The sequence below is a fragment of the Chryseobacterium sp. MIQD13 genome (assembly GCF_050496705.1).
Lineage (GTDB): Bacteria > Bacteroidota > Bacteroidia > Flavobacteriales > Weeksellaceae > Chryseobacterium.
This window is the reverse complement of record NZ_JBNWAF010000001.1, coordinates 115,344-172,622: the sequence shown is the minus strand read 5'-3', so window position 1 is coordinate 172,622 and position 57,279 is coordinate 115,344. Positions and strand designations below refer to the sequence as shown.

General features: G+C 36.2%; 58 protein-coding genes (2 of these 58 running past the window's edge). 32 read left to right on the top strand and 26 right to left on the bottom strand.

Going from position 1 to position 57,279, the window contains the following annotated elements:
- From ACQWU4_RS00825 to ACQWU4_RS00810, 4 genes are all read right to left on the bottom strand, one after another.
- Positions 1–206, bottom strand: the 5' end (the start) of a protein-coding gene (locus ACQWU4_RS00825) for a murein L,D-transpeptidase catalytic domain-containing protein (RefSeq protein WP_429933874.1). Its footprint begins 373 nt before the window's first position; the window shows 206 of its 579 coding nt (coding positions 1–206); the start codon lies at positions 204–206; the stop codon falls past the left edge of the window.
- A 14-nt stretch (positions 207–220) separates the two neighbouring features.
- Positions 221–889: an ABC transporter ATP-binding protein gene (locus tag ACQWU4_RS00820; RefSeq protein ID WP_429933873.1), complete on the bottom strand. Its 669-nt coding sequence runs from the start codon at positions 887–889 to the stop codon at positions 221–223.
- Between the two features lie 171 nt (positions 890–1,060).
- On the bottom strand, positions 1,061–1,621 hold the full coding sequence (locus ACQWU4_RS00815) for a DUF6705 family protein (protein ID WP_429933872.1): 561 nt from the start codon (positions 1,619–1,621) through the stop codon (positions 1,061–1,063).
- A gap of 22 nt (positions 1,622–1,643) precedes the next feature.
- Positions 1,644–3,092 carry a hypothetical protein gene (locus ACQWU4_RS00810; RefSeq protein WP_429933871.1) on the bottom strand — a complete coding sequence of 483 codons (1,449 nt, stop codon included), beginning with the start codon at positions 3,090–3,092 and terminating at the stop codon, positions 1,644–1,646.
- A gap of 145 nt (positions 3,093–3,237) precedes the next feature.
- On the opposite strand from ACQWU4_RS00810, the gene ACQWU4_RS00805 reads away from it, so the two are divergent.
- On the top strand, positions 3,238–3,621 hold the full coding sequence (locus tag ACQWU4_RS00805) for a helix-turn-helix transcriptional regulator (RefSeq protein WP_429933870.1): 384 nt from the start codon (positions 3,238–3,240) through the stop codon (positions 3,619–3,621).
- Positions 3,622–3,757: 136 nt separating this feature from the next.
- Here the strand turns inward: ACQWU4_RS00805 and ACQWU4_RS00800 are convergent, their stop codons facing one another.
- Both ACQWU4_RS00800 and pdhA read right to left on the bottom strand, forming a co-directional pair.
- Positions 3,758–5,374 carry a 2-oxo acid dehydrogenase subunit E2 gene (locus ACQWU4_RS00800; protein WP_429933869.1) on the bottom strand — a complete coding sequence of 539 codons (1,617 nt, stop codon included), beginning with the start codon at positions 5,372–5,374 and terminating at the stop codon, positions 3,758–3,760.
- A gap of 88 nt (positions 5,375–5,462) precedes the next feature.
- Positions 5,463–6,464, bottom strand: a complete 1,002-nt coding sequence (gene pdhA, locus ACQWU4_RS00795) for a pyruvate dehydrogenase (acetyl-transferring) E1 component subunit alpha (RefSeq protein WP_429933868.1) — start codon at positions 6,462–6,464, stop codon at positions 5,463–5,465.
- 124 nt (positions 6,465–6,588) lie between these two features.
- Here pdhA and ACQWU4_RS00790 point away from each other — a divergent pair, with 124 nt between their 5' ends.
- The 3 genes from ACQWU4_RS00790 to ACQWU4_RS00780 are packed head-to-tail and all read left to right on the top strand — an operon-like array spanning position 6,589 to position 9,489.
- Entirely contained in the window at positions 6,589–7,191 is a 603-nt protein-coding gene (locus tag ACQWU4_RS00790) for a phosphatase PAP2 family protein (protein ID WP_429933867.1), read from the top strand.
- Between the two features lie 9 nt (positions 7,192–7,200).
- Positions 7,201–7,680 (top strand): BlaI/MecI/CopY family transcriptional regulator, encoded by a 480-nt coding sequence (locus ACQWU4_RS00785; protein ID WP_429933866.1) that lies wholly within the window; start codon positions 7,201–7,203, stop codon positions 7,678–7,680.
- A gap of 18 nt (positions 7,681–7,698) precedes the next feature.
- A complete protein-coding gene (locus ACQWU4_RS00780) occupies positions 7,699–9,489 on the top strand; it encodes a DUF4153 domain-containing protein (protein WP_429933865.1) in 1,791 nt (596 codons plus the stop codon).
- Positions 9,490–9,642: 153 nt separating this feature from the next.
- Here ACQWU4_RS00780 and ACQWU4_RS00775 read toward each other — a convergent pair whose 3' ends face one another.
- Positions 9,643–10,005, bottom strand: coding sequence for an RNA recognition motif domain-containing protein (locus ACQWU4_RS00775; protein WP_040999136.1), 363 nt, complete (start codon positions 10,003–10,005; stop codon positions 9,643–9,645).
- A gap of 299 nt (positions 10,006–10,304) precedes the next feature.
- Here ACQWU4_RS00775 and ACQWU4_RS00770 point away from each other — a divergent pair, with 299 nt between their 5' ends.
- The 10 genes from ACQWU4_RS00770 (at position 10,305) to ACQWU4_RS00725 (ending at position 20,494) form a co-directional block, all read left to right on the top strand.
- A complete protein-coding gene (locus ACQWU4_RS00770) occupies positions 10,305–10,508 on the top strand; it encodes a helix-turn-helix domain-containing protein (RefSeq protein WP_429933864.1) in 204 nt (67 codons plus the stop codon).
- Between the two features lie 62 nt (positions 10,509–10,570).
- On the top strand, positions 10,571–10,981 hold the full coding sequence (locus ACQWU4_RS00765; RefSeq protein ID WP_429933863.1) for a DUF6157 family protein: 411 nt from the start codon (positions 10,571–10,573) through the stop codon (positions 10,979–10,981).
- A gap of 95 nt (positions 10,982–11,076) precedes the next feature.
- Entirely contained in the window at positions 11,077–11,469 is a 393-nt protein-coding gene (locus ACQWU4_RS00760) for an acyl-CoA thioesterase (RefSeq protein ID WP_429933862.1), read from the top strand.
- A complete protein-coding gene (locus ACQWU4_RS00755) occupies positions 11,466–12,026 on the top strand; it encodes a helix-turn-helix domain-containing protein (RefSeq protein ID WP_429933861.1) in 561 nt (186 codons plus the stop codon). The genes ACQWU4_RS00760 and ACQWU4_RS00755 overlap by 4 nt, the downstream gene beginning before the upstream one ends.
- A 255-nt stretch (positions 12,027–12,281) precedes the next feature.
- Complete coding sequence (locus ACQWU4_RS00750; RefSeq protein WP_429933860.1) at positions 12,282–15,134, top strand: heavy metal translocating P-type ATPase; 2,853 nt, start codon at positions 12,282–12,284, stop codon at positions 15,132–15,134.
- Positions 15,135–15,139: 5 nt separating this feature from the next.
- Complete coding sequence (locus ACQWU4_RS00745) at positions 15,140–15,868, top strand: DUF72 domain-containing protein (protein WP_429933859.1); 729 nt, start codon at positions 15,140–15,142, stop codon at positions 15,866–15,868.
- A 286-nt stretch (positions 15,869–16,154) separates the two neighbouring features.
- Entirely contained in the window at positions 16,155–17,021 is an 867-nt protein-coding gene (locus tag ACQWU4_RS00740; RefSeq protein WP_429933858.1) for a polysaccharide deacetylase family protein, read from the top strand.
- A gap of 104 nt (positions 17,022–17,125) precedes the next feature.
- Positions 17,126–17,785 carry a YggS family pyridoxal phosphate-dependent enzyme gene (locus ACQWU4_RS00735; RefSeq protein WP_429933857.1) on the top strand — a complete coding sequence of 220 codons (660 nt, stop codon included), beginning with the start codon at positions 17,126–17,128 and terminating at the stop codon, positions 17,783–17,785.
- A gap of 56 nt (positions 17,786–17,841) precedes the next feature.
- Positions 17,842–19,026, top strand: coding sequence for a sigma-54-dependent transcriptional regulator (locus ACQWU4_RS00730; protein WP_429933856.1), 1,185 nt, complete (start codon positions 17,842–17,844; stop codon positions 19,024–19,026).
- Between the two features lie 103 nt (positions 19,027–19,129).
- Entirely contained in the window at positions 19,130–20,494 is a 1,365-nt protein-coding gene (locus tag ACQWU4_RS00725; RefSeq protein ID WP_429933855.1) for an MATE family efflux transporter, read from the top strand.
- Positions 20,495–20,578: 84 nt separating this feature from the next.
- Here ACQWU4_RS00725 and ACQWU4_RS00720 read toward each other — a convergent pair whose 3' ends face one another.
- Both ACQWU4_RS00720 and ACQWU4_RS00715 read right to left on the bottom strand, forming a co-directional pair.
- Entirely contained in the window at positions 20,579–21,082 is a 504-nt protein-coding gene (locus ACQWU4_RS00720) for an N-acetyltransferase family protein (protein WP_429933854.1), read from the bottom strand.
- 97 nt (positions 21,083–21,179) lie between these two features.
- Entirely contained in the window at positions 21,180–21,746 is a 567-nt protein-coding gene (locus ACQWU4_RS00715; RefSeq protein WP_429933853.1) for a Crp/Fnr family transcriptional regulator, read from the bottom strand.
- Between the two features lie 77 nt (positions 21,747–21,823).
- On the opposite strand from ACQWU4_RS00715, the gene ACQWU4_RS00710 reads away from it, so the two are divergent.
- A complete protein-coding gene (locus tag ACQWU4_RS00710; protein WP_429933852.1) occupies positions 21,824–22,513 on the top strand; it encodes an HAD family hydrolase in 690 nt (229 codons plus the stop codon).
- A gap of 36 nt (positions 22,514–22,549) precedes the next feature.
- Here the strand turns inward: ACQWU4_RS00710 and ACQWU4_RS00705 are convergent, their stop codons facing one another.
- On the bottom strand, positions 22,550–24,952 hold the full coding sequence (locus ACQWU4_RS00705; RefSeq protein ID WP_429933851.1) for a prolyl oligopeptidase family serine peptidase: 2,403 nt from the start codon (positions 24,950–24,952) through the stop codon (positions 22,550–22,552).
- Between the two features lie 128 nt (positions 24,953–25,080).
- On the opposite strand from ACQWU4_RS00705, the gene ACQWU4_RS00700 reads away from it, so the two are divergent.
- The gene (locus ACQWU4_RS00700; protein ID WP_429933850.1) at positions 25,081–25,242 is read left to right on the top strand and encodes a bacteriocin-like protein; all 162 of its coding nucleotides are present in this window, start codon (positions 25,081–25,083) and stop codon (positions 25,240–25,242) included.
- A 55-nt stretch (positions 25,243–25,297) separates the two neighbouring features.
- Here the strand turns inward: ACQWU4_RS00700 and ACQWU4_RS00695 are convergent, their stop codons facing one another.
- Positions 25,298–25,726, bottom strand: coding sequence for a DoxX family protein (locus ACQWU4_RS00695; protein WP_429933849.1), 429 nt, complete (start codon positions 25,724–25,726; stop codon positions 25,298–25,300).
- A gap of 66 nt (positions 25,727–25,792) precedes the next feature.
- A complete protein-coding gene (gene era / locus ACQWU4_RS00690; protein ID WP_429933848.1) occupies positions 25,793–26,668 on the bottom strand; it encodes a GTPase Era in 876 nt (291 codons plus the stop codon).
- 130 nt (positions 26,669–26,798) lie between these two features.
- Here era and ACQWU4_RS00685 point away from each other — a divergent pair, with 130 nt between their 5' ends.
- From ACQWU4_RS00685 to ACQWU4_RS00675, 3 genes are all read left to right on the top strand, one after another.
- Positions 26,799–27,131 carry a hypothetical protein gene (locus ACQWU4_RS00685; protein WP_429933847.1) on the top strand — a complete coding sequence of 111 codons (333 nt, stop codon included), beginning with the start codon at positions 26,799–26,801 and terminating at the stop codon, positions 27,129–27,131.
- A 65-nt stretch (positions 27,132–27,196) separates the two neighbouring features.
- Complete coding sequence (locus tag ACQWU4_RS00680) at positions 27,197–27,760, top strand: Crp/Fnr family transcriptional regulator (RefSeq protein WP_429933846.1); 564 nt, start codon at positions 27,197–27,199, stop codon at positions 27,758–27,760.
- Positions 27,761–27,834: 74 nt separating this feature from the next.
- The gene (locus tag ACQWU4_RS00675; RefSeq protein ID WP_429933845.1) at positions 27,835–28,161 is read left to right on the top strand and encodes a DMT family transporter; all 327 of its coding nucleotides are present in this window, start codon (positions 27,835–27,837) and stop codon (positions 28,159–28,161) included.
- Between the two features lie 67 nt (positions 28,162–28,228).
- Here ACQWU4_RS00675 and ACQWU4_RS00670 read toward each other — a convergent pair whose 3' ends face one another.
- The 7 genes from ACQWU4_RS00670 to ACQWU4_RS00640 form a co-directional block, all read right to left on the bottom strand.
- Entirely contained in the window at positions 28,229–28,996 is a 768-nt protein-coding gene (locus ACQWU4_RS00670; protein ID WP_429933844.1) for a class I SAM-dependent methyltransferase, read from the bottom strand.
- The gene (gene map / locus ACQWU4_RS00665) at positions 28,996–29,805 is read right to left on the bottom strand and encodes a type I methionyl aminopeptidase (protein ID WP_429933843.1); all 810 of its coding nucleotides are present in this window, start codon (positions 29,803–29,805) and stop codon (positions 28,996–28,998) included. Before map ends, ACQWU4_RS00670 begins: the two co-directional genes overlap by 1 nt.
- 97 nt (positions 29,806–29,902) lie before the next feature.
- Positions 29,903–30,334 carry a BT0820 family HAD-type phosphatase gene (locus ACQWU4_RS00660; protein ID WP_429933842.1) on the bottom strand — a complete coding sequence of 144 codons (432 nt, stop codon included), beginning with the start codon at positions 30,332–30,334 and terminating at the stop codon, positions 29,903–29,905.
- Positions 30,335–30,425: 91 nt separating this feature from the next.
- Entirely contained in the window at positions 30,426–31,403 is a 978-nt protein-coding gene (locus tag ACQWU4_RS00655) for an acyl-ACP desaturase (protein ID WP_429933841.1), read from the bottom strand.
- Between the two features lie 151 nt (positions 31,404–31,554).
- Positions 31,555–33,096, bottom strand: coding sequence for a 2,3-bisphosphoglycerate-independent phosphoglycerate mutase (gene gpmI / locus ACQWU4_RS00650; protein WP_429933840.1), 1,542 nt, complete (start codon positions 33,094–33,096; stop codon positions 31,555–31,557).
- A gap of 840 nt (positions 33,097–33,936) precedes the next feature.
- The gene (locus ACQWU4_RS00645) at positions 33,937–35,808 is read right to left on the bottom strand and encodes a tail fiber domain-containing protein (RefSeq protein ID WP_429933839.1); all 1,872 of its coding nucleotides are present in this window, start codon (positions 35,806–35,808) and stop codon (positions 33,937–33,939) included.
- Between the two features lie 813 nt (positions 35,809–36,621).
- The gene (locus ACQWU4_RS00640; RefSeq protein ID WP_429933838.1) at positions 36,622–38,058 is read right to left on the bottom strand and encodes a tetratricopeptide repeat protein; all 1,437 of its coding nucleotides are present in this window, start codon (positions 38,056–38,058) and stop codon (positions 36,622–36,624) included.
- A 504-nt stretch (positions 38,059–38,562) separates the two neighbouring features.
- On the opposite strand from ACQWU4_RS00640, the gene ACQWU4_RS00635 reads away from it, so the two are divergent.
- Positions 38,563–38,985 (top strand): transposase, encoded by a 423-nt coding sequence (locus ACQWU4_RS00635; RefSeq protein ID WP_429933837.1) that lies wholly within the window; start codon positions 38,563–38,565, stop codon positions 38,983–38,985.
- Positions 38,982–39,323, top strand: coding sequence for a helix-turn-helix domain-containing protein (locus ACQWU4_RS00630; protein ID WP_429933836.1), 342 nt, complete (start codon positions 38,982–38,984; stop codon positions 39,321–39,323). Before ACQWU4_RS00635 ends, ACQWU4_RS00630 begins: the two co-directional genes overlap by 4 nt.
- A gap of 98 nt (positions 39,324–39,421) precedes the next feature.
- On the opposite strand, the gene ACQWU4_RS00625 is transcribed toward ACQWU4_RS00630, so the two are convergent.
- A complete protein-coding gene (locus ACQWU4_RS00625) occupies positions 39,422–40,342 on the bottom strand; it encodes a DUF2268 domain-containing putative Zn-dependent protease (RefSeq protein ID WP_429933835.1) in 921 nt (306 codons plus the stop codon).
- A 127-nt stretch (positions 40,343–40,469) separates the two neighbouring features.
- Here ACQWU4_RS00625 and ACQWU4_RS00620 point away from each other — a divergent pair, with 127 nt between their 5' ends.
- Positions 40,470–40,793: a translation initiation factor gene (locus ACQWU4_RS00620; RefSeq protein ID WP_429933834.1), complete on the top strand. Its 324-nt coding sequence runs from the start codon at positions 40,470–40,472 to the stop codon at positions 40,791–40,793.
- 2 nt (positions 40,794–40,795) lie between these two features.
- Here ACQWU4_RS00620 and ACQWU4_RS00615 read toward each other — a convergent pair whose 3' ends face one another.
- From ACQWU4_RS00615 to ACQWU4_RS00605, 3 genes are all read right to left on the bottom strand, one after another.
- A complete protein-coding gene (locus ACQWU4_RS00615) occupies positions 40,796–41,695 on the bottom strand; it encodes a leucine-rich repeat domain-containing protein (RefSeq protein WP_429933833.1) in 900 nt (299 codons plus the stop codon).
- Positions 41,696–41,748: 53 nt separating this feature from the next.
- A complete protein-coding gene (locus ACQWU4_RS00610; protein ID WP_429933832.1) occupies positions 41,749–43,902 on the bottom strand; it encodes an alkaline phosphatase PhoX in 2,154 nt (717 codons plus the stop codon).
- Between the two features lie 222 nt (positions 43,903–44,124).
- Positions 44,125–45,954: a cytochrome-c peroxidase gene (locus ACQWU4_RS00605; protein ID WP_429933831.1), complete on the bottom strand. Its 1,830-nt coding sequence runs from the start codon at positions 45,952–45,954 to the stop codon at positions 44,125–44,127.
- Positions 45,955–46,182: 228 nt separating this feature from the next.
- Between ACQWU4_RS00605 and ACQWU4_RS00600 the strand changes: the two genes are divergently transcribed.
- Together ACQWU4_RS00600 and ACQWU4_RS00595 are read left to right on the top strand one after the other, a co-directional pair.
- Positions 46,183–46,638, top strand: coding sequence for a hypothetical protein (locus tag ACQWU4_RS00600; RefSeq protein ID WP_429933830.1), 456 nt, complete (start codon positions 46,183–46,185; stop codon positions 46,636–46,638).
- Positions 46,639–46,657: 19 nt separating this feature from the next.
- Complete coding sequence (locus ACQWU4_RS00595) at positions 46,658–47,512, top strand: nucleoside phosphorylase (protein ID WP_429933829.1); 855 nt, start codon at positions 46,658–46,660, stop codon at positions 47,510–47,512.
- A gap of 91 nt (positions 47,513–47,603) precedes the next feature.
- Here ACQWU4_RS00595 and ACQWU4_RS00590 read toward each other — a convergent pair whose 3' ends face one another.
- Positions 47,604–48,362 (bottom strand): hypothetical protein, encoded by a 759-nt coding sequence (locus ACQWU4_RS00590; RefSeq protein ID WP_429933828.1) that lies wholly within the window; start codon positions 48,360–48,362, stop codon positions 47,604–47,606.
- A gap of 689 nt (positions 48,363–49,051) precedes the next feature.
- Here ACQWU4_RS00590 and ACQWU4_RS00585 point away from each other — a divergent pair.
- Genes ACQWU4_RS00585 through ACQWU4_RS00560 form a run of 6 tightly spaced genes read left to right on the top strand, consistent with a single transcriptional unit; the run spans position 49,052 to position 54,966 of the window.
- On the top strand, positions 49,052–51,070 hold the full coding sequence (locus tag ACQWU4_RS00585) for a type VI secretion system Vgr family protein (protein ID WP_429935063.1): 2,019 nt from the start codon (positions 49,052–49,054) through the stop codon (positions 51,068–51,070).
- A gap of 2 nt (positions 51,071–51,072) precedes the next feature.
- Positions 51,073–51,915: a hypothetical protein gene (locus tag ACQWU4_RS00580; RefSeq protein WP_429933827.1), complete on the top strand. Its 843-nt coding sequence runs from the start codon at positions 51,073–51,075 to the stop codon at positions 51,913–51,915.
- The gene (locus ACQWU4_RS00575) at positions 51,896–52,168 is read left to right on the top strand and encodes a hypothetical protein (RefSeq protein ID WP_429933826.1); all 273 of its coding nucleotides are present in this window, start codon (positions 51,896–51,898) and stop codon (positions 52,166–52,168) included. Before ACQWU4_RS00580 ends, ACQWU4_RS00575 begins: the two co-directional genes overlap by 20 nt.
- A 16-nt stretch (positions 52,169–52,184) precedes the next feature.
- Entirely contained in the window at positions 52,185–53,750 is a 1,566-nt protein-coding gene (locus ACQWU4_RS00570; protein ID WP_429933825.1) for a PAAR-like protein, read from the top strand.
- A gap of 21 nt (positions 53,751–53,771) precedes the next feature.
- On the top strand, positions 53,772–54,485 hold the full coding sequence (locus tag ACQWU4_RS00565) for a PoNe immunity protein domain-containing protein (RefSeq protein WP_429933824.1): 714 nt from the start codon (positions 53,772–53,774) through the stop codon (positions 54,483–54,485).
- A gap of 10 nt (positions 54,486–54,495) precedes the next feature.
- Positions 54,496–54,966, top strand: a complete 471-nt coding sequence (locus ACQWU4_RS00560; protein WP_429933823.1) for a DUF6630 family protein — start codon at positions 54,496–54,498, stop codon at positions 54,964–54,966.
- A 97-nt stretch (positions 54,967–55,063) separates the two neighbouring features.
- Here ACQWU4_RS00560 and ACQWU4_RS00555 read toward each other — a convergent pair whose 3' ends face one another.
- A complete protein-coding gene (locus ACQWU4_RS00555; RefSeq protein ID WP_429933822.1) occupies positions 55,064–55,621 on the bottom strand; it encodes a DNA-3-methyladenine glycosylase I in 558 nt (185 codons plus the stop codon).
- Between the two features lie 140 nt (positions 55,622–55,761).
- On the opposite strand from ACQWU4_RS00555, the gene ACQWU4_RS00550 reads away from it, so the two are divergent.
- Both ACQWU4_RS00550 and ACQWU4_RS00545 read left to right on the top strand, forming a co-directional pair.
- Positions 55,762–56,061 carry a hypothetical protein gene (locus tag ACQWU4_RS00550; RefSeq protein WP_429933821.1) on the top strand — a complete coding sequence of 100 codons (300 nt, stop codon included), beginning with the start codon at positions 55,762–55,764 and terminating at the stop codon, positions 56,059–56,061.
- 120 nt (positions 56,062–56,181) lie between these two features.
- A complete protein-coding gene (locus tag ACQWU4_RS00545; RefSeq protein ID WP_429933820.1) occupies positions 56,182–56,991 on the top strand; it encodes an enoyl-ACP reductase FabI in 810 nt (269 codons plus the stop codon).
- 82 nt (positions 56,992–57,073) lie between these two features.
- Here the strand turns inward: ACQWU4_RS00545 and ACQWU4_RS00540 are convergent, their stop codons facing one another.
- Positions 57,074–57,279 carry the end of a glycoside hydrolase family 30 protein gene (locus ACQWU4_RS00540; protein ID WP_429933819.1) on the bottom strand. 1,234 nt of this gene lie beyond the right edge of the window, so only the last 206 of its 1,440 coding nucleotides appear in the window; its start codon lies beyond the right edge, outside the window; it ends in the stop codon at positions 57,074–57,076.

Here is a 57,279-nt window from a genome sequence, read left to right as displayed (position 1 = left end):
AAGTCATAAACAAAATAACGGTATTTCCCGGAATAGGTCTTAAAGTTAATAAAAACAGCAATATCCTGATTATAATTTTTCCCTTTTACAAAACTTTTAATTTCTGAAACCTTTGCTGCCGGAAGAATATCATAAGCGATATTTTCCTGCGACTCAGCTTTTGAGCAGGAAATGATAAAAAGGAACAGGAATATAATCTTTTTCATCAGGGTAAGTGTTTTTATTCAATGATCATTCCGTCTTTCATGACCAGTTTTCTATCTGTAATTTCTGCAAGGTTTGGGTTATGGGTTACAATAACAAAAGTCTGGTTATATTTATCTCTCAGATCAAAAAATAACCTGTGAAGATCATCTGCATTTTTTGAGTCTAAGTTTCCTGTAGGTTCATCCGCAAAAATAATTTTGGGGGAATTGATCAGTGCTCTAGCTACTGCTACCCTTTGCGCCTCTCCTCCTGATAACTGGTTGGGTTTATGGTTCAGCCTCTGCTCTATTTTAAGGTCTTCAAATAAAGCATATGCCTTTTCTAAAGCTTCTTTTTCATTGGCTCCTCCAATTTTTGTCGGAAGCAGAACATTTTCTAAAGCAGTAAATTCAGGAAGAAGCTGATGAAACTGAAATACAAAACCGATATTCTGATTTCTGAATTTCGAAAGCTGCTTATCATTCATATTAATGAAAGATTCTCCTGCAATGCTGATTTCCGTATTATATTTATTGGAATTAGTGGGATGATCCAAAGTTCCCAAGATCTGAAGCAAAGTAGATTTTCCGGCACCGGATTCGCCTACAATAGAAACAACTTCACCCGTTTTAATATGGATGTCAACCCCTTTCAGTACTTCTAAGTTTCCATAAGACTTATGGATATTACTTGCTTTAATCATGATTCAAAAATAGTGATTTACTTGCAAATAAAAAACCGCTTTTTGAAGCGGTTTATACTTTATTATGCTTTTAATAATATTGGATTTCTCTGATCCATTTATATAAGTCTTTAAAAATAAATTTTTCATTATTTTTATGATTCAAAACAAAATCATTCGAAAAGGCCTTTGTTATTGTTTTATTAGTATAATATTTTTTGGCAAAGGCTGTGGAAATGGATTTGCATTATAATATTGACATGAAGAGTCTATAATGTCTGTTGTATCTATAAACTTCCAATTTAATTCTGTATTACTAGTATTAATAAAATTTATAAGAATATTTCCCGAGATATTACAAATATCTGAATCTATGTAAAATAAGGAATATCTTTTATATGGAATTGATAAGAAACGAGCACCTTCAATTTTAGTATCTTGATCTGGTAAACTAGTATTATCATATAAAATATTTCCGGAAGAATCTAAAACTTTGAATCTTCCAGCTAGTATATCTTTATAATAAGGATTATTTTCTTTATGATTCATATACTTTTTCACTCTATTTAAGCTAAGAAAAAAAGTTTTATTATCCCAAGTTCCTTTCCAAATTCCTTCATAAGGAATAAGTTCATTATTCACATCTTTTATGTATGCGTCATTTGGAACATCTGTATTTGTATTTAGTGGGTATACTTGTGCACAACCCAAGAAAACAAAGTGCGATATTAGTAGTATAAATAATTTTCTCATTTTTTATTTCTTTAATTTAAATTTATGGACAAGAGGATAGAATAACATTATTACTTGCATCCAAACTTAATTTCGTAGCTTTTCCAGTTATTTTTTCAACCTGATATAACTCTACTCCATCTATAGCGACTTTCTCCTTTAAAAACCTTAAAAACATTTTTTCAACTTTACCTTGATCAATCGTCCCATCTTCATTTTGGATTGCAATTACTTCTCTTTCATACCAAGATAGCCAAAATTTTTTAGTATTTGGACCAACTCCAAAACCAGATGATAATCCTGTAAATTGAAGCATATAATTTCCTTCTGAAGTTATTACCATTGCATAAGCATCTGTAACACCGCCATGTACATCAGCATTAGCAACACAACTTGTTAAGAAAGTAGCCAAATCTGCAGGCGAAAATATTTTCACAGGATGCCCACCATCACTCTCATTATTATGGGAATGAATAAATCCAAAATATTGATTGCCAGCAGGAAGTGTTACATTATGTGAGCCAAGCACGTTTTCCATAGGCTGATACTGTGTTTCCGTAACTCCAGTATTCGGAGGAGGATATCCTACTGCATATCCCATTTCATGATCATAATCAAAAACTTCCGGCTTATCAATAGCAGCAACTTTTTCTTTAAATTTAGCATCATTAAATTTATTTTTTATTTTCACACACGGATCATCAAGCTCTGGCAAATTAATATTTCCACCACTACCAGACACAGGAGTAGTTCCCATACCTCCACTTGAACCTGTTCCACCACAACTTCCCGGGGTTTCCTGTACCGTAATGTTATATACTACCTCATAACCACCTTGTGTGGCAGCATTGGAAGTTCCCAAATAGGCACATGGTTCTCCATAATCGTGCAAACCTTCTATACACTGATGCCCCGGAACATATACATACGTTCCTACAGGATAAAAAGTTACAGGACAGGAATTCAGCTTCCCGAAAATTTCAGCAGAAGTTTTTTTTCCAACCGTATACAAAGAAATATGGTGGGAAAGTTCTTCAGGAGAAAGAGGCTTTTCCCTGCTGTTACTAAGGGCAGCCGCATCATATGTAATGAAGTAGGCAAAAAAATTGCCTTCTCCTATATCTTTCAGGATCAGGTTTTCCAGAACACTTTCATCTTTTTCGGAATCTCTTTCTATTTTAAAAGTATAGGTTACTATACCATTGGCATCCTTTACAAAGTATGCCTCCTCAGTATCTATAGAAAATCCATTTTCTGCATCAGTATAGATTCCCTTACTTTCAGAAGCATTGTTCGGAGATATCTGGTTAATTTTATCTAATACCTTAGGATGATTTTTCTCTAATTGCAAACGAGACAGCCATTCCACGGTATTTTTTTGAAGTTGTGCATCATATTCCTGTCCAGCCTGCATGAGCTCCTGTTGGCAGGACCAGACTACGGCAAGAAAGGCTGTCAGTATGAACAGCCTGAGAGTAATTTTTTTTCTCATAGATTGTGTGTGTTTTTAACTTGTTAAATATAATATTTTTTTCTACATCTCAAAGATGTGAAAAAAAATAAAATAACAATGCCCTGTTTCTGATGCATCATTATATTTGGAAAAAAATTATATTTGTTCATCAAATTATTTAGCTATGAACGCAACCATCGGGAAAAGAATAAGAAAGTACAGGGAAGAAAAAGGAATCTCTCAGGAAGAGCTAGCAGAAAAGCTTCATATTTCACGCTCAACTTATCAGAGAATAGAAAACGGAGAAACCAATTCATGGGTGAATCATATTGAAAATATCTGCACCTCACTGGATGTTACTATGGAAGACATTCTGAAACCGGAAGAAGGATATACACAAATAAATAGAGAAAATACTGCGAATGAAAATTCAAGTAACAATATGATTCAAAATCAAACTAATAATTATAATACTCCAGAAAAGCTTATTGAGCAGTACGAAGAACGCATCAAAGAACTGAAAGACCAAGTAGAATTTTGGAAAAATAAGGCAGAAGCCAACAAATAATATTCTACTTCACTATCTAACTTTCTCTAAAAAATAGTGAATAATCAATTGGGAAGTTAAGAAATCAACAAGTAACGCGAATTCACAAAAAAACGCTTCTCAATGAGAAGCGTTTTATATATTTCACACTAGAAAATTACAGTAACAAAGTTAAAGGACTTTCCAGATATGTTTTTAATGTCTGTAAAAACTGAGCTCCAGTAGCACCGTCTACCACTCTGTGGTCACATGCCAATGAAAGCTTCATAATGTTTCCTACTACAATCTGACCGTCTTTTACAATCGGTTTTTCAATGATCGCTCCTACTGAAAGGATTGCAGAGTTCGGCTGGTTGATGATACTAGTAAAGGTTTCAATTCCGAACATACCCAGGTTAGAGATTGAAAATGTAGAACCTTCCATTTCATTTGCCTTAAGCCCTTTGCTCTTAGCTCTCGAAGCCATATCTTTTACCGCTGCAGAGATCTGCGTGTAGTTCATCTGGTCTGTATTTTTAAGTACAGGAACCACTAATCCGTCAGGAATAGCTACCGCTACACCAATATTGATGTTTCCTCTGTGGATGATCTTGTCTCCTGCCCAGCTTGAATTCACCTGAGGGTGTTTTCTTAAAGCTATAGCAGTTGCCTTAATGATCATATCATTGAAAGAGATTTTCGTATCAGGTAAAGAATTGATTTCTTTTCTGGCCTCGATTGCTTTATCCATATTGATCTCCACCATAAGATAATAGTGAGGAGCAGAGAATTTACTTTCAGCAAGACGTTTTGCAATAATATTTCTTACCTGAGAGTTTGGAGTTTCTGTATCTTCACCCTGTACAAAGCTCAATGCAACTTGTGCTGCTGCAGGAGCAGAAGCAGCTGGCTGAGCCTGTGCAACTTGAGAAGGCTGATAATTTTCAATATCTTTTTTAACGATTCTTCCGTTTTCTCCTGAACCGTGCACACTGTTGATGTCAACACCTTTATCCTGAGCCATTTTTTTAGCCAATGGAGAAATTGCCACCCTGTCAGATGATGAAGAACTTGCTGCGGGAGCTGCTTTTTCTTCTGTTTTGGTTTCAGTTTTCTGTTCAGCCGGTTTTTCAGAAGCCTGTGGAGCTGCTTTTGGAGCACCTACAGCAGAAACATCTGTTCCTTCCGGACCTATAATTGCCAATACTGAATCTACCGGAGCAGCACCGCCTTCTTCTACACCCTGCTTCAATAATACTCCGTTGAATTCAGATTCAAAATCCTGAACTGCTTTATCTGTTTCGATTTCAGCAAGAAGATCTCCTTCTTTTACTGTATCGCCTACGTTTTTATGCCATTTTGCCACTTTCCCTTCCGTCATGGTATCGGAAAGTCTTGGCATTGTAATAATTTCTACACCTGCAGGGACTTCTGCAGTAGTCTGCTCAACACTTGTAGCGTTGTTTTCTGTTTTGGATTCTTCTTCAGCCTTTTTCTCTTCAGAACCTCCTGCAGCGGGAGCAGCAGCTCCGCCCGTTAATCCTGAAATATCTTCTCCCTCGTTTCCAATAATCGCTAAAACAGAATCTACGGCAGCAGCAGCGCCTTCTTCCACACCAATATATAAAAGAGTTCCGTTTATTTCAGATTCGAAATCCTGAACAGCTTTATCTGTTTCAATTTCGGCTAAAATATCTCCTTCTTTTACTGTATCTCCTACTTTTTTATGCCATTTTGCCACTTTACCTTCCGTCATTGTATCCGAAAGGCGGGGCATCGTAATTACTTCTGCCATAATTTATTGTGTTATTTTTTTAATATGATGATATAAGGATAGAAACAGTGAATTTTCACATCATCTATCATAAGATCAGCAAATTATTTTAGTTTTCTAATTGATCTAAGAACGGATAATTATCCTGAGCATAAACATATTCGTAGATTTTCTCCGGATCCGGATATGGAGAATTTTCCATAAACTCAATACATTCTTCTACGAACTCTCTTGATTTATTGTCGATAGCGTCCAGTTCTGCTTCAGTAGCCCATCCGTTTTCCAGGATTCTATGCTTTACCAGCTCCATAGGGTCATCATTTTTATGCATAGCTACTTCCTCCTTGCTTCTGTAAGGCTCGGCATCAGACATAGAATGTCCTCTGTAACGGTAAGTTCTTGCTTCAATGAAGGTAGGTCCGTCTCCTCTTCTTGCTCTTTCAATTGCCTCGTAAGCTGCTTCGGCCACTTTTTCAGGATCCATTGCATCTACTGCAAGGCAAGGCATTTCGTATCCTAAACCTAATTTATAGATGTCTTCATGGTTGGCAGTTCTTTTTACGGAAGTTCCCATTGCATACTGGTTGTTTTCCACCACAAATACTACAGGAAGTTTCCAGTTCATCGCCATATTGAATGTTTCGTGAAGCGATCCCTGTCTTGCTGCCCCGTCTCCGAAGAAACAGATGTTTACAGCTTTTCTGTCAAAATATTTATCTGCAAAAGCAATTCCGGCTCCCAAAGGAATCTGTCCTCCTACGATACCGTGACCGCCATAGAAACGGTGCTCTTTACTGAAAATGTGCATAGAACCACCCATACCTCCGGACGTTCCGGTAGCTTTACCGCAAAGCTCAGCCATGATTCTCTTAGGATCTACTCCCATCGCCATTGGATGGATGTGGCATCTGTAAGCAGTAATCATACTGTCTTTCGTTAAGTCCATTGCATGCGTGAAGCCGGCAGGAATAGCCTCCTGACCGTTATACAAATGTAAAAAACCTCTGATCTTTTGTTTTAGATAAAGAGAACGGCATTTGTCTTCAAACCTTCTCCACATAGTCATATCTTCATACCACTTAAGGTATATCTCTTTAGAAAATTCTTTCATGTGCTAGCTCTTGCTTTTTTATGATGAATATTTGAGCAAAATTATAAAAAAAACTTTGTTTTTATCGTATACATACTAATTGTTTTTTTGCTTATAGTGTTATATTTGAATTTTAAACTTAAACATGGAAGGAAAACAGGCTTCACTGCTACATAAAATTTCAAAAGTTATTTCGGATTTTTTTAATCCGCTTGTTTCTTTGCTGATCTTCTTTATTTATATGAGTGTAAAAGAATACTCACTGAAAGAATCTCTTCTGTATTTTGCTCCTATATTACTAATGATCATTGTTCCGGTAGTCATCTGGCTGATATGGAATGTAAAGACCGGAAGGTATACGAATATGGATGTTTCGGACCGGGTTCAGAGGAAAACGCTTTATATCTTTATTGCGGCCTGTGTAGTGGCTTATCTTATTTTCAACTATTTCAGGAACGGGTATATTGATCTTGTGATGCTTTTTATCCTGGTCCTGATTTTCACCATGCAAATCAGTAATTTTTATATTAAAAGCTCGATGCATACAGCCTTTAATGTATTTGTTGCAGCATTATTTTTCACACTGGACTGGAAGGCCGGACTGATGTGGTTGGGAATTGCCGCTTTAGTGGGAATTACAAGGATCATTTTAAAAAGACATACGGTAAAGGAAGTATTTATGGGTGCCGGAATAGCATTTGTGGTATCTTTTATCTATCTTTATTGCAATATACAATTTCAACATTAAGAACATTCTATGAAAATAAATCATCTTACCGGTGCTGAGGAGAATTTTATGAAGCTGTTTTGGAAGCTTGAATCCTTTTATCTTAAAGATATTATGGAGCAGCATCCTGAACCGAAGCCGCACCAGAATACTGTTTCCACCTATCTGAAAATACTGGTGGAAAAAGGATATATCACGACTCAGAAAGAAGGAAGGATCTTCAAGTATACCGTAGTGGTTCCTATGGAGGAATACAGGAAATTCATACTGAAAGAGCTGGCTCATAATTTTTTCAATGACTCAGGAAAGGATATGCTGGAATTTTTATTTAATGAAAAATTGATATCCCAGGACGATCTGAAAAATTATTTCGACCTTAAAATCGAAATTGTTCCTGCCAAAATTGAAGAACCGAAGTTTGAATATGCGGAAGAGATTTTAAATCCTAAAAAAGTGAAGAAGGCTAAAGCAAAAGACAAAGACAAGAAGAAAAAAAAGAAAAAAGATTAAGCACAAAATACACAGGTCATGAAAGCAAAATTCCAGGAAATAACGGGAAAAGCGCAGGATGTCATCATGCGTTATCCAATGGTTCTGTTAATGGGCCTGCTCTCTTCTATCGGTGCCATTTGTATCGTGAATACCAGATATAACCGGGAATTATTATTAACATATTCAAAATTTACGGCTTGCTGCTGTCTAGGAATTTCTTTAATGTTCGCTTTAAAGATTCTGTCCCAGAGAATTGGGAAAAGATTATTACTGGAAGTTTTGGGAACAGCTTTCCTTATAGGATTTTTTTTCGTTCTGCCACAAAAACAGAGGGATTTTACTGAAGTGTATGGCTTCATCATTGCCATTACGTTTTTACTTTCCCATTTACTGGTTTCTTTTGCCGCATTTTTAGAAAAAAATAAAGAACTCAATTTCTGGCAATACAATAAAAATCTTTTTGTCAATATCTTTCTGACAGCCGTTTTCACTGGTGTACTGACCGGAGGTGTGGAACTGGCGATTCTGGCAGTTGATAAACTATTCGATTTTAATTTCCATGATAATCTGTACATAGATACATTCTATGTCCTCGCTATTTTCGGAAGCTGCTTTATTTTCCTGCTGTTTAACGAAACAGGTCTGAGCTATCTCGAAAAAGACGGAACCTATCCTGTAATTTTAAAATTCTTCACTCAGTTTGTCCTGATTCCACTGCTCTTTATTTATTTGATCATTCTTTACCTTTATTCATTTAAAATAATAATTAACTGGGAGCTTCCGAGAGGATGGGTTTCTTATTTGGTTCTGGCTTACAGTGTTATTGGCATTCTTGCTTTACTGCTTGTTTATCCTCTTAAAGAAGAAAAAGCAAAATCATGGGTTAAAGTATTTTCACAGCTGTTTTATTACACTATAATTCCTTTGCTTGTTTTATTATTTACAGCCATATTTACAAGAATCCTGGAATACGGTTATACAGAACCAAGATACTTCGTATTGTTATTGGCTTTATGGCTGCTGAGTGTGGTTGTTTATTTTGTATTTAATAGGAAAGCAAGTATAAAATTCATTCCTGTAAGTTTATTTGTATTTGGTCTGTTTTCACTGATCTTTCCTTATTTAAATGCATTCAGCGTTGCCAAAAGAAGTCAGAAAAATCAGCTGGTAACACTTCTGGAAGAGAATAAGCTTCTGGTGAATAATAAAATAGATTTTCAGAAGAAGGTTTCTGATACGCTTGTAGACGAAATTGCCAATAAATTTCAGTTTCTGGCGGAAAGAAAACAAAAGGATTTCTTACTGGACCTTGTTTCCGGCAAAACACACGATCTTCTGGCAGGAGATTTTGAACAGCCTTATTCCTGGGCGATCGGCAGCACTTTAAGGAATGCGTTTCCCCATGTAAATAAGACGCTGGAAGCCTCAAAATTTGAAAGACTTGTCCTGGAATCTGAAACAAAGGTAACTCACATTCAAGGATATCAGTATTTGATTGGTTTTAATAATTACGATCAGGAATCAAGGGAAATTAATGGAGATACCTTCCAGATTGATAACCAAACAAGAACCAATAATGCAAGGACGATAAGGGTAATCCTTAATTCAAAAGAAACGGTGGATTTCGGTCCGGCAATGAATAAACTGTTCGAAAACAATATCTCCAAAACAGGAACCGTAAAAATGAAAGAAATCGCTATGGAAAGTGACCTTGGAAAGTATCATATTAAAATAGTTTTCCAAAGTATTTCAAGAGACGGAGCTTCTGACAGTAAAGAAAAGAATATATTCTACGATAATGCAGTACTGCTGATTAAAGAAAAATAAGATCCATTAAGAACAGCTATATTTTATTTGTCTCTACCTTATTATATATAGAAATAATTATCCCTTCCTGAATAAATTAACAAAAGCTAATTTTATAATCAGGAAGGGATAAATAATGTACAAAAAAAGCGGCTAAAAAGCCGCTTTATATTTTTACCAACGGTTTCCGCCGCCGTTACCTCCACGGTTGTTTCCACCACCGTATCCACCACCGTTACCACGGTTGTTTCCGTAACCGCCTCCTCTGTTGTTGTCAAAGCTTCTTCTTGGCTTTTCTTCTCTTGGCTTAGCCTCAGATACGTTCAGAGTTTTACCGTTAAATTCTTTCTGGTTAAGAGCTTCAATAGCTTGTTTTCCTTCTTCATCACCCATTTCTACAAAACCGAAACCTCTTGAACGGCCAGTTTCTCTGTCTGTAACAATTTTAGCTGATGATACATCACCAAATTCTGCGAATAGATCGTGCAACTCATACTCTTTAGTTGCGTAATTGATGTTTGAAACAAAAATGTTCATTTTAAATAAAAATTAAAAATTAATAAAAATTTGGTATATAAAAGAAAAACAACATAAATTAATGAACAAATATTGATTCCAAATATAAACGTATGCAAGATACAATTAAAAAATTTAAATCAAAGCTTTTTTTTAAACACCCCTTGTATCACAATGAATTTTAGATTGTTTTTTATTGATTAACAATAAATAAACATTGTTTTTTAATCAAATTTTATCGATATTTACCAAAAGTTAAAATTATTTAACATAATAAAAATATTTTATAAAAAATACAGGAATCAATCATATATAATACTATGCCTATTGTAATAAATCTTGATGTGATGATGGCCAAAAGAAAAATGTCATTGAACGAGCTTTCAGAGAAAATAGATCTGACTTTATCTAATGCATCCAATTTAAAAACGGGAAAAGCTAAAGCCATCCGTTTCAGCACGCTTGAAGCCATTTGCAAAGCACTGGACTGCCAGCCGGGTGATATTTTGGAATTCAGGGAATAATCTGAATTTAAAGAGAAAGTTTATTTTGCTATATTTATTTAAACTTATTGAATAGTATAACCATGGAACATACCACAAATTATATCAACACCTTTATTGAAGTCGCCGGGGACTGCCCTGTCTCCCAGGCTGAAACACCACCTGAAAAGAAAATAAAAACTCTGGCTGAATTTCAATATGAGCAGATTATAAAAAGTCCTTACCAGTATACTTCTGACGATATTATATTCGAATGTTACGCTTTAAAAAATGATATTCCGGAAAGTGAAAAACAGCAGGCAAGAATACAGTTTTTCTCCAAAGGACAAGCTTGCCTCAGATCATCCCCTTTAGCCAAACGCTATGGATTTGGAATTCATCACAATGAAGATGGAAAAGTCGCTATATTTCCTGTTGAAGGTAAAGAATACCAAAATTTCTTAAACGATAATTCTGTAAAAAAAGTAAAAGCTATGCGATCCAAGAAAATATGATTGAGAAAATGAATCATTTTCTTAGGATCAGTAAATGCTGTTTCCTTGATAAACCCAGTTTTAAACACTAAATTTGTCAGGCAAATCATTAAAACATGAACTATCATACCAGAAAATGGGTAAAGCCCGAAGATCTTAATCCCAACCACTCTCTTTTCGGAGGAAGACTTTTACAGTGGATTGATGAAGAAGCAGCACTTTACGCAATCATTCAGTTGGAAAATACTAAAGTAGTTACAAAATTTATTTCGGAGATTAACTTTGTAAGTTCTGCAAAACAGGGAGATATTATAGAAATCGGGATTGAAGCCACCCACTTCGGATCTTCATCCGTTACCTTAAAATGTGATGTAAGGAATAAAATGACCCACCAGACCATCATTACGGTAGACAAAATTGTAATGGTAAACCTGGACAGTGAAGGAAATCCTGCACCACACGGAAAAACCCATATCGAATTTGTAAAAGACAGACTGAACCAACCATGAAAATTTTCATCAAAAACATGGTATGCAACCGCTGTATTTCCGCAGTGGAAAAAATCTTCAGTGAGGCTGAAGTAACGGTAAAATCTGTTACATTGGGAGAAGTTGAAACCGGAACTGATATTTCAGCAGATACAATGCAGGGTATAGAAAAAAAACTGCTGGATACAGGTTTTGAAAGAATTAAGGATTCAGCTCATCAGCTTGTCGATAAGATCAAAAATATCATTATCATCAAGATCAGCGAGCTGGATATTGATGAAGACTTTCTTCTTTCTGAATTTTTAAGCTCAAAAATACACAAAGACTACAGCTCTCTTTCCAAAACCTTTTCCCAGAACGAAAATATTACCCTCGAGCAATTTTACATTCTTCACAAAATTGAAAAAGTAAAAGAACTGCTTCTCTATAACGAATTCACTCTTACAGAAATTGCAGGAAAGTTAGGCTATAAAAGTGTTCAGCATCTTTCTTCCCAATTCCGTAATATTACAGGATTTACTCCTACAGAATTCAAGAAACTGAAAGATCATCAAAGAAAAACCCTGGATAGTCTTTAATTGGGTTTGAGAGTACTAGAGTATTAGAGTGTTTTGAGTATAAAAGTGCTCGGTCACTTTATTTGAAAAAAATATTAAAAACACCTATATAATTATCAAAACACTTCTCCGCCCACACAACTCTCCTACACTTATACTCTAACACCCTCCAACCCTCCCACACATATACCTTTCCAAATTCTATAACTATTATCCTTAAATTTATAACAGCCTTCCCAATTCATTTTGGACATTTGTACTATAAATTCAAGGATCATGAACAGACAATATAATATACTCGGAATGACGTGCTCCGGCTGTCAGAAAAAAATTTCTGAAAAGCTCAACAGTATTGAGGGAGTTACAGCCGATGTAAATCTGGAAAACAATACAGCAACCATCACTTCCGATAAGGAAATTGAGCTTTCCGTTTTAAATAATGCTTTAGGAGAAAGATACAGACTGGAAGATCCTAAAAAACCTGAAACAACATTTGTAAAACCTCAGGACAGGGTTTCACCTTCTTCTGTATATTATTGCCCGATGGAATGTGAAGAGGATAAAGTGTATTTTAAACAAGGCGAAAGATGCCCGGTCTGCAACATGTACCTGGTTCCCATCGAGGAAAAACATGCCAAAGACCCCAATCATAAACCGGCCTACTCTTCTTCAAATCTGCCTGCAAATTTTAAAGACAGCGTTGGGAAATATTATTGTCCGATGTTCTGTGAAGGAGACAAAGTGTATGATGAAAAAGGTGACTGCCCGGTCTGTCACATGCATCTGGAAGAAATCACAGAAGAACTTGCCGGAAATATAACTTCTCACAGTCATCATTCTCATTCCCACCATAACCACAGCCATTATCATGAAACCCCGAAAGTTACAGATGATATGGCAGGAAAATATTACTGCCCTATGTACTGCGAAGGTGATAAAACCTACGATTCCAATGTAGGATGCCCTGTCTGCGGAATGGATCTGGTAAAATACCCCGAAAAGAAAACAGCAAAATATACCTGCCCGATGCACCCGGAAATCATACGTGACGAACCCGGAGACTGCCCCATCTGTGGAATGGACCTGGTAAGAATGCCTGACAGCAGCGATGATGAAGAAGATGAAACATACAATATTCTGAAAAGAAAATTCATGATTTCCCTTGCTTTTACCATTCCTGTTTTCATTCTTTCGATGGGCGGAATGTTTATCAATTTCCCTTTTTCCCATAAGGTTCAAGGATTTATTGAGCTTGCCTTAACACTTCCGGTCATGTTTTATTCCGGATGGTTCCTTCTGAAAAGAGGCTGGGTTTCATTCAAAACATGGAATTTAAATATGTTCAGTCTGATTGCTTTAGGAGTTGCCGCAGCATTTATATTCAGTATTACTGCATTGGCTTTTCCTGATATCATTCCTCATGAAATAAGAGGTCATAATCATGAAATTCCATTGTATTTTGAAGCAGTCTGTGTGATTTTAACGCTTGTGATTTTAGGACAGCTTATGGAAGCTGCCGCTCATAAAAAAACAGGAAATGCCATTAAAGAATTAATGAATCTTTCGCCTGACGAAGCCAATCTGATTGTAAACGGAGAAGAAAAAAGAGTATTGCTTTCCCAGGTAAAAATCGGAGATCTTTTAAAGGTAAAACCGGGTGAAAAAATCCCCGTTGACGGAAAAATAACAGAAGGAAGCTCCCTGGTAGATGAAAGTATGATTACCGGAGAACCAGTACCTGTGGAAAAAGCTGTTGATGACAAGGTTTCTTCCGGAACCATCAACGGAAATAAAGTATTCATCATGAAAGCTGAAAAAGTAGGTGATGAAACTCTTCTTTCACAAATCATTAAAATGGTAAATGAAGCCAGTCGAAGCAGAGCCCCGATACAGAAACTGACCGATAAAGTGTCCAAAGTTTTTGTTCCGGTTGTGATCCTGATCGCTGTTCTTACTTTTGTTTTATGGCAGTTCTTCGGACCGGAAGGAAAAAGAAGCTTATTTGCTTTTGTCAATGCGGTAGCCGTTCTGATTGTTGCCTGTCCGTGTGCTCTTGGCTTAGCCACACCAATGTCTTTGATGGTAGGAATCGGAAAAGGGGCAAAGAGTGGAATACTTATCAAAAATGCAGAGGCACTTGAACAGATGCATAAAGTCAATGTCCTGATTACTGACAAAACAGGAACTCTGACGGAAGGAAAACCCTCTGTGGAACATATTGAAATTTCAGGAAACGGAGATAAAAATGAAATTCTAAAACTGGCACTTTCCCTTAACCAAAACTCAGAACATCCTCTGTCCAATGCAGTTATTAAAAAAGCAAAAGAAAAAAACTTAACCGCTGAAAAGGTAGATCATTTTGAAAATATCTCAGGAAAAGGAGTTCAGGGAAATATCAATGGAAAAACGGTTTATTTAGGAAATGAAAGTCTTCTGACCTCCAGCAATCTCTCCATTCCTCAGGATTTAAAACAAAAAGCTGTGGAAGTACAGTCAAAAGCGCATACCATATCTTATATTGCACAAGATCAGACTGTATTAGGCTTCATCAGCTTTACAGATAAAATTAAAGATACTTCTAAAAAAGCAGTTCAGCGATTGATAAATGAAGGAATTGATGTAATCATGATGACGGGAGACAATGAGCATACCGCCAAAGCAGTGGCTGATGAACTGGGAATCACCCATTACAAAGCAGGCTGTCTTCCGGAAGATAAACTGAATGAAGTCAAAAAACTTCAGCAGCAAGGTAAAATTGTAGCTATGACCGGAGACGGGATCAACGACTCCCCTGCTTTGGCACAGTCAGACGTAGGAATTGCTATGGGAACCGGAACCGATGTTGCCATGGAAAGTGCAGAAATCACGCTATTGAAAGGCGATATTCTAGGAGTCGCAAAAGCTAAACTATTAAGCGAAAAGCTTCTTAAAAATATTAAAGAAAACCTGTTTTTTGCATTTATTTATAATGTACTGGGGATTCCGGTAGCGGCAGGATTATTGTATCCTTTCTTTGGAATACTTTTGTCACCCATGATTGCTGCCGCCGCAATGAGTGTCAGTTCACTTTCTGTTATTCTGAATTCATTAAGGCTGAATTCTGTCGATCTGGATGCTGATATAAAATAAAGATCATGAAAAAAGGAAGTCTTTACATTGGATGTTCGGGATTTTATAATAACGACTGGAAAGGATCGTTATATCCTGAAAATGTTCAAAGTAAAGACTTTCTTACCCTATATTCCCGGACTTTCAATGCTGTGGAAATCAATTCCACTTTTTACAGAAAACCCACCACCAAAACACTCACAAAATGGTACGATGAAACCTCTTCTGATTTTAAATTCTTCATCAAAATACCGAAAACTATTACCCACGAAAAACGCTTGAAAGATTGTAAAGAAGAAACTTCAGAATTCTGCGAACATATTCATACCCATTTAAAAGATAAACTGTCCGGATTCCTGTATCAGTTTCCGCCCTCATTTAAAAAATCGCAGGAAAATATAGATCTTATTCTCTCCAACCTGAATTTTAAATATTTAAATGTCATAGAGTTCCGCCATGATTCCTGGTGGTCTGAAGATATTTTTACCCTATTAAAAGAAAACAGTATCATTTTTTCAGGAGTCAGCTTTCCAGGTAATCTTCCGGAAGATATGATCATCAATAATAAAGAAATTCTGTATTATAGGCTCCATGGAAAACCTGTTCTTTATAAATCCGAGTACAGTCCGGAGTTCATGGATCAGATTGCTGAAAAAATCAGCAGCTCAGAAAGAACCGCATTTATATTTTTCAATAATACATGGGGAACTGCTGCTATCAAAAATGCTCTTTACCTGAAAGAAATTCTAGACTGAATATCTGTTTTCAGGTTTCATGCCTAAATAATTCCCAAACAAAGGAAAAATAACATAATCTTAATAAAAATAGAGAAAGACTATTATTTTACTGTTTATAAATGTTAAAAAATTAAGAATAAAAAAACATAAATCTACGGCTCTTTCATTCTAAGGAAATGCGGTTTCAAATAAAGTTCTTAAAATAAAATTAAAAAGTAATTTTTAACAAATGATGGCATATAATTTGTTAACATTTTAGCGATAATTTTAACAATTTTTAACGATTTAAACCTCCATTATCTTTATGAAAAAAATTTTTGGGGAAAAGTCAAAAAACATGGCTTTTCTTGGGATGACTGCATTGGTGAGTGCGGCTTCAATTGTATTAAACGGCTGTAATGGCAAAACTGATGTGAAAGAGTTTAAAAGAACAGTTTCACTGGAACATCCCACCGTAGAAACGGTCCCAAAAATAGATGATGAGGATGTAGAATCCGATAAAAGAGTGATCTATCTTACTTTTGATGACGGCCCGAACCAAGGAACAGAAAATCTCCTTAAAATCCTGAATAAAAGAAATGTATGTGCTACTGCTTTTCTGGTAGGAAAACATGCTTATGGAAGCAAAAGACAGAAAGATGATATGGAACTTTTAAAAAGCAATTCACTCATTGAACTGGCCAATCACAGCTTCAGCCATGCACATAACAAGTATACCGACTTCTACAAGAACCCGGACGCAGTTGTCCACGATTTTGATATTGCAAGAGACAGCCTTAAACTTTATGATATGATTGCAAGAACTCCGGGAAGAAATATCTGGAGACTGAATAATATTAATGTTACCGATATCAAAAGCTCCACTGATGCAGCCAACAGTCTAAAAAAAGCAGGTTATAAAGTAATCGGCTGGGATCTCGAATGGAAACCTTCTCAAAAAATGACCTTAAAAGGCAGCCATGAAGCCATGATCAAAAAAGTAGACAGTATTTTCATTAATGATCTGGAAAAAACATCAAGACATTTGGTTTTTCTTACTCATGATCAGTATTTAAGAGATGCAGATTCTATCAATGAGCTGGATATGTTTATTGAAAAACTTCAGAAAAGCAATAAGTTTGTGTTCAGAAAAATCTCACAGTATCCGAAGATCAACGAAATCCTGAATTAATGCAACAGTTAAGATAAATTACATATAGTATCCAATTACAATAAGAAAAAACTATTTTACAGATTCATTAGCTTTTTGCTTTTAAAATTCAGAAATTTGCATGTATGGATATTAAAGAAAATTATACAGCAATAAAAAATCAGCTTCCGTCGGGAGTTCAACTGGTAGCAGTTTCCAAAACACATCCGGCTGAGGCTATTCAGGAAGTCTATGATCTGGGACAGAAGGTCTTTGGTGAAAACAAAGTTCAGGAGCTTATGGAGAAATATCCTCTCCTTCCAAGGGACATTCAATGGCACCTGATCGGGCATCTGCAGACGAATAAGGTAAAATATATTGCTCCTTTCATTGATACCATCCAAAGTGTGGATTCTGAAAAACTTCTTGCTGAGATCAGTAAAGAAGCCGGCAGGAACAGCAGAACCGTCAAATTACTGCTTCAGGTAAAGATTGCTGCAGAAGAAACTAAGTTCGGGCTTGAGATCGCAGAAGCAAAAGAGTTGTTCCAACAGTATATTGACGGAAATTTTTCTGATGTTGAAATTACCGGTCTTATGGGAATGGCCACGTTTACGGATGATGAAGAGCAGGTAAAAAAAGAATTTTTAATATTAAAAGGGCTTTTTGATGAATTAAATCAATTAAAACCACTCCAGACTTTATCTATGGGAATGAGTGATGATTTCCCGGCTGCCATTGAATGCGGTGCCAATTCCGTAAGGGTTGGATCGGCTATTTTCGGCAGAAGAGATTACTCAAAATAGTATATTTAGGTATGGTTTTTGCTAATAATTGAATCAAAAAATCTAAATTTGCAACTATGCAAAAAATCCTTATTGTAGAAGACGAAAAAGCAATCTCGGGAGTATTACACAGTATTCTTTCTGATGAACTTACCGATTACGAATTTGTTATCGCTGAAGATGGCCTTGAAGGCTACAAACAGATAGAAAAAGAAGATTTCGCATTGGTGATCTCCGATATTAAAATGCCTAAACTTTCAGGAACTGAACTTTTAAAACAGACTATGGTTTTAAAGCCTGAAACTACGTTCATTATGATCTCAGGGCATGCGGATATTGATTCTGCCGTATCTTGTTTAAAGGAAGGTGCATACGACTTCATCTCTAAACCTATTGATATCAACAGGTTAATAACCAGCGTAAAGAACGCTCTAGCTAAAGAAAGTCTGAAACTGGAAAATAAAAGTCTCCAAACTGAAAATAAGACCTTAAAGAAAAAAGTAAACAAAAAATACCAGATGATCGGTGATTCTCCTGCCTTGAAAAAGATTCAGGATATGATCGAAAAGGTAGCTGCTTCTGATGCCCGTGTTCTGATTACAGGACCTAACGGAGCAGGAAAAGAATTGGTAGCCCACGCCATCCACAACCAAAGTGAACGTGCAAGAGGTCCAATGGTGGAGGTAAACTGTGCAGCTATCCCTTCCGAGCTTATTGAGTCTGAACTTTTCGGACACGTAAAAGGATCTTTTACAGGAGCCATTAAAGACAAGCAGGGAAAATTTGAGCAGGCAAACGGAGGCACTATCTTTTTGGATGAGATCGGTGATATGAGTCTTATTGCTCAGGCTAAGGTTTTAAGAGCATTACAGGAAAGCAAGGTTTCTCCTGTAGGAAGTGACAAGGAAATTAAGGTTGATGTAAGAGTAATTGCAGCAACCAATAAAAATATGCAGAAAGAGATTGAGGAAGGAAAATTCAGGGAAGATCTTTATCACAGGCTTTCTGTGATTGAAATCTATGTTCCGCCATTGGATGACAGAAAAGAAGATATCAAATTATTAGTAGAGCACTTTTCCGGTATGATTGCCGATGAACATGGTACTGCCGTGAAAAAATTTGATGATAAAGCAGTTACTGCACTTAAAGATCTTTCATGGACAGGAAACATCAGAGAACTGAGAAATGTTGTGGAAAGATTAATTATTCTTGGCGGAAACACTGTTTCTGAAGAGGATGTTGCAAGTTTTGTAAGGAAATAATTTAATTGAACATTAAATATTTATAAAAATTTGCAGTAAGCCTACTGCAAATTTTTTTTTGACCTTTTTTAAATATTAAACTATATATGAATCATAAAATACTATGAACTTTTTAAACAAAAATTACACGAAAGAGTGTCTGACCCTGGCTCTTCCTGTCATGCTTACGCAGGTTGGGCAGGTCTCGGTGAATCTCTTCGACAATATTATTGTCGGAAAACTTTTAGGAGCGGATGCGCTGGCTTCCGTTTCATTGGGAAATGCTGTATTTTTCTCTGTGTTTGTACTGGCACTGGGATTTTCATTTGCAATACCACCTTTGGTTTCAGAGGCACATTCCAAGGAAGATCACGCAACGATTAATTCGGTCTTCAGCCACGGATTTGTGATCAATATGTTGGTAGGAATTATTTTAATGGCCGTATTGCTTTTAGGAATGCCACTACTCTATCATTCCGGACAGCCGGAAAAGATTATTCCCAATACTGTAGACTTCCTGAGCATTATGGCGATCAGTATGATCCCTTTCATGGCTTTTCAGACGCTTCGTGAGGTTTCTGAAGGTTTATCCTATACCATTGGTGTTACCAAAGCTACAATCATTGCGAACATCATCAATATTGCCCTGAATTATGTTTTCATCAAAGGACTCTGGATCTTCCCTGAAATGGGGGTGAAAGGTTCTGCCTTAGCAACACTGATCTCCAGAATATTCATGGTGGTTTTTCTTTATATTGTATTGGTTAAAGAGAAAAAAACAAGACGATATATCAAAGATTTTTCTTTAAAAATTCAGATTTTCTCCAGAAATATGTTTGATAAAATGGTGAAACTGGGTCTGCCTACGGCTCTACAGATGTTCTTTGAAGTAACTGCTTTTGCGGGAGCTGCATTTATCTGCGGACTGATCTCTGCACATGATATTGCTTCACACCAGATTGCTTTGAGTATGGCTTCATTTACCTTCAATTTATGTGTAGGATTTAGTGTGGCTTCAACCGTAATGATCGGAAGAAAACTTGGTGAACAGAATTTTGTTGAACTGAGAAAAGTCGGGATCAATAACTTGAAAATAGCCTTTATTTTTATGTGCATCTGCGGATTGTTCTTTATTCTCGGAAGAAATATACTGCCTACTTTCTTTACTAAAAAAGAGGAAGTGGAAGTAATTGCTTTAGCTTCAAAATTAATGATCATAGCAGCTTTATTCCAGCTTTCGGACGGGATTCAGGTAACGGCTTTAGGTACACTCAGAGGATTGCAGGATGTGAAAATTCCTTCAATCTATACTTTTATTGCTTATTGGGTGATTACTGTTCCGCTAGGTTATTTCCTGTGTGTTACTTTAAACATGGGAGCTTTCGGAATGTGGATCGCTTTAGGATTAGGGCTTACTGTTTCAGCTGTATTCCTCGTAAAACGGTTTCTGAATATGTCTGCGAAGAGAATTAATCAGGCCGAAAAATAAAACATATCAATAGAATCAACCCGGGAATTACTTCTCCGGGTTTTTTATTACTTCCGAGCCCGTCTATCAAACAATATCATGAAATTACCCGACTCTTTTTCCTAAAATTGTCAGACTTCTCTCTATCCCGTCCAAAACAGCCACATCAGGAAACAATCCCCATTCTTCAAATCCAAAATTTCTGAAAAGTTTGAGACTGGCTTCATTATGGGAGAAGATAAATCCCAGCAGGGTTTTTATTCCCAAATCCGGAGCCTTATCAATGCAGTATTCCATTACCTTTTTCCCATATCCTTTTCCTCTGGAGGATTCACCCATATAAATACTCATTTCAACAGTTCCGTTATAAGCGGGTCTTCCATAAAATGAGGAAAAACTGACCCATCCCACTGTTTCATGGTTTGTATTTTCAATGATCCAAAGTGGCCTTGTTTCGGGATTATGTTCATTAAACCATTCTTTTCTGCTTTCCACAGAAACATTTTCTGTATCGGCGGTCACCATTCTTGAGGGGATGGTAGAATTATATATTTCGACTATTTTTTCTAAATCTTTCAGGTCAGCATTCCTGAATTGCAGCTCTTCCATTTTTATTTATTTCTCTGCAAAAATAAGAAGCATAAGGCTTTTACCGGCAGAATTTGGAGAATAATTATAATTTATCTTTTAAACCCGTTTGTAAATATTACTTTTCCAGGTTTTTCAAGGTCCTGTTCAGGCTCCTTACGGTAATCCCCAGATAAGCAGCCATATCTTCTTTTGAAATCTCAATTTCCTGCCGGGTTTGAAGCTTGAGAAGCTGGGATAAAGTATGTTCTGCGGCATACAGCTGCTGATAAGATGCTCTTTTTGAAGTATTGACAATACGTTCGGCGAATACATCCAACAAATGATTATTCAATAAGAGATCAGTTTTAATCAAAGATTTGAAATAAGGTATGGATACTGCATAAACAGTGGTATCCGTTATCGCTTCAATACTACAAAGACAGGGAATATTCCTGATCAGTTCTATTTCCCCGATGATCTCTCCTTTTCCCAGAAACTCAACAATATATTCTTTGTCATTTTCTTCAACTAAAAAACATTTGGTAATACCTTCTTTAATCAGCATTATTTTAGAAGGTTTTTCATTTTGTGTAAATATCCTTTCACCTTTGAAGAAGGATCTTATGACAATATCTTCTTTACGCTCTTCATTTTTGTAAAGGTTTTCTATATAGTTTAAAAACAGCTGATTGGTCCGTAACATATCTTATCCGGGACAAATGTCCTTTTCTGATTGAATTTTTATACTGAATTTTGCAGGAAGAAAAATACGAAAGTAAAATGAATAATCACATAACGACAATTGCCTTTGATGCGGATGATACGCTTTGGATCAATGAACCTTATTTTCAGGAAGCAGAAAAGGAGTTCTGTATGCTTCTTGAAGATTATCTTCCGCAGCATTCCGTCTCTCAGGAATTATTTAAGACCGAAATGCAGAATCTTCACCTCTATGGTTACGGTGTAAAAGGTTTTATGCTTTGTATGGTAGAAACGGTGAGCAGAATCTCCGGCGGTACAGCATCCATGCAGTTAATCAACAGAACTATTGAAATTGGCCAGGAGTTGCTGCAAAAACCAATAGAATTATTGGATGGTGTTACTGAAACTTTGGATACTTTAAAAGGAAAATACAGGCTGGTAGTAGCCACAAAAGGAGATTTGCTGGATCAGGAACGTAAACTTAAAAATTCAGGGCTGCAGGAATACTTTCATCATATAGAAATTATGAGTGACAAGAAGGAAAGTGATTACCAAAAACTCCTTAAACATCTGGACTGTAAGCCTGAACATTTTCTGATGCTTGGAAATTCAATAAAATCAGATATTCTTCCTGTATTGGAGACCGGTGGTTTTGCAGCTCATATTCCTTATCATATAACCTGGACTCATGAGCAGCATGAGCATCATCTGGAACATGAGAATTTTATGGAGCTGAAAAGTATTGATGAAATACTGAAATATTTATAAAAAAACTCGTCCTGACGGACGAGTTTTTTATTTGGTTTATTTCTTCAAACACTTCTCAAGGAACTGATCCTGTTCCCATAAAAGGTGCAGAATATTCTCTTTAGCAGCATAACCATGAGCTTCTTTCGGAAGTAGAACCATTTTTACAGGAGCTCCCAGATTTTTCAGAGCCTGGAAATATCTTTCCGTCTGCAAAGTAAAAGTTCCCGGATTATTGTCAGCATCACCATGAACCAGAAGTAATGGAGTTTTCATTTTATCTGCATTCATAAACGGTGACATCGTGTTATAAATTTCCGGAACATCCCAATAATTTCTCTGTTCGCTCTGAAATCCAAACGGCGTTAAGGTTCTGTTATAAGCCCCACTTCTTGCAATACCACAAGCATAATCCTTGGAATGGGTTAAAAGATTAGCTGTCATAAATGCACCATATGAATGCCCTCCGACCGCTACTTTTGTTCTGTCAATATATCCTAATTTATCTACCGCATCTATAGCTGCTCTTCCGTTTGCTACCAATTGCAGAATAAAAGTGTCATTAGGTTCTGTTTTTCCTTCTCCGATGATCGGGAATGCAGCATCATCCAGTACAGCGTAACCTTTCGTTGTCCAGTATACAAAAGATCCGTAATACGGGAATGTAAAGTCGTTCGGATTCTGGGTATTCTGGCCTGCTGTGTTTTTATCCTTGTATTCCGTAGGATAAGCCCAGATCAGTAACGGAAGCTTTTCTTTTTTAGCTTTTCTGTCATAATTGGCAGGCAGATAAAGGGTTCCTGTTAAAGTAACTCCGTCATTCCTTTTGTATGTGATTACTTCTTTATAAACATCTTTAATGCTTTCAAAAGGATTTGCAAAATTGGTAACAGCCTCCGCTTTGTTGGATTTGATATTCTTCTTAAAGTAATTCGGATACATGCTGGAAGATTGCTGAGTTGTTAAAATCTCCCCTTTTGAAGGATTAAGGATATCAATAATCTCTTCTTTGACATTTTTAATATTAGAAGTGTAGAGTCTTTTCTTTTTAAGTGACTTTACATCCATTTCATCTATAAAAGGATGTTGCCCGTCTTTTGTAAATCCGTCACCAATCAGGTATGCCTTTTCTCCTTTCATATCAATAACTGTTCTGCCGTACTGATTTTTCGCTGTATTAAAATTTCCCGGATCGCTGTAAACATCCTGATAATTCCTGTCATCAAAAACTTTTGATTCTCCGTTATTAAGATCTACAAGGAAAGATTTGGTATTTCTGGTATCATACCAGCCTTCAGAAACTATGGCATAATGATCATTCGTCCAGCTTACTCCTTCATATCTCTGCTTTGTTTTAAAGAAGGATTTCGGAGCAGCAGTAAATGGTGCTTCCCATGTAAAGATCTCGTCTCTGTATTCGGCTGTTTTAGACTGATCTCCTCCGTCCAATGCTTCAGCAAATACCAAAGTAGCAGGAGCATCGCTTCTCCAGCCCATACTTCTTTTTCCGGTTCTTACCGATGAAAATCCTTTCGGCATTATTTCATTCAGAGGAACATCGTTTACAACTTTTACAGCATTTCCTTTCATATCATATACAGTAGTCGTCAAAGGAAATCTGCTTAAAGGAACAATATATGAAAACGGTTTTTTGATTACGGTGGTCATCAAATAGTTTCCGTCCGGAGAAAAGCTTAAACCGGAATACATATCCTGCTCTTTTACTTTTTTAAGGTTTCCGTTCAGATCTGCGTTATAAATTTCAGAAGCAGTAAGAACCTCAAAGTTTTTTTCATCCTGAGGATTCTTCAATAGATCCTGATAGGTTCTGTTCTGCGAAACTTTACCATCAGCTGTAGAGACAATCGGCCCTGTCGGAAGATCTTTGCTGGCATCAATCAGGGCAGGTCTGTTCGGGATAAGTGTTCTGATCAGAAGACTTTGAGAATCATTATACCATGTATAAGGCATTCCCAGATTGGCATTCAGGTTATCTCCCGTAATTTTTTTGGCAGAGGCAGTTTCAAGATTTACTATCCAAAGTTCAACTCCTTTATCTGTTGTATTGGTAAACGCCAGTGTTTTTTCGTCCGGCGAAAATGAGATATAAGTAATTTTAGCATTGGAAGGCAGGTTTTTTACCTGAACCTCACTTTTATCATTGATCTTCCTGATCTTCAGATTATTGGAATAAGTAACACTGCTTGAAATATTGGTAACCGGATTAATTCTTAAACCTCCAAGCTTCATTTCCTGCTGGTTAAGGTCTTCAAGGGTTTTATACGTAGGACGGTAAGTGAAAACCACCCAGTCTTTTTTGCTGTTCATCAGAACGCTTGGGGGTCTTTCGTAATCTGCCAGTTTCAAAATTTCAGCAGAAGGTTTTTGATAAGTGATATTCTCCTGTGCATCATAGAAATTGAGAAATGCCAGAAGGCAAATTGTCAGTTTTATCTTCATATAAATTCGTTTTCTACGAATGTAGTGATTTTCGGGTATAATTAAAACTGATAATTTTACTCTCCTCTGTTGTGATATAATTAAATAACTCTATATTAGTAAAATCTAAAAAATCTAAAATATTTATTATGAAAAATCTAAAAAAATTATCTAAAAGAGATTTAAAAACAATCATTGGAGGAGGAGCTCCATCATGCCCTACCGGATATAAACCATGTGTAGCAGGTGAAGATGACAACGGAGGAATCATATGGACCTGTATCTGGTCATCACTGCCTTGTAACCCATAATAAAAATAAAAAAGAGCATTATTTCTAATGCTCTTTTTATTTTATCTGAACCGGACTACCAATCCGAAGCTCTTTTTCTTTTCTCGATCATATGATCTACCGATATTTTCCCTGCTCCAAAAGCCATAAGAAGAAGATAAACGGACATATAGATAAGGCTCATTTCTCTTTTCTCAAAAGGATCCGCTCCATGAACTACAAAAGCAGCAATAACCATGGTAAAGATAAGAAAGCCTAAAGAGACCCTGGTAAAAAGCCCTAATATAAGAAGTATTGAGCAGACAAATTCAGCGATAACAGTAAGAACAAGGGTAACCAAAGGTCCTAATCCTATAAAATCAAAAAACTCAATTTTACCGCCTTCCAACAGCATCTGAAGCTTCGGAAAACCGTGAGAAAGCATCGCAAAACCTACAAATACTCTCACAACCAATAAAATAATATCTTTAGGTACTGAGCTGGAATTTGACTGAAAATAGTTCATTTAATCAAAATTTAGACTAAAGTTAATAAAAATCTTTTAATAGAACGGTATTCAGGCATTTTTAGTTTATCTGTATCCGAAATTTTTCAGATCTCTGTCATTTTTACGCCAGTCTTTTTTCACTTTTACAAAAAGGTTCAGATGGATTTTCTTCGAAAAGAATTTTTCCAGATCCAGTCTGGCTTCTGTTCCCACTTTTTTGATAGCTTCTCCTTTATGGCCAATGATAATTCCCTTTTGGGTATCTCTTTCCACATAAATAATAGAATCGATGAAAATAATCCCTTCTTTTTCTTTGAACTGCTCAGTAACGACCTCTACAGAATAAGGAATTTCTTTCTCGTAGTTTAAAAGGATTTTTTCACGGATCGCCTCGTTTACGAAAAATCTTTCCGGCTTATCCGTGTATTGTTCTTTGTCATAATAAGGTGGATTCTCCGGTAACAAAGATCTTAATTTGGGAAGAATGATGTCAGTATTGAAAGCATTCAGGGCAGAAATAGGCAGAATTTCAGCTTTTGGAATCCTGTTGTGCCAATCTTCTACCAGCTTTTCAAGTCCTTCCTGTGTGGTCTGATCTACTTTATTCAATAGAAGCAAAACAGGAACCGGGATCTTGTTCAGTTTATCAATTAAAAATTCTGAAGGTTCAGCTTTATCTGTAACGTCTACAATAAACAAAAATACATCGGCATCCTGTAAAGAGTCCTTTACAAAATCCATCATTTTTTCCTGAAGACCATATTTTGCATCTAAAACTCCGGGAGTATCTGAAAATACGATCTGCAAATCATCTTCATTATAAATTCCAAAAATCCTGTGGCGTGTTGTCTGTGCTTTTTGTGTTACGATAGCCAGCTTCTCCCCCATTAATTGGTTTAATAAGGTAGATTTTCCGGCATTCGGTTTTCCGACTATGTTTACGAATCCTGCTTTGTGCATATAATAATTTTTAGGCTCAATATTGAACCGGGCTGCAAAGTTAGTGAAAACAAAATTTAATTGGGTTTCGTTTCTGTGAAAAGTAAGTACAGGCTTTGAAAAAGTAATATATTTATACCAAAATTGATCTATGACTGAAGCCGAAAAACATTTTGAAGAATTAGCGGCAGAAATCCCGGAAGCACAAAAGGGAAAAATGTTTGGGGCTCTTTGTCTGAAAGCTCCCAACGGCAAAGCATTCTTATTATTAAAAAATGAAAATATTGCAATAAAACTTAGTGGACCAGTTTTAGAAGAAGCCTTAGATTTGAGTGGTTCTGCCATCTTTGAACCGTCAGAAGGAAAAAAGATGAACGGATGGGTTCAGATACCGGCTGAACATCAAAGCCAATGGAAAAATTTTGCTCAGGCAGCATTGGCAGAAGTGGAAAAAACAGAAAAGAAATCCTCAAAAAGTAAGTAGTATTTTTGTATTAAACTTGTATTGCATACTTTAAAACCGATACTTTTGACATTATAATTCTCTGTATGGATATAGACGAAATTCTTGACCGTATTTATGTACTTCCGGAAGCATCCAAAACTTCTTTAAAAAATCATATCACAGAAATATCGCATCCGAAATATTTCTGCCTTATGGAAGCAGATAAAATTATTCCGCATATTTATTTTATCCGGAAAGGTATTGTACGTGCCTATGCTTCCACAGCTGATAATGATATTACATTCTGGTTCGGCAGCGAAGGTGAAACCATAGTTTCCATGAAGAGTTATGTGGAAGACAGGCCCGGTTATGAGAGTATTGAGCTTTTAGAAGACTGTGATCTGTATATTCTGGAAACAGAAAGTCTGAGAAAGCTTTTCAACGAAGATATCCATATTGCCAACTGGGGAAGGAAATTTGCAGAAAGGGAACTTGTGAAAACGGAAGAACTGATTATTTCAAGACAATTCAAAACATCTCTGGAACGCTACAAAGATCTGATGACCAACAAATCTGACCTTCTGAAAAGAGTTCAGTTAGGACATATTGCCTCCTATCTTGGAATTACACAGGTAAGTCTCAGCAGAATCCGGGCAGATATAAAATAAATTCATTTTTTAACAATTGTAAAATTCTGTTTCCTTTCAAATCCTGAAATTTGCGGTAGAGAAAATTAAAAAAAATGAATTGGATTATTTTAATCATCGCCGGGTTATTTGAAGTTGCCTTTGCATCCTGTCTGGGAAAAGCAAAAGAAACATCAGGATCCGAGATGTACTATTGGTATGCAGGTTTCCTGGTAACCATGACGATCAGTATGGTACTGTTGATCAAAGCTACTCAAACACTCCCAATTGGAACAGCTTATGCGGTATGGACAGGAATAGGAGCTGTAGGAACGGCTCTAATGGGGATTTTCTTTTTTAAAGATCCTGTAAGCTTCTGGAGAATATTCTTCATTGTAACCTTAATCGGTTCTGTGGTAGGATTGAAATCTGTTTCTCACTAAGATCAAAAACAACTTCTATCTATATTAAATGACCCTGTTTTCAGATCTGAAAACAGGGTTATTGTTTTTATTTTTTGAAAACTACAGGTAAGATTTCGTTTCGTCTTAATCCGTATTTTCTGATTTCTTCTTCTGAAAAATTCTGGGAATAGAAATTGGGTTCTGTTTCAAAACCTGCTTTTCTCAAACGGTCGAAATAATCCATTCCGTACCATCTGACATGGTCATACTGCCCAAAGTGTTTCTGGCGTTCTTTGGGATCTGTAATGGAAAAATCTTCATAGGTTTTCTCCATAGAATTTCTCATCGGAACCTGTAGAATTCCCCAGCCTCCCGGTTTCATCACTCTGTAAAGCTCGCTCATAGCCTTTGCATCATCTTCGATATGTTCCAGAACGTGGTTGCAAAATACAATATCAAAGCTGTTATCTTCAAAAGGTAAGTCTAAGATGTCTGCTTTCACGTCTACAATAGGAGAAAAAAGGTCTGCAGAAATATAATTCAGATTTTTCATCATCTTAAATTTTCTCAGGAATTCCTGCTCGGGAGCAATATGCAGAACTTTGGCATTTTTAATAAAAAAATCGGTCTCATTCTGAAGATAAAGCCACATCTGGCGGTGCCTTTCAAGGCTCAGCGTTCCGGGGGAAAGTGCATTTTCTCTTTGCTTTCCATAGCCGTAAGGAAGGAATTTCCGGTAAGATCTCCCGTCGATAGGATCATAAAATTCATCTCCTTTGAAAAGCCGGTAAATAAGCGGCCTCGCCCAGATACTCATTTTAATAAGCATTGGGCGAGGTATTTTATTAAGTAAAAGTTTAGTTACTTTTTTCATTAAAAATCCAGTTGGAATGGCTTTTCTTCATCACTTACGATGCCTAAAGCTTCATAAACATATTTAAATGTAGAAAGCAGTACAGGTTTCCCGTTGATCACAGCTACATCATGCTCAAAGTGTGCAGAAGGCAGATTATCCAAAGTAGTTACCGTCCATCCGTCGTTATGGAATTTCACTTTTTCTGTACCCATATTTACCATTGGTTCAATAGCAATGGCAAGCCCGTCTTTGATTACTTTTCCGCTTCCCTGTCTTCCGTAATTCGGCACTTGAGGATCTTCATGCATCTGTCTTCCAAGACCGTGTCCTACAAGCTCTTTTACTACACCATAGCCTTCTTTTTCACAATGCGCCTGGATTGCATAGGAAATATCTCCTATTCTTTTTTCTCTTACACACTGTGCAATTCCTTTGTAAAGAGATTCTTTGGTTACCTGAAGCAGTTTTTTAACTTCAGGCTTTACTTCCCCGATTTCAAATGTGTAGGCATGATCTCCTACAAATCCATTAAGAATAACTCCACAGTCTACGGAAAGAATATCTCCTTCTTTAATAATATCGTTATTGGGAAAACCATGAACAACCTGCTCGTTCGGAGAAATACATAAAGAATTCGGGAAGCCGCCATATCCTAAGAAAGCGGGTTCTGCTCCGTGATCTTTAATAAAATCATGAGCCAGCTTATCAAGATACAAAGTATTGATTCCCGGTTTTATTTCTTTTGCAAGCATACCCAGTGTTTTGGAAACCAGGTGTGCACTCTCCTTCATCAAACGGAGTTCTTCTATTGTTTTTAATTGAATCATTGTATTAATTTACCAATGTATAAATGTAACAGTTTAACAATCTTACCAAGATAGTATTGCTATATTGTTATACTGCTCAATTGTTATATTATTTTTTCTACCAGAAAAGTCCTTTTTTCTTTTCTTTTTTTAGTTTTGAATATGCCAGAACTTCTTTTCCTTCTACACGGAATTCTATTCTATCCTGGATAATATTATAAATTTCGCCCCAGCCCGGGAATCCTCCCAAATTCCTGTCATCAATGAACCAGTCTGCATCCAGCTTTCTTGATTGATTGGCAGAATCGAAAACCTCTCCCTCAAAACTTGAGTTGACAGCATAAAACTCCACACCGTTATTTCTGCAGAATTCTACAGCTTCATCTAATGTTTTTCCATGTCTGTATGTCCAAAGGATTAATCTGTATCCTTCTGCCTGAAGTTTTTTTAAGGTTTCGAAAGCGAAAATTTTTGCTTTTCCAATTGCCGGATATGCATCATCAACGATAGTTCCGTCAAAATCAACAGCAATTTTTTTATTATTTAACATTTTGTCTTTTTTTAGCTTTGCAAAGATAAGAAATAAAAAGAGTGCCGAAAACGATGGCACTCTTAAGTTTTATAATTTAGGTAATATAGTACTAACTTTTCACCCAGCTGAACTGAAACTGAAGATCAGGAGTAGAAACCCTGTCTGTAATCTTCTGTAATCTGGCAGGCAGTTTCATTAGATATTCCTGAGCTTTTTCAGCTTTTTCGGTAAGTCCTTTTACGTGTTCAATCTTCCATTCATCCAACAGGTCTGATAAAATGTTGATATAATCGTTTCCAGTATATACCATACATCTCTGAGCAGCATCTGAGAAGTGTCCCCAAAGCTCTCCTGCTTTCTGTCCGGACTGTCTCATTAAGTGTGCAGGCATAACGATTTTCTTACGCATCATATCTTCGAAAGCAAGAATCATTTCTGATGGATCTATCTCAAGGATTTTGGCAACGAAATGTTTGTAAGCTTTGGCATGTCTGGCTTCGTCTGCGGCAATTACACCACACATTTTAGCCAGTTTCCCGTTTCCGGACTGTTTTGCCAATGTTCCTACTCTACGGTGAGAAATATTTGTAGCTGTTTCCTGGAAGCTTGTATAAATGAAGTTTCTGTATGGGTCCATGCTTGTTCCCAGATCAAAACCGTCGTTGATAAGATATTGAGTCGTGATTTCCACTTCTCTCATGTTTACTCTTCCGCACAGATAAAGATATTTGTTCAAAAGATCTCCGTGTCTGTTTTCTTCGGCAGTCCATGCTCTTACCCAGTTGGCCCAGCCTACTTTTTCTTCCTGGTTGATTCCTTCAACGCCCATTAACCAGGACTCATAGGAAGGTAATGCTTCTTCCGTGATACAGTCTCCTATCAGGGTTACAAAAAGATCGTAAGGCATTTCACGTGCAAAAGTCTGAATTTCTTCCAGGTCATATTTAAAATCTGAGCTTGACGGATCCGGCAGGTAGTCAGAAGGCTGCCATATTTTTTCAATTGGCGTTAAAAATTTATCCAGAAAAGAACTTACTTCCTTTTCCAACATTCCCATTACTTCTTTCCTAACAAGCTTTTGATACATCTTACTTTATAGATTTTAATTTGCAAAGATATGATTTATTTATTATTTGTGGCATAATAACATATGCAACTCATATAATGACTGATATAAATCATACAAAAATACCGCCATCTATATAATAACGACATTTTTCTGCCAATATTATTGAATTTTAACTAACTAAAATATCTCCTGTCATTACTTCAGGAACCTCCACTCCCATTACTTTTAAAATAGTCGGAGCTACATCTCCCAGTTTCCCGGGTTTTAAATTCCACGTATGGTCTTTATCCATCACAATAAATGGTACAAGATTCGTGGAGTGCTGTGTATTTGGTGTACCATCCGGATTAATCATTACATCTGAGTTTCCGTGGTCCGCCAGGATAAATACGGCATATCCATGTTCATAAGCAGCTGTTGCTACTTTTTCAATGCATTTATCTACTGTCTCGGCTGCCTTTACAGCTGCTTCAAAAACTCCTGTATGTCCTACCATATCTGTATTGGCAAAATTCAGACAGATAAAATCGGCAGTTTCATTTTCCAATTCCGGAACAATAGCATTTGTAATATCGTAAGCTGACATTTCAGGCTTAAGATCATATGTAGGAACATCTTTCGGGCTTGGACAAAGCAGTCTTCTTTCCCCGTTAAATTCTTCTTCTCTACCTCCTGAAAAGAAAAACGTAACGTGGGGATATTTTTCTGTTTCAGCAATCCTGATCTGTGTTTTGCCGTTTCTTTCAAGAATTTCCCCCATTGTTTCTTTCAACACTTCTTCATCAAAAACAACCTGTACATTCTGGAAGGTTTTATCATAGTTTGTTAAAGTGATATAATGAAGGTTCAGCTTACGCATAAAGAAGTCTGGGAAATCTTTCTGGGAAAGAACTTCTGTAATTTCCCGGCCTCTGTCTGTACGGAAATTGAAGCAGATCACCACATCGTTATCTATAATTTTAGCTACGGGAACTACATTTCCTGTTTCTGTTGTTTTAACCAGAATAATTGGTTTTAAGAATTCATCGGTTACATTGTTATCGTAGGAATCTTTAATAGCGGCAAGTGCGTCCGTAGTCTCCAGTCCTATTCCTTCTACCATAGCATCATATGCCAGTTTTACACGCTCCCATCTTTTATCACGGTCCATTGCATAGTACCTCCCGGTAACGGTTGCCAGTTTGCCGACTGTAGCCTGCATATGGTTCTGAAGTTCTTCTATAAAACCTAATCCTGAGTGCGGATCACAGTCTCTTCCGTCTGTAAAGGCATGTACAAAAACATTTTCATTCAATCCGAATTCATGGGCAGCAGTTAACAGACCTTTTAAGTGGTTGATATGTGAGTGTACCCCTCCATTGGAAACCAATCCTATAAAGTGTAATTTTTTATTTTCTCTTTTAGCATACTCGAACGCATCCTGAATAACCTGTTGCTGTCCCAGCGTACCATTTTCAACTGCCATATTCAGCTTTACAAGGTTCTGATAAACAACCCTTCCGGCTCCTAAATTCATATGTCCTACTTCAGAATTTCCCATCTGTCCTGCAGGAAGTCCTACGGCAAGACCGCTGGCTTCAAGGGTTGTATGTGGAAATTTCTGATAACAGCTGTCTATAAATGGAGTATTTGCTTTGTCTAGTGCAGAAACCTCAGGATTTGTTCCCAATCCCCATCCGTCAAGGATTGCTAATATTGCTTTTTTTGACATTTTTTATAACTTTTTTGTTATACAAATTTACCTAATTTCCGATGAATGAAAGAATTTGAAAGGTTTATTTTCAAAACATTCATCCGGGAATAAATTAATTAACTAAAAGCACTGTAAAAGCTTTAATCCTTTCATGATATTTTGTTATATATAAATTTTATTCTTCCTATACTATTAAAAAACTGCCGCAGAGATACGGCAGTTTACAAGATTCATAAAATCTTACATTAAGAATAGTCAAATATCTATCTTCTATATCTAAAAGTTTTACCCCTAACCTGATTTTGAGGGAATATCATTTGTGAATTTAGAACCTAAACTACGTGCTAAAGTGTTAAGTCAGGGGATAAAACAATGTATTATTTCTAGTTTGGCCTCATTCTGGGCATTGCTGTACTATCATTATGTGTTATTAAATATCTATAAGTTAAAGAGGATCAGCATTGTATTTATTCCCACTTGTGTGGACAATCTACTTTGGGAGCCTATATTATTAAAATCAAAAACCACTCTGTTTATTTAGCCAGATTCTCGATTTGTGTTAACTTGAAAATCTTGATGCAAATTTGAATTATTTGATATATTCTCTCAAAAAAACAGATATCACATAGATATTACATTATATTAAATAATTGATTTTCAATAACAAATAATTAAAACAGCACTAGAATAACAATTATTTCTACTTTACCCGGAATATCAAAGAAAATAGGAATTATAGTACATTATCCTGTATTTAACATTATTAATTAAAAAAATGGCCGGGAAATAACGAGCCCCGGCCAAGTTTAGAAATGAGGTACTTATATTTTAATCAATATTCTATTTTAGTTTTGAAAATTATTCCTTTTTTAATTTTGAAACAGCTTTTTTAAGCTCTTCTATTTCCTTCTGCTGCTCTTGTATAGCATTCACCAGAATTTTTGTAAGTGCACTTTCGTCCAGTTCTCTTTTATCTTTCAGTCCGCTTTTTGCACTGTCATCAATTACATTGATCATATAAGGAGCTACTTTTTCCACATCCTGTGCTATGAAGCCTACATACTGTTTGTTAAGATCCTCATATCCTGATTTCTCATTATATTTGTAAGTGACAGGTTTTAATTGGTTAATAACATTTAAACCGTCTTTAAAATCTGCAATATCCTTTTTAACCCTTCTGTCCGAAAAAGTACCCCAGCTTCCACCTCCCGGCTTATCTGCTGTACCATTTACAGAAAGTAAAGAAGTTGGAGAATCCGTCCCAATTCCAAGTGATCCCTTATTTGTGATCCTCATACGCTCCAGATAATGACCTCCCTGCGAAACTCCAAAAAAGAAGTCTTCATTGGTATTTGTACCATTACGTAAAGATCCAATCCCCCAGTTGGCTCCCAGTGCATTAGGCCCATTATTTGCAAAACCAATAAGAGCAAAATTACCGGCTGCCGCAGTGGCAGTATTTCTAACAGAAAATATAGGATAATCAATACCACCATTAGAAGCGTCTATCAAAGTATATCTGTTATTAACATATTCCGTTGCCACAACGTGAAATCTGTTCTCCGGTGTGCTTGTATTAATGCCGACATATCCATTGTCTTTAATTCTCATACGTTCAACATACTCATTATTGATCGGAGAATTACCAAAATAGAAATCTTCATTGGTATTAGCCTGATTACGGATTGATCCGATTCCCCAGCTTGCACCCAGTCCATTAGTCCCATTATTTGTGAACCCTAAAAGAGAAAAATTACCTGCCGCTACAGGGGAAGTATTTCTCAATGCTAATATAGGATACTTACCATTGCTGTTGGCAGCATCTATTAAGGTATACCTGTTATTAACACTTTCTGTTGTTACAATATGAAATCTGTTTTCCGGTGTGCTTGTATTAACACCAATATACCCATTGGATGCAATTCTCATCCGTTCAACATACTCATTATTGATCTGAGAGTTACCAAAATAGAAATCTTCATTGCTATTAGTCTGATTACGGATTGATCCGATTCCCCAGGTTGCACCAAATCCGTTAGTTCCATTATTTGTAAAACCTAAAAGAGAAAAATTACCTGCCGCTACAGGGGAGGTATTTCTCAATGCTAATATAGGATACTTACCATTGCTGTTGGCAGCATCTATTAAGGTATACCTGTTATTAACACTTTCTGTTGTTACAATATGAAATCTGTTTTCCGGCGTACTTGTATTAACACCAATATACCCATTGGATGCAATTCTCATCCGTTCAACATACTCATTATTGATCTGAGAATTACCAAAATAGAAATCTTCATTGCTATTAGTCTGATTACGGATTGATCCGATTCCCCAGGTTGCACCAAATCCGTTAGTTCCATTATTTGTAAAACCTAAAAGAGAAAAATTACCTGCCGCTATAGGGGAAGTATTTCTCAATGCTAATATAGGATACTTACCATTGCTGTTGGCAGCGTCTATTAGCGTATACCTGTTATTCACCGAATTGGTTGCCACTACCTGAAACTTATTTTCCGGCACCGTGGTTCCCAGACCAAAATTCCCGTTTGCCTTCAGTACCATGTCATTAAGCTGTTGAGTACCTGAAGGAGTACCGGATGCAGGGTTGTCTTTTGCCCCGTCTACATGAAAAGATCCCTGAGGGTTTGATGTGTGGATACCAATTTGTGAATAGGCAAATACCGGTAGTAATAGCATTGATGCCATTAACGAAACTCTGTTTTTCATTTTCGAAATTGTTTTGTGTTTATAGAATTATTAGGTTTTGTACAAACCTTTGTACAAAATTTATTATAAGAGCAGCCTGTTTATTTAACTGGATCAGTATAAACTTCTGTTTGTGGATATAAAAGAAATTGAAAATTGTGTTTTTTAATTAAAGCTAATTGAAGGATTATATTAGCTTAGTCTTGTTCGATTTTGAAGGTGTTTCTCAATAGTTCTCCATGTGTTAGTTTACCAGAATAGCGGTATTTTTAAGTACTAATAAAGAAAGTTTTAGCACTCCGGAGTCTTCCGCGAGGCTGTAGTAAATAATTTAAATGTAAAATTTTTGAGAAAACTGGTTTTAATACACTTTTTAGTGAATAATTTAATGTCAATAACATTGATGCTATCAGATGAGTCTTGGTTTTCATTTTTTTTCAAAATTGTTTTTTGGTGTTTACAGAATCATTAAGTCTTGTATCAAGCCTTTTGTATGAAATTCATTATAAGAGCAGATATGTTTGATCTATATAGATCAGTATAAATTTCTGCTCATAACGATGAAAAGGAATTTGATAAATTGTGTTTTTTACTTGATGAAAATCGTGATGCAAATTTGAAATATTTAACCTGTTTATTCAAAAAAAACACACATTACACAGATATTACTCAATGTTAAAATACTGATTATCAAATCAAAAACATCAGCAATATTCAGGAAATATTACTTCAATCCGTTTTAATTTCCTTTTTTAATGCCTATAAAAAGGTAAAAGAATCTCCCTTTTTATAGGCATCAAAGGCAAAAATAGACGCCTACTCTATTAAACTTCTTTAATTGCCGTTGATATTTTTCATCCAGAGATAAAGATCTTCTTCTGAAGAAATATTTAGTCTCTTTCTCAATCTGTTTTTTCTGGTCTGTATCGACTGAGGCTGAACAAATGTATATGCAGCAATGTCTTTGGAAGAAAAGTTCAGAAATAATAAAGCGCAGAATTTTAATTCGCTATTTTGCAATTGAGGCTGAATTTGTAGTAATCTTGGAAAAAAATCAGGGTAGACTTCCTGAAACCTTGTGAGAAATTCCGGGTCATTGTTTTTAGCCAGCTGAATTACCTGGTCAAAAGCAATATTTAGTTTTTGGCTTAATAACTTGTTTTCTTCATTTTTTACATCAAGAATCCTGTTCTTTTTATTTATTCTGTGATTGGCAAACAGAGCAGTACCCACAGAACAAATAACTCCTGAAAAAACAATATAAAATAAAAAACTGTTCTTCTCTTTCAACGGTTTCTGTTTTTCATCGACAAGAAGGTCAACCGTTTCTTTTAAATTTGATGTTTCCAGCTCTCTAAGACTATCAGTAAGGGCCGTATATTTACTTAAAGATTCTTTTACATTAACAATTTGTCCTGTTTTGTCATATGCTTCGGATATCAGTGAATACAATTCCAGTAATTTTTGGGGATTCTTTACCTTCGTGGCCAGCTCTATTCCTTTCTTATAATTAATAATAGCAGAATCATACTGTTTTTTTGAACTGTTAATCTGTCCCAGAAGTTTATAGGTTACAAATTCATTGTTTCCAAGATCCATTGATAAAGACCGGGCTGATTTTAAATAAAATTCCGTAGAATCTACTTTGGATTGCCTGAATTTTACACCGGCCAAATTCAATAATGCGATCTTCAGGTTTACCTTAAGACATAGATTTAACGTCTTTTGCAGCCTCAGTTCATGAATTGCCTTTTTCCCGTAAAACGTTGCTGAATCATAGTTCTTTTTCTCATTATAGTTCGTAGCCATATCTATCAGAGATAAAGTTCTGATATATGTTCTGGTGGAATCTGTCTTTATATTATTTGATAAGCGTAAATTTTCCTTAAGCTTCTTCAAAGCTTCATCATACATCTTAATTCCAAAATAATTATTACTGTACAATATATTTCTATTGATTTGGTCGGCCTCATCTTCATCGGTATTCTCATTTTGTATTTCCAGCAGTTTCAGATAATAAATGCTTTTTTTATACCTGTTCATTCTGTTGAAAGCATAAGCCAGGTTTACGCTTGCCACAGCTTTACCATGAAAGTAATTGATAGAATTTGCTTCTTCTAATATGGAGAGGTTTTCTTTAATAAAGTTATCTGTATCACTTGCAGTAATAAAGGCTTCAGTGTGTTTTATTCTTTTATCTATGCTTGCAGGTGTTATTTTTTGCTGAGCCAATAGTATACAAGGGAAAAATAAAATAAAAAATTTCATCATTTTATAGTGTTTATTTATGTCCGGAATTAAGAAATAGAATAAAAGCAATAAAGCATTCAACCAATAAGTACTATAAATGGAATTTAAACGATAGAAAACGTTTTATTTTCTCTTTAAATCTTGATTTTGTTGATGTTTTTATTGCTTCCGTCTTAAGCATTAGATTTACCAGGGGCAATGTTATAGATTTAAAAAGAAAAAGTATATTTTAAGGGCTATTACACAGGTATTACATTTACTTTTTTTCATGAAATCTTCCTGTCTTAAGAAAATTTGAATTTTCCGGCAAGAAAGAAGCAAAACACACAAAAACCTAATAATCAACCAGTTTAGCATAAAGACAACAAAAACACTCAAATGTCATATATAGGTACGGTCCATTTCTTTGCCCTGCTAGTCGCAAAGGTGTAACATTGTACAGAATTTTGGGTCGCAATAAATGATCCTTAAACCAATATTACCTTCATCCACTCAAATTTTAAATAAAGCTTTATTAAAACTCAAATGGCACCAGATCTTAAAGAAATTTATATCGGACAACTAATCAGACAAAGAGTTTCAGAATGTGATATTTCTGTGACCAGAATAAGTAAGTTTCTTAAATGCAGGGAAGAAGAAGTTGAAAAAATATATGAAAAAGAGTCTGTGGATGTTGATTTACTCTTAAAGCTGAGCAAATTGCTGGAATATGACTTCTTCAGACTGTATTCACAGCATCTTATTTTGTATTCACCACCTGCATCCGTGGCGTACAACAACAGTAAAACACAGCTCCCCTCTTTCAGAAAAAATATTTATACCAAGGAAATTATCGAATTCATGCTGGATCTTTTAGAAACCAAGCAGAAAACCAAAGCACAAATAATAGAGGAATATGGAATCCCTAAGACAACTCTTTATAAATGGGTAAGCAAATATAAAAAATGAAAAAGTCAGAAAACATGGTTAATACTCCTAACTATAAAAAAATTTATATTGATATTCTGGATAAAAATTATCCTCACAAAATATCTGTATGTCAAACAATATTAAATAAAAAAATGCTTTCTACCCTGGATATTATTACACTGAATAAAATCATTTTCGGAGAGAAAGACAGGGAATCTGTGACCTTCAACCAAAGGCATCGTTCTTACTGTGAAAGAACAATAATAGAAGTTCTTGAATATCAGAAAGAATATAATCTTAATAATACCCAGATTGCTTTAAAATTCAAAATGAGCCGCAACAGTCTTGCAAAGTGGAAGAAAAAATATCTTGTTTAATAGGAGTTCTTCAAGACTAAAAAATATAACCAGAAAAATTAAAGGCCTATCTTCGGAAAGGCCTTTTTTATTTGTTCTTTACTGTAGTCATTAAAATGCTACTTAAAAAAATCTTCAAATTTCATTTTATTAGCTTTGGTATATTCCATTATGTATTGGTCCAGAAAACCGCTTTCTTTAAGGAACAGAAGCGGATCTTCCATGTTAAGGATATCATGAATCGCTTTGTGCTTATCGGACTGTTTATTAAAATAAGCTTCTGAAATTTTATATCCCATCCAGTATCCGAGATCATTGGGGCGGTCATCTTTTTTACTGGTTCCGTAAAGCCAGTCTATATAGTCTTTCTTCTTCAGCACCGTTACAAATTCTCTGCATAATTTATCCGAATTTGTTTCTCCATATTTATAAAACGGACTGTTATTAGTTTCTCCCGATACCAGTTCACTGATAAAATCAGCACTTCCTTCACTCATTATATACTTTAATAAATTATCATTTCCTTTGATATCCTGTTGAAAATGGATTAATTCATGAGAAGCAAGCCCTACAATGCCATCCAGATTCTGAAGGGTTTCTGTCCCGATCATAATTCCGTCTTTGGAAAACGTTCCTCCCGTATTATATCTTCCGTATACAAAATATATAGGTGGAAATTTAGCTTGCGGATACCAATACTTCAATGCACTGTAAATAGCTTTGATCCGTCTTTCCTTTTGATTGAGTCCGGTCAGAACATTCCTGCTTTTCAGATAGTCTTCTTTTCGCTTTTTCACTGTTGAGTACAATGAATCTGCATTGATGATCCTATATTCCGTAAAACCCTTTACTCCCGGAGAACCGTTTTTCATATATTCATCAAAAGGATTTTTGTCTGAAGTCCCCATTTTGTCAAATGCCTTCCAGAAATTATCGGCATCTTTTGTTTCGAATACAGCATTCAGCGGATCACTGGAAAACCCTGACTGCGCATGCATTGTCCCGGAACTCAAAATAGCTGCAGCAAAAAGATGTTTCATTTTAATTTTCATAGTTGAATTTAAGTATATTCAAATCTAAACTAACAAAATAAGAAAATATTATCCGTTCCAAGTAATTTTTAACCTCATCAGTGATCATTTATAAATTATTATTTAATTTTGCTCTATGGATTTACGAGATCAGTTAAAGAACCTTTTTCCTGACCATGAAGAGCAGGATTTTGAAATGCCTAAAGAAGAATTTAAGCAGCAGGAACCTCTGGTGTGCAAATTTGAGAAAAAGGGCAGAAACGGCAAGCCTGTCACAATTGTTGAAGGCTGGGAAGGCAGTGAGGAAGATTTAAAGAAAATCTCAAAAAAAATAAAAACCACCTTGGGAATAGGCGGTTCAGAGAAAGACGGAACGATCATTATTCAGGGCGATAATCGTGATAAAATAATGAATATCCTTAAAGAAATGGGATATAAAACCAAAAGAGTCGGCGGATAGATCTAGAAATAGATCTGGGTTTCCGGCATCAGGTTTTTTAACCGTTCAATCTTGTTTTTTTCTATAGGATTTCCTGTCAGAATAAGGGTCTTCAGTTTTTTCAGCTGTCCTATTTCAACAGGAAGATCTTTCAAATCATTATTGGCCAGATTCATACTGACTATATTTTTCAATCCTTTTATTCTTGGAGATATTTCTGTGATATGGTTGCTGCTTACATTCAAAAACTCCAGGTTTTGTGCTTTGAACAGATTATCCGGAAGTTTTACAATAGCATTCTGCTGTAGTTCCAGATATTTTAATTTTTTAGGAAAAGATAGGTTTCCCAAATCATTGATCTGATTTTCAGACAGATTGAGAAACTTTAAATTTTTGATCTTATATAAACGGTCAGCAATACTACTGATCTGATTACCCTGAAGGTTAATTTCTTCCAATGCAGGAATTTCCATCAGTGCTTCCGGAAAAACATTCAGGTTGTTGGCATCAAAATGTACTGCCTTTAAATTTTGAAGTCTGGCAATATTCGGGTTGATGCTGGTCAGGCTGTTGAGATTCATTGAAAAAGTGTTCAGTTTTTTCAGATTTCCAATTTCATCGGGAATGTATTTGATACTGTTTTCATTCACATTCAAAATTTCCAGCTCAGTCAAACCAAAGATTTCCTGATCCATTTTCTCAAGCTTATTTCCCATGATGTTCAGGAAAAATAAAGAGCTGAGTTTTGAGATCTGTGGAGGAAGATTAAACAGTCCTTTTTCCCTGAAACTCATACTGTAGACTGTCTTTTCACTTTTCAATGCCTCATCAATACTGGTAAATGTAGGATATTTTACAGGGTCTATCTGTGCCCTGATCTGGCATAGAGAAAGAATTGAAATAAATAAAACAAGCTTTTTCATAGAGTAAAAGTTTCGGCGGCGGCTTTGCCGCCGCCGAAACAGATATTAATAATTTATTTCTTTAATAATTTCACTGTCTTCTGAAAACCACCTTCTGCTTCAATATTCAGAACCAGAATACGGGATGATTCCAACTGATGTGTAAAATCAAGATCCAAAGATCTGTTTACTCCGCTGAATTTCTTCGTATAGACAATTTTACCATCCATACTGTATGCAGTTACTGAAACGTCTTTCAATCCTTTTGGTGAATTGACTTTAACAATTCCTGAAGTAGGATTCGGAGCTACATCAACTGTATTTTCTGCATTTTGGTTCTCAATAGTTCCTAATGCTCCGGCTGTTCCCAGATTTTGTTTTAAAGCAATAACAATAGTAGCTGATTTTCCTCTGTAGTCAATAGTGCTTCCCGTTGCATCCACATCTGTAGCAATGGTAGAATCCGGATGCTGGATTGAGAAGAAACCGAATTTATGGTCAGGTGTAAATGTAAGTCCCGTAGGCTCTGATCCTGCCGGCATAGAAGCAAAAAGTCTCACTTTAGGATTAGCCTGTGTATGATCAGGAGCAATTACCCAGATATAATTCTTTCCTCCGTCCTGAAGTACCCAAAGGTTTCCAAGCTCATCAAAAGTAAGATTATCGTTTCCATCACCCCATGCTTCAGATTTCATTCCCTGAGGGGTATTGAAAGAATATGCTGTGGAAGCTCCTCCTGCAAAAGTTTCTACCTGTGAAGCAGTTGTTCCATTATCCTGAAGACGGTATATTTTGTCCAATCCTTTTGCAGTAAAGTAGATCTTTCCATCCAATGGGCTGATATCCACATCTTCTACTCCATTAAATTTCGTTCCCCCTAATGACTGGGCAAGAGCTGTTGTGTTATTCTGATCTGCCTTTAATTTATTCGGAACCTGAACCCATGTTGCTGTAGTGCCTACCGGATCTCCCGCAGCTGTTAATCCCTGATCAAGCTTTAAAACATAAAGATTTCCTGAAGAAAGATCGTTAGGAGTATCCATTACATATTTGTAAACCATGTGAGTTCCGCCGTCTTCTCCATAATAAGCTGTAGTTCCGGCATTATTCACCACTACATTCTCGTGGTTCATAATACCCATCTGCCAAAGTTTTCCTTTAGATCCGTCAGTATTTTTAGAGACAACCTGTGCAGTAGCCGGATCAATTTCCACTAACCATCCGTAATCCTTATACCCATCGTTGTTCACATCATTGGAAGTAACAGACTCTTCTGCTGTAACTACAGTTCCCCAAGGAGTAACTCCCCCTGAACAGTTTCTGATCGTCTGAACTAAACTAGGATCTGAAAAACTTACCGCTCTGGATCTTGTCAGTTGCCAAAGTTTTGTAGTTGCATTATAATTAACCTCAGCCATGGTAACACCTCCGGGATTCGTTTCATGGTTTACAGAAAGATATCCGTTTGTACTGCTTCCTGTCTTGGCAACATAAGCTGTAAAGTCATTCTGACCGCCTACCATTCCGCCTCCTTCAGTATAATTATCACCTTCTTTTAAAATAAGCTGGTATTTATGTTCGGCAGGAATGATCAGTTTATTGGTTTGTGCAGTAGGTACAATTGATGTAAAACAGCTGATATGTGTTCCTGTACATCCCAGAGGTGGTGTAACGGTTGCCGTTGTTTTTAAATAAGCATCAATTCTAAGATCGGAACTGGTCCCCGTTCTGTTATGAAGCTCTACAGAAATCCTGTTGGTTCCGTTTACAAATTTAGATTTCGGAATAGAGAAAATATTATAAACGCTCTCTGCCGCACCATCAATGGTAGTACTTGAAGGAGTGTTGAAAGCAATTGTACCCGCCGGCATATTATCTCTCACTACTTCTACTCCATTAAGATAAACAACAATCCCGTCATCTCTCATCACTCCCAGTTCCATATTATCGGAAAGAGTTGACAGATCTACAGTGAAATCTTTAGCAAAATAAGCTGCTGTAAGACCTGAGCTGATCGTAGTGGTTACAGGATCTCCATATCCAAGAGGTCCGTTTCCTGCTGCCCATGCCGAAATGTCAAATGTCTGGCCTTTCCAGGTATCTGCCAGAGCCTGGTTATTATCTTTATAGCTCCAGGACGAGTTCTTGGTGAATAAGAAAGTCTGTGCCTGTACACTAAATCCGGCAACCATTGCCAATGCCGCAATTGTCAGTAATTTTTTCTTCATTTTCTATTATTTATTAGACCTTGCAAAACTATTTTTTTAGCGCGGCACCTCTGTTAATAGGATTTTAAATATAGAGTGAAGAATATTAATTAATCTATAAGCCAATGTTAAGGGAATTAAATTATTGTTAACTGATTATTTGGGTGGAGGGGTTTGAGGGTTTAGAGCTGGATTGTGTTAATGGAGATTACTCTAAGACTCTCCCACTCTCCGACCCAATAATCACTTTCCTTTACTCACATCCGTCAATGAATTCAGAAAAGCAATAATCTGTTTGATCTCCGTTTTTGTAAGATTCAGTTTGTCAGATGGCAGTGTCTGGTTTTTCATCTTTAAACCAAGGCCTTCTCCTCCGCCTTCATTATAAAAATCGAGAACTTCCTCCAGTGTATTGAAGGCTCCGTTATGAAAATATGGCTTGGTAAGAGCAATATTTCTTACAGTAACAGTCTTGAAAGAGTAATCATAGATCCATGATTTTTCTTTTTTCACAGGGCTGTTTCCTCTTCCCAGGTCAGAATCCAGTTCAATAGGCTGATGATTGATCGGTTTTGCTGTAATCCCTAAAACCTCGGATTCATTCTCATTAAAAAATGGCGGCACAAGTCCTGAAAAATGAGGAGCAAAATGGCATGTTGCACAATTCGCCTTTCCCATAAAAAGATTATACCCTTTCTTAATATCTTCAGAAACTTCTTTTTCGTTTCTCATAAAACGGTCGAAATCGCTGTCAAAAGAATACAGAGAAGCTACATAAGAACTTAAAGCTTTGGAAAAATTCTCTTTATTTATTTTGCCGTCTTTAAAAGCAGTACGGAAAGCTTTTTTGTACTCAGGTTTCGTTTTTAATTTTTTGATGATGTCTTCATAACTGGTATTAAACTCATCATCATTGTAGATTACATGCTCAGCCTGCTGTTCAAGATAAAATGCCCGGAGATCATAGAAAAACCTCTTCGCAAAAACAGCATTGTAAAGTGACGGAGAATTTCTTAAAACAGTTTTTCCTTCCACATTACTCTGGGATTTTACTTTAAGATCTGTAAAAGCATTTTCCTGAAGGTGACAGACAGCACAGCTCATTTTACCGTTTTGACTTAAATTCTGATTATAAAAAATAGATTTTCCTAAACTACGGAGATCTGCATTGTCTTCAGAAGATTTCAGTAATGTATAAAAATATGGATCCAGAAAATCACTGCTGAAAAGATTTTTACTCTTTACATTCCAGCCGGAAAACTCTTTAAGATCATCTTCCCTTCCGTCCCAATTTCCCAATTCTTCATAAAGAGGCTGAATGTATTTTTTGTAAAATTCAATTCTGTCAAAGGTTTCAAAGTCTTTATTATTTGAAAGATATTCTATTCCCCCAGTAAGGATCAGATTGGCTTTCTGAACATTATAATTTTTAAAGTAAGCATCATCGTTAATATACTTTTTAATACCAATAAAGGTATGTACGGCTTCCTCAGAAATATTCAGAGAGCCTGGTGTATCAAATCCTGTAACTCCGAGTGTATAAATTCTTATCAATTCTATTCTTAAAGGCAACGTTTTATTATTTCCCCGGCTTAAACCATTTTTCACAGCACTCAGATAAAAGGCTGAATAGGAATTATACAGAAAATCTGTAATTGTTTTAATCTTTTCTTTTTCATCCCCGGCTTCTTCGGAAAATATAAGCTCATCCAGAACCTGAAGCCCTTCCGGAGGCAATGTATAAGCAGAAGTTCCTGCAGCTTCTATATGAAACAACGGAGCCGCATTAAGATGGGTCTTTGTAAATTCTGGATAATGATAGGCAATATAAAACTCAATTTCCTTAAATGAATTTCTTGTATTGCTTAGGGAATTTCTAAGCTCTTCAATGGTAATCCGGTCTTCTGAGAATCTATGTACATCTGATTTTAATTGTTCAAGCCTGTTTTTAAAATCTGACAAACCTTTGTTGACAAAAGTATTCTCACTTTCTTTTCCTTTATCAACAGGGCTAAAAGACATGACAGCCAAACCTATCAACACAATCACAGCAAACAGCGGATATAATCTCATGAATTTTTAGCGGCAAAACTACTGCTCCGATGTTATCATAAGTTTAACGGCAGATTAAAAAATGTTTATGATTTCAGGTAAAATATTTTTATTAATTTTAAACCCCGAAATCAAATTCATTATACTTAAGAACGGCTGATTTCTAAAAGCCGGGTTTAAAAATGATGACGTAAGATATTGGGAGAGGATTTTAAACACCATTTTAGCAAACTAAAACAAAATATGATCATGAAAACAAAAGTATTTTTTGCTTTTGCAGCAAGTTTCCTTTCAATCTGTACATTTTCGCAGAAAAAGAAAGAAATGGCCGTATATGCAGAGAAAAAAGGGAATGATTATTACCTGATACGTCTGGAAGAAGACAAACAGATCCCAAATGTTTATGTCTATTCCAACGGAGTGACAAAACCTTATAAAAATTATACAGATCTCAAAGATATCGTAATGGATTTTCCCGGCATGATGGAATCCAATAATTCTACCAAAGAAGAAATGGTTTCCGTTCTTAAAAAGGGAGATAAATTCTATGAGATCACCACCCAAAGGAAAGATCCGAAAAACTTTGAAAAGACGGTTGTTACCGTTTATGAAATTTTTCAGGGGCAGAAAAGAATTGTAGAAGAATATGATACCATCTACGATCTTGCCGGATCGCCCTATAAAGATGCTATTTTCATTAATTAAAAATAAAAAAATATAAATTATGCTAAATAAACTTGCTGCCTCGGAGTTGGTACTGAATGATGACGGAAGTGTATACCACTTAAACCTTTTACCTGAAGATATTGCTGATAAGATCATCCTTGTGGGAGATCCTGACAGAGTGGCAAAAGTTTCGAAATATTTTGACAAAGTAGAGATCAAAAAAAATAAAAGAGAGTTCTACACGCATACCGGAACACTCCGCGGTGAAAGAATCACCGTAATGTCTACAGGTATCGGAACGGAGAACATTGACATCGTGATGAACGAACTTGATGCTTTGGTTAATATTGATCTTAAAAACAAAGAATTCAAAACGGAACATAAAGCCCTTGAACTATTCCGTATGGGAACCTGTGGAAGTGTAAATCCTGATGTACAGGTAGACAATATGCTGGTAACCCAGAATGTTGTAGGTCTGGACGGACTGATGCATTTCTATCAGGACTACAATTTTGAAAATGAGTTTTCAAAAAACTTTATGGAGAAATTCCCATATGAAAGAATCAAACCTATGCTTTATTTCTCCGACTGGGCAGAAGAAATGGGTGAATATTATAAAGATGCCAAATACCATGGAAATACAGCTACTTTCCCGGGATTTTATGCTCCACAGGGAAGACAGCTTCGTTTAAAAGCAGTTGATGATAAGTTCCTGGAAACATTGAACGACCTTGGAATTACAAATTTTGAAATGGAAACCTCAGCAATTTATGCTCTTTCAAAATTATTAGGCCACAAAGCAATTACAGTAAACAACGTTATAGCCAACAGAAGACGTGGAGAATTCTCTGCAGACCACCATGCTTCTGAGAAAAATCTTATTGATTGGGTACTGGAAAGAATCATCAAGTAAAGATATAATACAAACATCTGCATGACCTGCTAATCTGTGAGTGAAAATTTAATTTCTTGTAGATTAGTAGGTCATTTGTTTTGGAATAAGTTTAATGAAACTCACATGGATTGGGATAATTAAAAACAAAATCCAGTTCTGCTACTAATTTTGAAGATAAAATTATTTTCCCCTCACCTGCAATTTTCTCAGGAGAAGGTAAATTTGTCTGAGCATTGATAACCTGCGCTTTTGATGGATGCTGAGGTGCTGCTACATTGTACAGTTTTCCTTCTGAGCATCTTTCGGTCATTCTCTCAATCACCCTGCATATATCTTCATAATGAATATGATTTACAGGGGCTTCCGGATTGGAAACAGCATAGTTTTTAAGAAGCCTGTTGTCTCCCATTAATCCTGCTAATCTCAGAATATTAACCTGAGGATATTTATTTTTGATCATTCTCTCCCCCGGAACATTATCTGAAGAAAGACTTTCTTCTGTATATTCTCCCGGACCGTCAGGATATACACCCGTAGAACTCATAACAAACATCTGACCTTTAAAATCACCAATAAAAGACAGCAAATTCTGTATCCGGTTATATAATGCACTTACACAACAGCTTTTTCCGGAAAGGGGGATCGTAATAATCAGGATATCCATATCTTTAATATCGGTCCACTGTGCAATTTTTTCTTCCAATTGAAAATCCGGGAAACTGGCAACAGAAGTATTAAAACCTCTAGAATTAAACTCTTCCGCTTTATCTTTTGTAGTTACTGTACTATATATCCTGTATTGTTTCGACATTGAATCTGCAATTCTTGATCCCAGCCAGCCACAACCTACAATTCCTGTTTTCTTCATAAATTTCTGATATCTGCATTAATATGGTTCAGACTTTTTTACCATTTTGATAAAAGGAGTAATTATCATGCAAAATTAACTATTTATTCTATGTGATATGAATAGAAAAATTACTTTATGGCTGTAAAAGCAGCTCTTTTCAGATAAAATGAAAACACCCTAACAATTGTTAGTAGTAAAACTACGACAAAAACCGAAATTAGCCTTCGATTTTTTCCTATTTGTCTCATTGCTGCTTATATTTGTTTCACATGAATGTGATTTTAAAACATCCATTATACATCTGTAATACAGAATATTAAACTCATGATAATAAAATGTTAATTATATTTTAAAATTAAAAAATATTGAAAACATTTCCCGATAATGAAATGAAAACAGAGCGATAATTTCCTCACAAAAGATACTATCCTGTTCACATTGAATAACAGTATTTTAATCTGCAGTGAGTAGTAAGAATGACACAACGCAGTCCTTATACCGGCTGCAGCTTATATACAACCCAGAAAAAATATGTTATGTTTCAGGACAGCAAATCATCAAAGAACCAGATTTCAAAATCTAAAAAAGCTTTGGACAGTATAGAACCTGCAGATTTAGGGGCAGGTAAAGACTTACAAAAAAAAGCTGATAAAATAAAAATGACAGTGCAAACAGCCGGGCAGGCTCTCTCCTATGCTGACAATTTCATGAACCAGGCTGCACAGCCTAATACCGCTCTGGTTTCTGAAAATAAAATCTGGAGCGAACAGCCTACTTCCAAAATACACAATGCAGGATCAATCCCTACAAGTGAACTTCTGGGGATTAATCGCGTGATCAAGCTGGAAATCATTATTGAAGGTAAAATAATAAAGCATTTTAAACATTTCAAACTGACTCAGAGTGCCGTTAAACACCATGAATTTGATCTTACGCTCGCTCATGATGCTTTAGGAGGCCCTGAAAATCATAATCTGGAACAGGCTCAGAATTTTCTGGGCAAGAGAATGACAGTAGTATTCAAATATAAAGATGTTGAGGAAAGCCCCGAAAGAAATTTTGTGGGTGTAATTACAGAAGTTGGATTCAGCCAGGACAAAGGCAGTCTGGGAAATATTGTTCTTTCCGGAAACAGTCCTACAGTGCTTCTTGATGCGGCCCCGCATATTCAAAGTTTCGGGGGAGTACAGGAAATCAGCCTGAACAGTATTGCCGACTGGGTTATTAAGGAAGGACTCGGTTCCAATAAATTCGATTTCAGGGTAGATTCCCAGCACGGAAATGTTTCCTACAGTTCACAATATGAGGAAACCCATTACAATTATCTTGCAAGAATAGCAGAAGCTTACGGTGAACAGTTTTATTATGACGGTGAAGTCCTTCATTTCGGAAAACTGCCGCCACAGGAAAAACCTGTTCAGCTGATTTACGGAAGCAGTGTTCATGATATTAAGATCAAAATGAAAGCCCAGCATGTGAACCCTACTTTTTATGGCTATAACAGCAGTAAAAATGAAAAGCTGACAACGGGAAGTTCAAAAATAAACCACCAGTCAGATATTGCAAAACGTGCCTATGAAATATCTAAAGCCACCTTTACGACTCCTTCACTGAGGGTTGCTCCTATCAAAGCATCTACATTTATGGATATTGATGCTTCACAGAAAGGTACTGCAGGAAGTAAGGCTGTAAATGTATTTATCACTTCCGGAAGCACCTCTGTCCCGTTTTTATATCCTGGATGCATTGCAGATGTGGAAATGCGGAAATCTGAAACCAATCAGACAGCGTATTTTACCAAGCTCATGATCACGGAGATCAGTCACGAGGTAGATGCAAGAGGCTATTATACCGGAAATTTTGAAGCTATTGCAGCAGATACCGGATTTATTCCACGCCCTGAATTTGAAATGCCAAAAGCAGATCCTCAGTTTGCCAAAGTAATCTCCAATACAGATCCGATGAATCAGGGCCGCATACAGGTTCAGTTTGACTGGCAGAACGGTCAGGATACTACAGAATTTATCCGTGTTATGACCCCTGATGCAGGAAACAGTGATAAAGTAAGCAAAAACCGTGGATTTATGGCTATTCCCGAAGTCGGAGACCAGGTGATCGTTAATTTCGTTCACCAGCATCCGGACCGTCCTTTCGTTATGGGAGGAATGTTTCATGGAGGAACCGGCGGCGGTGGCGGAACAGCAAATAATGTTAAAAGCCTGAGCAGCAGAAGTGGTAATAAGCTGGAACTTAATGACGGTGAAGGATCAGTATTTTTAACTGACCAGGGAGGAGCCAATATGAAATTTGATGGTGCAGGAAATGCAACGACCAGTGCAAATAATAACAAAACGGTAAAGGTTGGAAATAATAATACCGTAAACGTAGGCAGTGTAAGCAGCATTAATGTAGGTGCAAAAGAAGGCGGAGGAGCCAATTCCATGCTTAAAATGGACAATGGCGGAAAAATCACTTTAGAATGTGACACAACTATCACTATTAAAACAGGGAGCAGTTCCATAACCATGACTACGGGAGGAGATATTACTATCGAAGGCCTCAATGTAAAGGTTATAGGAAAAACAACAACTGAGCTTGGAAAGGCTGCTGCAAACCCTGGAATTAAGATTGATGCCGATATCAATACCAATGCAGCAAAAATTAATATGTCATCTTCAGGACCTACCAATATCAAAGGTGCTGATGTGGAAATCAATAAAGGATAATCATGCAGATTAATACAGAAAATAAGGGCGAATACCGGAATTATACTTTTCTAAGAGAAGAAAGGTATCAATTTCAGGGCCTTCGGAATGAGAACTATATTGAAGCAGAGCTCAAGGTTACATTAACTTCTGTTGAAAATGAGAAACCTGTTTTTACTGTTGAAATGCCACTCTATAAACAATCCAATAAAGATGGAATGTATAAATGGGTGGGAGATCTGCACCAGCTGCGGGAAAAAATAGTATGTACACTTGATGAGAACGGACAACTTGGAAAAATTATCAATTTAACTGAAGTTCAGAATAAATGGAGAGAAATTAAGCCTAAAATTATTTTGAAACATAGAAGCGAAAAATATCGTGAAATTTTTATTAAAGGTGTAGAAGAACTTTTGGAAGATGGTGAGAGACTTGCAGAAGCCCTGCGTTTTGCAATGCCTTATCAATTGCTATTTCCAGGTATTCATTTCAAAGAATTTAAAAAAAATGAAATCATCAATGGACATCGGGAGCTACCCAACTTTATTGCCACTAAAAATGTCCCCATTACCACAGAAGAAAGAATTTCAGAATTGGAAGACGGCAGATATCAAATCGATGTAAAAGGGAGCATAGATGAAAGCAATTTTCAGCAGGATAAAGTAACGGCTATGATCCGTATTTTAAAGAATCGTCCCCGTGTACCTACTCTTCTTCAGCTTAACTATATGGAACGTTATCTTCTGGAAGAATGGCCATGGTCTGAGCAGAGTATGTGTATGAGTCTGGCACAGATTCCCGGTACATTATATCGTGAAGAAAAAAATATTTTAAAAGCAACATCACATGAACGTTCCACTGCTTGATATTGTATTTCAGAATGATCGCTATTATCTTCTTTTTGATGATGAGAAGATCTTAGATTCTACAATTTCCGGGGAATGGCATGTATATGCAGACGGAGACTATCTATGTTCTGTCAGTAACTGTAAGGTTTCGGAACAATTGAAGGTTCCTGGTAGGATTTTTCTAGAAACCCAGGAAAATCTGAATAAACTGGAAAATATTTTCAGAAGATTGAAAAATGTAATTCTGAGCTCAGATAAAATTAACCTCTAAATTAAATCATCGCATTATGGCAAAAAAATACGTACCTGAAGGTGCCTTTTTAGCTTGCGACAAAGGAACAAGCCCCTCTACCCTTCGGGTAAGCAATAATAAAAACACTACAATATATAGTGCTCCTATGGCTTCGGAATTAGATTTCCTACCCTTTTTCAATATCAAACCTATGGGCCTTTGTACCAATCCTTTGAAATGGGCAACAGGTGTATCATGCCTGCCTACTGTTCCTACCGGATGGCAAGCGCCTAAAGATGGTGTAAAGATAAATGGAAGCCGGATGCTCTTGGAAGATTCTTTTTGTAATTGTATATTTGGTGGAAAGATCAATATCTTTTTTGACAGAGCAGCTGCAGTATCATATGGTGTTGGGGAGGGAAAAATGCCTTCTGATTATATTAAAGAAGGTTTTGACTGGATAGCAGAGCAAAATAAAAAAAGCCGTGAAATGCGGGATCAGATGCTGCCGGACTGGATGAAACCTGTAACTGGTGTCGGAGACTGGTTCAGTGATCTGGGTACAGGGCTGGTAGAAGGAGCTGTAAACGGTGTGGTTGGACTAGGTGAAACACTTTATCAGGTTGGCCAGGATCCGGTAGGTACTGCAGAAGCATTGGGCGGAATGGTAAGCGATGGATGGAATGCTGCCACTGAAGGCGTAGGAAACGCCTGGGACTGGGCAAGTAAAGGTGAAAACTGGAGCAATGCAGCAGAAGGAGCCTGGAACTGGGCCAGCGATGGTCAAAACTGGGCTGATGCAGGAAATGCAGCATGGGAAGGTACAAAAGATGCTGCAAGTTGGGTAGCCGAAAATCCTAGAAAGATAGGAACCACTGTGGGGGAATTTATTCCTGATGCAGTAGCAGCGGTTTATAGTGGAGGAACCTCGTTGGCTGCTACAGCAGGAAAAACAGTTTTAAAAGAAGGCGGAGAAGCAGTAGTAGAAAAAACCGTTAAAAATGTTACAGAAGAAGCTGTAGAGCAAGGTGTAAAAAAAGGAGATGATTTACTAAAAGCCGGAGCAGAAAAAGGGATTGTACAAACAATGAAACAAATTGCCGAAGGTGGCAATATTGCTAAGGTAATAACAAAAAGTGCCGCAGAAAAAGCAAAAGAGCTTTTGGATGATGTACTTAAAAAGTTTGATCCCAAAAAGGCGACGAATAAACAAAAAGGAAATTTTGGTGAAATAGCATCACAAAATAATCTTCTCAAAAATAATCCTAATCTGAAAAGAATCGGAGATAATGCTCCGGGAAGTTTAGATGATAAAATAAAAAAAGGGATTGATGGAATTTATGAAAACTCCTCCCCGCCTCCAAAATTTATCATAGATGAAGCAAAATATGGGACCTCTGATCTAAGTAAAACTCCGAAAGACGGTCCACAAATGAGTGATTCTTGGATTAAAGGAAGTAAAAGACTGGAAAACCAAGTCGGTCCGGCAAAAGCAAGAGAAATAGAAAAAGCACTTAAAAATGGTGAGGTTGACAGAGTGCTGAGTAAAGTTGATAGTAATGGTAATGTTACAACATATAAAATAGATAAAAAAGGCGATGTTATAGGACCATGGCCTTAACAAAAAAATAAATATAAAATAATGGATACAAGAGATACATTAAACTCTCAGGAAAATTATCAGGAAATTATTGAAAGACAAAAAGAATACATTTTAGAAGAGTTGGAAGACCTTAAAGGTTATAGTTATGATGATCAGGATAAAATAAATGATACCTACGAAACCATCGTTAAATATTCTTTAGATAATCTAATTGCCAGATATTCTGTGGGAGAGCCTATTGAATCAATTAAAAAAGAATATTTATCAACTTTACACTATTATCAATATTCATGGTCTCAATCAAATGGTTATGTTTCAATGGTATGGATGCTTTCAATAGGCATCATGCTGGAAATTGAACAGGACCAGTTTATAAAACTTGTTAACTGTGTAGAAAAAGACAATCCTAATGATTTCCTTATTGATTTTTTAATCAGTAGTAAAATAAACCATTGGGAAAAACACAATAGTTTTAAATTCCCAAAACCATATGAAAATATTAAAGAGGTTATAGATCTATCCAAAGACAATAGAGAAGCTGCTATTGAAAGATTATTGAAATACCTGCAAAAAGAATGGTACAGAGGGCATTCTGATACCGGATGGTATGATGCACACAAAAGCAAATGGAATATTCATACTGGCTACTGGAGCTTTGAAAGCGGAGCTATTGTAAAAATCCTTGGTTTGCCTGATAATATTCTAAAAGATCAGCAATATTATCCATATGACATGGTACATTGGCAAGATTAAAATATAAGTGATGGAAAATATAAATGCTATTATTAATATTATAACTGAAAAAGAAACTGCACAGAATCTTATCGGGAAATTGATACTAATAAATGATGATCCTGACATTTATTTAAAAAATAATCTCCGCTTCCTAACCTTATCAGATGATTACTTATGGTTGGCAATGACAGATATGCTCATTGAGAACGGATATGCTTTTGAGATTGACTGGAAAGAAGATTACAGTGTAGCTAAAAACCAAACAGAAATCCTGTTAAGAAATAAAAATACAGCTATAGAAATTGAAGAAGACGAAAATCTCTATGATTCGGAAGCCGAATTATTTTTTCCTCTTCTCAATAAAAAAATTGAGAAATCCGGTTATCAGCTTTTGAACTTGGATATTGATAGTGATAGTTACGTAAGTATATTAGTTTCCAATGAATCTATAAATAATCTTTTACTCATAGATGATCGGATAAAGCTATATTCACTCTAAATTCTCAAGGTAAATTTGATATGAAATTCATCTGATATCAAAAGCTAAAAAGGTTTCAAATTGAAACCTTTTATATTTATATACAGCAATAAACAGATTACTTTCTCACGAAACAACTCTCAATATGGTCATTCACCATTCCTGTTGCCTGCATATGAGCATAAACCACTGTAGATCCCATAAATTTGAAGCCTCTTTTCTTTAGATCTTTGGACAAAGCATCAGAAATATCTGTTACAGCTGGTACATCGTTTAATACTTTGGGACAATTATCCAAAGGCTTTCCTCCAACAAAGCCCCAGATATATTCTGAAAAACTGCCAAACTCTTTCTGTACCTCCTGAAACTTCTGTGCATTGGTTACTGTTGCCTTTACTTTAAGACGGTTCCTTATAATTCCCGGGTTATTCATAAGTTCCTCAATTTTATCTTCAGTATAAGCAGCTATTTTTTTATAATCAAAATTATCAAAAGCTTTTCTGAAATTCTCCCTTTTAGCAAGGATAGTATACCAGCTAAGCCCTGCCTGAAAACATTCAAGGATAAGAAATTCAAATATGGTTGCATCATCATATACGGGTCTTCCCCATTCCTCATCATGGTATCTTCGATAGAGATCATCTTTCTCACACCATCCGCAGCGTATTTTTTTCATTACAGTCATTTATATTTCCTTAAAGATATACTGATTTGGAAAAATATAACAAAAGATTAAGAAAAGTTTAACAGCAACCCCGGATTTTAGGAATAGTTATTGTTTATTTACTGGTACACAACAATAAAATATTAAATATTATGAACAATTCAGAATACAACAAAGCCGAAAACGCAGTAAATAATACAGAAAATTCTTTAAAAAATGCTGCAGACAATGCAAAATGGAAAATTGAGGATCTGGCAGCCAGGGCAAAAGATTATATTAATGAAAAAAGAAACAGTGATGAGGAAGCGCAACAGGAAGACTGGTTTGAAAAAGTAAAAAACAATGCGGCTGATGCATGGGATGATATTAAAGATAAAGCAAACGAAGCCTGGGAAAAAACTAAAGATGCAGCAGAAGATGTAAAAGCAGAATGGAACAAGAAAACCAATTAAAATTTCAGTCATATAAATATTTTCAAGAAAATGGAGTCTTAAATCAATAAGGCTCCATTTTTATGATGTCGCAAACACAAATTATTGCTACATTTGTATTCAAATAAACATTAAAAAATTATGTCATACGGTTTACTTAAAGGCAAAAAGGGAATTATTTTTGGAGCCCTTAATGAGCAATCAATCGCATGGAAAGTTGCAGAAAGATGTCATGAAGAAGGTGCTGAATTTATCTTATCAAATGCCCCTATTGCTTTGAGAATGGGAGAACTTAATGGTTTAGCAGAAAAAACAGGTTCTGAGGTGATCGCTGCAGATGCTACTTCTGTGGAAGATCTTGAAAAGCTTTTTGATGCCGCTGTTGCGAAATTTGGAAAAATCGACTTTATCCTTCACTCTATCGGAATGTCTATCAACGTGAGAAAAGGAAAACACTATACAGAAATGAATTATGACTGGTTGGAAAAAGGTTGGGATATTTCCGCTGTTTCTTTCCACAAAGTAATGAGAGTGGCTTGGGAAAAAGACTGTATGAACGAGTGGGGAAGCATTTTGGCACTTACTTATATTGCAGCTCAGAGAACATTCCCTGACTACAATGATATGTCTGATAATAAAGCCTATCTGGAAAGCATTGCCAGAACTTTCGGAAACTATTGGGGAGAAAGAAAGGTACGTGTAAATACGGTTTCTCAGTCTCCGACAATGACAACTGCCGGTAGTGGTGTGAAAGGTTTTGGTGGATTCTTAGGTTATGCCGAAGATATGTCTCCGCTAGGAAACGCTACAGCTTTAGAATGTGCAGACTACTGCGTTACTCTTTTCTCTGACCTTACCAAAAAAGTAACAATGCAGAACCTGTTCCACGACGGTGGTTTCAGCAGTTCAGGAGTTACTCAGAAAGTAATCAGCAAATATGATGTTGAATAACAACATTTAAAATATATTGTAAAAATAAACCGGCGGCCTCTTCGAGGCCGCCGGTTCTCTATAAAAAAAATTTAATATGAAGTTACAGGATAACAGTCTGAATAGAATGTGCCGGTGCAGATAATTTGGCAGACATTCCTTCAATCCAGAGATTCGTTTCAATATCATTTTCAGAATCATTCATGATTACAGTCACCAACTGACCGTTCTCATTCATGAAAGCAGTAGATGTAAGGGCTGCCCTGTTTGAAGAATTTCCGATTCTCTGAGCGTTAGGCTTGATAAATT

Excerpts from the sequence above, each read along its gene's own strand:
- ACQWU4_RS00780 (WP_429933865.1), top strand. The coding sequence starts at position 7,699 with ATGAAAGCAAAATTCCAGGAAATAACGGGAAAAGCGCAGGATGTCATC.
- ACQWU4_RS00705 (WP_429933851.1), bottom strand. The coding sequence starts at position 24,952 with ATGAAGATAAAACTGACAATTTGCCTTCTGGCATTTCTCAATTTCTAT.
- ACQWU4_RS00640 (WP_429933838.1), bottom strand. The coding sequence starts at position 38,058 with ATGATGAAATTTTTTATTTTATTTTTCCCTTGTATACTATTGGCTCAG.
- ACQWU4_RS00740 (WP_429933858.1), top strand. The coding sequence starts at position 16,155 with ATGAAAAAAATTTTTGGGGAAAAGTCAAAAAACATGGCTTTTCTTGGG.
- ACQWU4_RS00580 (WP_429933827.1), top strand. The coding sequence starts at position 51,073 with ATGCAGATTAATACAGAAAATAAGGGCGAATACCGGAATTATACTTTT.
- ACQWU4_RS00595 (WP_429933829.1), top strand. The coding sequence starts at position 46,658 with ATGCTAAATAAACTTGCTGCCTCGGAGTTGGTACTGAATGATGACGGA.
- ACQWU4_RS00755 (WP_429933861.1), top strand. The coding sequence starts at position 11,466 with ATGAAAATTTTCATCAAAAACATGGTATGCAACCGCTGTATTTCCGCA.
- ACQWU4_RS00800 (WP_429933869.1), bottom strand. The coding sequence starts at position 5,374 with ATGGCAGAAGTAATTACGATGCCCCGCCTTTCGGATACAATGACGGAA.
- pdhA (WP_429933868.1), bottom strand. The coding sequence starts at position 6,464 with ATGAAAGAATTTTCTAAAGAGATATACCTTAAGTGGTATGAAGATATG.
- ACQWU4_RS00670 (WP_429933844.1), bottom strand. The coding sequence starts at position 28,996 with ATGAAAAAAGTAACTAAACTTTTACTTAATAAAATACCTCGCCCAATG.
- ACQWU4_RS00710 (WP_429933852.1), top strand. The coding sequence starts at position 21,824 with ATGAATAATCACATAACGACAATTGCCTTTGATGCGGATGATACGCTT.
- ACQWU4_RS00560 (WP_429933823.1), top strand. The coding sequence starts at position 54,496 with ATGGAAAATATAAATGCTATTATTAATATTATAACTGAAAAAGAAACT.
- ACQWU4_RS00575 (WP_429933826.1), top strand. The coding sequence starts at position 51,896 with ATGAACGTTCCACTGCTTGATATTGTATTTCAGAATGATCGCTATTAT.
- gpmI (WP_429933840.1), bottom strand. The coding sequence starts at position 33,096 with ATGTCAAAAAAAGCAATATTAGCAATCCTTGACGGATGGGGATTGGGA.
- ACQWU4_RS00775 (WP_040999136.1), bottom strand. The coding sequence starts at position 10,005 with ATGAACATTTTTGTTTCAAACATCAATTACGCAACTAAAGAGTATGAG.
- ACQWU4_RS00615 (WP_429933833.1), bottom strand. The coding sequence starts at position 41,695 with ATGAAAAAGCTTGTTTTATTTATTTCAATTCTTTCTCTATGCCAGATC.
- ACQWU4_RS00605 (WP_429933831.1), bottom strand. The coding sequence starts at position 45,954 with ATGAGATTATATCCGCTGTTTGCTGTGATTGTGTTGATAGGTTTGGCT.
- ACQWU4_RS00745 (WP_429933859.1), top strand. The coding sequence starts at position 15,140 with ATGAAAAAAGGAAGTCTTTACATTGGATGTTCGGGATTTTATAATAAC.
- ACQWU4_RS00565 (WP_429933824.1), top strand. The coding sequence starts at position 53,772 with ATGGATACAAGAGATACATTAAACTCTCAGGAAAATTATCAGGAAATT.
- ACQWU4_RS00680 (WP_429933846.1), top strand. The coding sequence starts at position 27,197 with ATGGATATAGACGAAATTCTTGACCGTATTTATGTACTTCCGGAAGCA.
- ACQWU4_RS00590 (WP_429933828.1), bottom strand. The coding sequence starts at position 48,362 with ATGAAGAAAACAGGAATTGTAGGTTGTGGCTGGCTGGGATCAAGAATT.
- ACQWU4_RS00635 (WP_429933837.1), top strand. The coding sequence starts at position 38,563 with ATGGCACCAGATCTTAAAGAAATTTATATCGGACAACTAATCAGACAA.
- era (WP_429933848.1), bottom strand. The coding sequence starts at position 26,668 with ATGCACAAAGCAGGATTCGTAAACATAGTCGGAAAACCGAATGCCGGA.
- ACQWU4_RS00820 (WP_429933873.1), bottom strand. The coding sequence starts at position 889 with ATGATTAAAGCAAGTAATATCCATAAGTCTTATGGAAACTTAGAAGTA.
- ACQWU4_RS00785 (WP_429933866.1), top strand. The coding sequence starts at position 7,201 with ATGAAAATAAATCATCTTACCGGTGCTGAGGAGAATTTTATGAAGCTG.
- ACQWU4_RS00555 (WP_429933822.1), bottom strand. The coding sequence starts at position 55,621 with ATGAAAAAAATACGCTGCGGATGGTGTGAGAAAGATGATCTCTATCGA.
- ACQWU4_RS00585 (WP_429935063.1), top strand. The coding sequence starts at position 49,052 with ATGAACCAGGCTGCACAGCCTAATACCGCTCTGGTTTCTGAAAATAAA.
- ACQWU4_RS00810 (WP_429933871.1), bottom strand. The coding sequence starts at position 3,092 with ATGAGAAAAAAAATTACTCTCAGGCTGTTCATACTGACAGCCTTTCTT.
- ACQWU4_RS00620 (WP_429933834.1), top strand. The coding sequence starts at position 40,470 with ATGGATTTACGAGATCAGTTAAAGAACCTTTTTCCTGACCATGAAGAG.
- ACQWU4_RS00760 (WP_429933862.1), top strand. The coding sequence starts at position 11,077 with ATGAACTATCATACCAGAAAATGGGTAAAGCCCGAAGATCTTAATCCC.
- ACQWU4_RS00545 (WP_429933820.1), top strand. The coding sequence starts at position 56,182 with ATGTCATACGGTTTACTTAAAGGCAAAAAGGGAATTATTTTTGGAGCC.
- ACQWU4_RS00725 (WP_429933855.1), top strand. The coding sequence starts at position 19,130 with ATGAACTTTTTAAACAAAAATTACACGAAAGAGTGTCTGACCCTGGCT.
- ACQWU4_RS00730 (WP_429933856.1), top strand. The coding sequence starts at position 17,842 with ATGCAAAAAATCCTTATTGTAGAAGACGAAAAAGCAATCTCGGGAGTA.
- ACQWU4_RS00770 (WP_429933864.1), top strand. The coding sequence starts at position 10,305 with ATGCCTATTGTAATAAATCTTGATGTGATGATGGCCAAAAGAAAAATG.
- ACQWU4_RS00660 (WP_429933842.1), bottom strand. The coding sequence starts at position 30,334 with ATGTTAAATAATAAAAAAATTGCTGTTGATTTTGACGGAACTATCGTT.
- ACQWU4_RS00815 (WP_429933872.1), bottom strand. The coding sequence starts at position 1,621 with ATGAGAAAATTATTTATACTACTAATATCGCACTTTGTTTTCTTGGGT.
- ACQWU4_RS00570 (WP_429933825.1), top strand. The coding sequence starts at position 52,185 with ATGGCAAAAAAATACGTACCTGAAGGTGCCTTTTTAGCTTGCGACAAA.
- ACQWU4_RS00625 (WP_429933835.1), bottom strand. The coding sequence starts at position 40,342 with ATGAAACATCTTTTTGCTGCAGCTATTTTGAGTTCCGGGACAATGCAT.
- ACQWU4_RS00790 (WP_429933867.1), top strand. The coding sequence starts at position 6,589 with ATGGAAGGAAAACAGGCTTCACTGCTACATAAAATTTCAAAAGTTATT.
- ACQWU4_RS00600 (WP_429933830.1), top strand. The coding sequence starts at position 46,183 with ATGAAAACAAAAGTATTTTTTGCTTTTGCAGCAAGTTTCCTTTCAATC.
- ACQWU4_RS00550 (WP_429933821.1), top strand. The coding sequence starts at position 55,762 with ATGAACAATTCAGAATACAACAAAGCCGAAAACGCAGTAAATAATACA.
- map (WP_429933843.1), bottom strand. The coding sequence starts at position 29,805 with ATGATTCAATTAAAAACAATAGAAGAACTCCGTTTGATGAAGGAGAGT.
- ACQWU4_RS00765 (WP_429933863.1), top strand. The coding sequence starts at position 10,571 with ATGGAACATACCACAAATTATATCAACACCTTTATTGAAGTCGCCGGG.
- ACQWU4_RS00610 (WP_429933832.1), bottom strand. The coding sequence starts at position 43,902 with ATGAAGAAAAAATTACTGACAATTGCGGCATTGGCAATGGTTGCCGGA.
- ACQWU4_RS00715 (WP_429933853.1), bottom strand. The coding sequence starts at position 21,746 with ATGTTACGGACCAATCAGCTGTTTTTAAACTATATAGAAAACCTTTAC.
- ACQWU4_RS00750 (WP_429933860.1), top strand. The coding sequence starts at position 12,282 with ATGAACAGACAATATAATATACTCGGAATGACGTGCTCCGGCTGTCAG.
- ACQWU4_RS00805 (WP_429933870.1), top strand. The coding sequence starts at position 3,238 with ATGAACGCAACCATCGGGAAAAGAATAAGAAAGTACAGGGAAGAAAAA.
- ACQWU4_RS00655 (WP_429933841.1), bottom strand. The coding sequence starts at position 31,403 with ATGTATCAAAAGCTTGTTAGGAAAGAAGTAATGGGAATGTTGGAAAAG.
- ACQWU4_RS00630 (WP_429933836.1), top strand. The coding sequence starts at position 38,982 with ATGAAAAAGTCAGAAAACATGGTTAATACTCCTAACTATAAAAAAATT.
- ACQWU4_RS00700 (WP_429933850.1), top strand. The coding sequence starts at position 25,081 with ATGAAAAATCTAAAAAAATTATCTAAAAGAGATTTAAAAACAATCATT.
- ACQWU4_RS00695 (WP_429933849.1), bottom strand. The coding sequence starts at position 25,726 with ATGAACTATTTTCAGTCAAATTCCAGCTCAGTACCTAAAGATATTATT.
- ACQWU4_RS00675 (WP_429933845.1), top strand. The coding sequence starts at position 27,835 with ATGAATTGGATTATTTTAATCATCGCCGGGTTATTTGAAGTTGCCTTT.
- ACQWU4_RS00685 (WP_429933847.1), top strand. The coding sequence starts at position 26,799 with ATGACTGAAGCCGAAAAACATTTTGAAGAATTAGCGGCAGAAATCCCG.
- ACQWU4_RS00645 (WP_429933839.1), bottom strand. The coding sequence starts at position 35,808 with ATGAAAAACAGAGTTTCGTTAATGGCATCAATGCTATTACTACCGGTA.
- ACQWU4_RS00735 (WP_429933857.1), top strand. The coding sequence starts at position 17,126 with ATGGATATTAAAGAAAATTATACAGCAATAAAAAATCAGCTTCCGTCG.
- ACQWU4_RS00720 (WP_429933854.1), bottom strand. The coding sequence starts at position 21,082 with ATGGAAGAGCTGCAATTCAGGAATGCTGACCTGAAAGATTTAGAAAAA.